At 44.0% G+C, this 57671-nt stretch carries 47 protein-coding genes, 1 tRNA gene, 1 pseudogene and 2 riboswitches (2 of these 51 running past the window's edge); of the genes and pseudogenes, 21 read left to right on the forward strand and 28 right to left on the reverse strand.

Annotation, left to right across the window (positions count from 1 at the left end):
- The 7 genes from ACSLUR_RS09570 to ACSLUR_RS09600 form a co-directional block, all read right to left on the reverse strand.
- A protein-coding gene (locus ACSLUR_RS09570) for an FdhF/YdeP family oxidoreductase (protein ID WP_448553973.1) crosses the window boundary here: on the reverse strand, positions 1–389 show its 5' portion. It extends 1948 nt beyond the left edge of the window; only the first 389 of its 2337 coding nucleotides appear in the window; its start codon is at positions 387–389; the stop codon falls past the left edge of the window.
- A gap of 2 nt (positions 390–391) precedes the next feature.
- Positions 392–1273 carry a formate dehydrogenase accessory sulfurtransferase FdhD gene (gene fdhD, locus ACSLUR_RS09575; protein WP_448553975.1) on the reverse strand — a complete coding sequence of 294 codons (882 nt, stop codon included), beginning with the start codon at positions 1271–1273 and terminating at the stop codon, positions 392–394.
- Between the two features lie 55 nt (positions 1274–1328).
- Entirely contained in the window at positions 1329–2708 is a 1380-nt protein-coding gene (locus tag ACSLUR_RS09580) for a formimidoylglutamate deiminase (protein WP_448553977.1), read from the reverse strand.
- 12 nt (positions 2709–2720) lie between these two features.
- Positions 2721–3542, reverse strand: a complete 822-nt coding sequence (hutG, locus tag ACSLUR_RS09585; protein ID WP_448553979.1) for an N-formylglutamate deformylase — start codon at positions 3540–3542, stop codon at positions 2721–2723.
- 148 nt (positions 3543–3690) lie between these two features.
- Complete coding sequence (locus tag ACSLUR_RS09590) at positions 3691–4188, reverse strand: META domain-containing protein (protein WP_448553981.1); 498 nt, start codon at positions 4186–4188, stop codon at positions 3691–3693.
- 406 nt (positions 4189–4594) lie between these two features.
- Positions 4595–5251, reverse strand: a complete 657-nt coding sequence (locus ACSLUR_RS09595; protein WP_258872160.1) for a peroxiredoxin-like family protein — start codon at positions 5249–5251, stop codon at positions 4595–4597.
- 465 nt (positions 5252–5716) lie between these two features.
- The gene (locus ACSLUR_RS09600) at positions 5717–7603 is read right to left on the reverse strand and encodes a methyl-accepting chemotaxis protein (RefSeq protein ID WP_448553984.1); all 1887 of its coding nucleotides are present in this window, start codon (positions 7601–7603) and stop codon (positions 5717–5719) included.
- Positions 7604–7923: 320 nt separating this feature from the next.
- Between ACSLUR_RS09600 and purU the strand changes: the two genes are divergently transcribed.
- From purU to hemN, 5 genes are all read left to right on the forward strand, one after another.
- Positions 7924–8784, forward strand: a complete 861-nt coding sequence (purU, locus tag ACSLUR_RS09605; RefSeq protein WP_116002085.1) for a formyltetrahydrofolate deformylase — start codon at positions 7924–7926, stop codon at positions 8782–8784.
- A 985-nt stretch (positions 8785–9769) separates the two neighbouring features.
- Positions 9770–10360, forward strand: coding sequence for a Der GTPase-activating protein YihI (gene yihI / locus ACSLUR_RS09610; protein WP_448553986.1), 591 nt, complete (start codon positions 9770–9772; stop codon positions 10358–10360).
- 42 nt (positions 10361–10402) lie between these two features.
- A complete protein-coding gene (locus tag ACSLUR_RS09615) occupies positions 10403–10900 on the forward strand; it encodes a DUF2489 domain-containing protein (RefSeq protein ID WP_116016281.1) in 498 nt (165 codons plus the stop codon).
- Between the two features lie 30 nt (positions 10901–10930).
- Complete coding sequence (locus ACSLUR_RS09620) at positions 10931–11242, forward strand: TraR/DksA family transcriptional regulator (protein ID WP_116002088.1); 312 nt, start codon at positions 10931–10933, stop codon at positions 11240–11242.
- A 92-nt stretch (positions 11243–11334) separates the two neighbouring features.
- Complete coding sequence (hemN, locus tag ACSLUR_RS09625) at positions 11335–12705, forward strand: oxygen-independent coproporphyrinogen III oxidase (RefSeq protein ID WP_448553989.1); 1371 nt, start codon at positions 11335–11337, stop codon at positions 12703–12705.
- Between the two features lie 302 nt (positions 12706–13007).
- Here the strand turns inward: hemN and ACSLUR_RS09630 are convergent, their stop codons facing one another.
- Positions 13008–13553 carry a DUF1285 domain-containing protein gene (locus ACSLUR_RS09630; protein WP_448553991.1) on the reverse strand — a complete coding sequence of 182 codons (546 nt, stop codon included), beginning with the start codon at positions 13551–13553 and terminating at the stop codon, positions 13008–13010.
- A gap of 148 nt (positions 13554–13701) precedes the next feature.
- Between ACSLUR_RS09630 and ACSLUR_RS09635 the strand changes: the two genes are divergently transcribed.
- Positions 13702–13777, forward strand: a tRNA-His gene (locus ACSLUR_RS09635).
- Between the two features lie 164 nt (positions 13778–13941).
- Here ACSLUR_RS09635 and ACSLUR_RS09640 read toward each other — a convergent pair.
- Complete coding sequence (locus ACSLUR_RS09640; protein ID WP_116016275.1) at positions 13942–14205, reverse strand: CBU_0592 family membrane protein; 264 nt, start codon at positions 14203–14205, stop codon at positions 13942–13944.
- A gap of 279 nt (positions 14206–14484) precedes the next feature.
- Between ACSLUR_RS09640 and ACSLUR_RS09645 the strand changes: the two genes are divergently transcribed.
- The 3 genes from ACSLUR_RS09645 to ACSLUR_RS09655 all read left to right on the forward strand — a co-directional run bounded on the left by ACSLUR_RS09645 (position 14485) and on the right by ACSLUR_RS09655 (position 19744).
- Entirely contained in the window at positions 14485–15051 is a 567-nt protein-coding gene (locus ACSLUR_RS09645) for an SOS response-associated peptidase (RefSeq protein WP_448553993.1), read from the forward strand.
- A gap of 368 nt (positions 15052–15419) precedes the next feature.
- A complete protein-coding gene (locus tag ACSLUR_RS09650) occupies positions 15420–18239 on the forward strand; it encodes an insulinase family protein (RefSeq protein ID WP_448553995.1) in 2820 nt (939 codons plus the stop codon).
- Between the two features lie 269 nt (positions 18240–18508).
- A complete protein-coding gene (locus tag ACSLUR_RS09655; RefSeq protein WP_448553997.1) occupies positions 18509–19744 on the forward strand; it encodes a serine hydrolase domain-containing protein in 1236 nt (411 codons plus the stop codon).
- 103 nt (positions 19745–19847) lie between these two features.
- Here ACSLUR_RS09655 and ACSLUR_RS09660 read toward each other — a convergent pair whose 3' ends face one another.
- On the reverse strand, positions 19848–21107 hold the full coding sequence (locus tag ACSLUR_RS09660; protein ID WP_448553999.1) for a glutamate-5-semialdehyde dehydrogenase: 1260 nt from the start codon (positions 21105–21107) through the stop codon (positions 19848–19850).
- 16 nt (positions 21108–21123) lie between these two features.
- Entirely contained in the window at positions 21124–22275 is a 1152-nt protein-coding gene (gene proB, locus ACSLUR_RS09665; RefSeq protein ID WP_448554001.1) for a glutamate 5-kinase, read from the reverse strand.
- Positions 22276–22785: 510 nt separating this feature from the next.
- On the opposite strand from proB, the gene yihG reads away from it, so the two are divergent.
- Together yihG and ACSLUR_RS09675 are read left to right on the forward strand one after the other, a co-directional pair.
- Positions 22786–23688 carry a 1-acylglycerol-3-phosphate O-acyltransferase, YihG family gene (gene yihG / locus ACSLUR_RS09670; RefSeq protein ID WP_448554375.1) on the forward strand — a complete coding sequence of 301 codons (903 nt, stop codon included), beginning with the start codon at positions 22786–22788 and terminating at the stop codon, positions 23686–23688.
- A 111-nt stretch (positions 23689–23799) separates the two neighbouring features.
- The gene (locus ACSLUR_RS09675; RefSeq protein WP_448554003.1) at positions 23800–25044 is read left to right on the forward strand and encodes a mechanosensitive ion channel family protein; all 1245 of its coding nucleotides are present in this window, start codon (positions 23800–23802) and stop codon (positions 25042–25044) included.
- A 5-nt stretch (positions 25045–25049) separates the two neighbouring features.
- Here the strand turns inward: ACSLUR_RS09675 and tesB are convergent, their stop codons facing one another.
- Positions 25050–25907, reverse strand: coding sequence for an acyl-CoA thioesterase II (gene tesB, locus ACSLUR_RS09680; protein ID WP_448554005.1), 858 nt, complete (start codon positions 25905–25907; stop codon positions 25050–25052).
- Between the two features lie 241 nt (positions 25908–26148).
- Here tesB and ACSLUR_RS09685 point away from each other — a divergent pair, with 241 nt between their 5' ends.
- Positions 26149–26403, forward strand: a complete 255-nt coding sequence (locus ACSLUR_RS09685) for a hypothetical protein (RefSeq protein ID WP_448554007.1) — start codon at positions 26149–26151, stop codon at positions 26401–26403.
- Positions 26404–26477: 74 nt separating this feature from the next.
- On the opposite strand, the gene ACSLUR_RS09690 is transcribed toward ACSLUR_RS09685, so the two are convergent.
- From ACSLUR_RS09690 to ACSLUR_RS09700, 3 genes are all read right to left on the reverse strand, one after another.
- Positions 26478–27038 (reverse strand): hypothetical protein, encoded by a 561-nt coding sequence (locus ACSLUR_RS09690; protein ID WP_448554008.1) that lies wholly within the window; start codon positions 27036–27038, stop codon positions 26478–26480.
- A 26-nt stretch (positions 27039–27064) separates the two neighbouring features.
- Positions 27065–28906 (reverse strand): tetratricopeptide repeat protein, encoded by a 1842-nt coding sequence (locus ACSLUR_RS09695; protein ID WP_448554010.1) that lies wholly within the window; start codon positions 28904–28906, stop codon positions 27065–27067.
- A gap of 148 nt (positions 28907–29054) precedes the next feature.
- Positions 29055–29137, forward strand: a riboswitch (cyclic di-GMP riboswitch).
- Between the two features lie 233 nt (positions 29138–29370).
- A complete protein-coding gene (locus ACSLUR_RS09700; RefSeq protein WP_448554012.1) occupies positions 29371–31140 on the reverse strand; it encodes a DUF885 domain-containing protein in 1770 nt (589 codons plus the stop codon).
- Positions 31141–31389: 249 nt separating this feature from the next.
- Between ACSLUR_RS09700 and ACSLUR_RS09705 the strand changes: the two genes are divergently transcribed.
- Positions 31390–32403 (forward strand): GGDEF domain-containing protein, encoded by a 1014-nt coding sequence (locus ACSLUR_RS09705; RefSeq protein WP_448554015.1) that lies wholly within the window; start codon positions 31390–31392, stop codon positions 32401–32403.
- Between the two features lie 66 nt (positions 32404–32469).
- Here the strand turns inward: ACSLUR_RS09705 and ACSLUR_RS09710 are convergent, their stop codons facing one another.
- Together ACSLUR_RS09710 and ACSLUR_RS09715 are read right to left on the reverse strand one after the other, a co-directional pair.
- Complete coding sequence (locus ACSLUR_RS09710) at positions 32470–32802, reverse strand: DUF3630 family protein (protein WP_448554017.1); 333 nt, start codon at positions 32800–32802, stop codon at positions 32470–32472.
- Positions 32790–34262: a protein adenylyltransferase SelO gene (locus tag ACSLUR_RS09715; RefSeq protein ID WP_448554019.1), complete on the reverse strand. Its 1473-nt coding sequence runs from the start codon at positions 34260–34262 to the stop codon at positions 32790–32792. Before ACSLUR_RS09715 ends, ACSLUR_RS09710 begins: the two co-directional genes overlap by 13 nt.
- 122 nt (positions 34263–34384) lie before the next feature.
- Here ACSLUR_RS09715 and ACSLUR_RS09720 point away from each other — a divergent pair, with 122 nt between their 5' ends.
- Positions 34385–34684 (forward strand): c-type cytochrome, encoded by a 300-nt coding sequence (locus tag ACSLUR_RS09720; RefSeq protein WP_116002106.1) that lies wholly within the window; start codon positions 34385–34387, stop codon positions 34682–34684.
- An 81-nt stretch (positions 34685–34765) separates the two neighbouring features.
- Here the strand turns inward: ACSLUR_RS09720 and ACSLUR_RS09725 are convergent, their stop codons facing one another.
- Entirely contained in the window at positions 34766–36499 is a 1734-nt protein-coding gene (locus ACSLUR_RS09725) for a M1 family metallopeptidase (protein WP_448554022.1), read from the reverse strand.
- Positions 36500–36675: 176 nt separating this feature from the next.
- Positions 36676–36774: riboswitch (TPP riboswitch) on the forward strand.
- 124 nt (positions 36775–36898) lie between these two features.
- Between ACSLUR_RS09725 and thiC the strand changes: the two genes are divergently transcribed.
- Genes thiC through thiE form a run of 5 tightly spaced genes read left to right on the forward strand, consistent with a single transcriptional unit; the run spans position 36899 to position 42815 of the window.
- On the forward strand, positions 36899–38893 hold the full coding sequence (thiC, locus tag ACSLUR_RS09730; protein ID WP_448554024.1) for a phosphomethylpyrimidine synthase ThiC: 1995 nt from the start codon (positions 36899–36901) through the stop codon (positions 38891–38893).
- Between the two features lie 5 nt (positions 38894–38898).
- A complete protein-coding gene (locus tag ACSLUR_RS09735; protein ID WP_448554026.1) occupies positions 38899–40086 on the forward strand; it encodes an FAD-dependent oxidoreductase in 1188 nt (395 codons plus the stop codon).
- Complete coding sequence (gene thiS / locus ACSLUR_RS09740; protein WP_448554028.1) at positions 40083–40361, forward strand: sulfur carrier protein ThiS; 279 nt, start codon at positions 40083–40085, stop codon at positions 40359–40361. The genes ACSLUR_RS09735 and thiS overlap by 4 nt, the downstream gene beginning before the upstream one ends.
- Before the next feature lie 2 nt (positions 40362–40363).
- A complete protein-coding gene (locus ACSLUR_RS09745) occupies positions 40364–41158 on the forward strand; it encodes a thiazole synthase (RefSeq protein ID WP_448554030.1) in 795 nt (264 codons plus the stop codon).
- A gap of 52 nt (positions 41159–41210) precedes the next feature.
- Entirely contained in the window at positions 41211–42815 is a 1605-nt protein-coding gene (gene thiE, locus ACSLUR_RS09750; protein ID WP_448554032.1) for a thiamine phosphate synthase, read from the forward strand.
- A 13-nt stretch (positions 42816–42828) separates the two neighbouring features.
- Here the strand turns inward: thiE and ACSLUR_RS09755 are convergent, their stop codons facing one another.
- From ACSLUR_RS09755 to ACSLUR_RS09775, 5 genes and pseudogenes are all read right to left on the reverse strand, one after another.
- Positions 42829–45885, reverse strand: a complete 3057-nt coding sequence (locus ACSLUR_RS09755; RefSeq protein WP_448554034.1) for a PqiB family protein — start codon at positions 45883–45885, stop codon at positions 42829–42831.
- Positions 45886–45940: 55 nt separating this feature from the next.
- The gene (locus ACSLUR_RS09760) at positions 45941–46600 is read right to left on the reverse strand and encodes a paraquat-inducible protein A (RefSeq protein WP_448554036.1); all 660 of its coding nucleotides are present in this window, start codon (positions 46598–46600) and stop codon (positions 45941–45943) included.
- Complete coding sequence (locus tag ACSLUR_RS09765; RefSeq protein ID WP_116002114.1) at positions 46590–47219, reverse strand: paraquat-inducible protein A; 630 nt, start codon at positions 47217–47219, stop codon at positions 46590–46592. Before ACSLUR_RS09765 ends, ACSLUR_RS09760 begins: the two co-directional genes overlap by 11 nt.
- A gap of 144 nt (positions 47220–47363) precedes the next feature.
- Positions 47364–47903, reverse strand: coding sequence for a c-type cytochrome (locus ACSLUR_RS09770; protein ID WP_448554377.1), 540 nt, complete (start codon positions 47901–47903; stop codon positions 47364–47366).
- A gap of 72 nt (positions 47904–47975) precedes the next feature.
- A pseudogene (locus ACSLUR_RS09775) lies at positions 47976–48596 on the reverse strand (c-type cytochrome); the annotation flags it as partial.
- A 393-nt stretch (positions 48597–48989) separates the two neighbouring features.
- On the opposite strand from ACSLUR_RS09775, the gene yihA reads away from it, so the two are divergent.
- Positions 48990–49637 carry a ribosome biogenesis GTP-binding protein YihA/YsxC gene (gene yihA / locus ACSLUR_RS09780; RefSeq protein ID WP_448554039.1) on the forward strand — a complete coding sequence of 216 codons (648 nt, stop codon included), beginning with the start codon at positions 48990–48992 and terminating at the stop codon, positions 49635–49637.
- Between the two features lie 913 nt (positions 49638–50550).
- On the opposite strand, the gene ACSLUR_RS09785 is transcribed toward yihA, so the two are convergent.
- A complete protein-coding gene (locus ACSLUR_RS09785; protein WP_116002119.1) occupies positions 50551–50733 on the reverse strand; it encodes a hypothetical protein in 183 nt (60 codons plus the stop codon).
- Positions 50734–50923: 190 nt separating this feature from the next.
- On the opposite strand from ACSLUR_RS09785, the gene ACSLUR_RS09790 reads away from it, so the two are divergent.
- Positions 50924–52900: a winged helix-turn-helix domain-containing protein gene (locus ACSLUR_RS09790; protein ID WP_448554042.1), complete on the forward strand. Its 1977-nt coding sequence runs from the start codon at positions 50924–50926 to the stop codon at positions 52898–52900.
- Between the two features lie 20 nt (positions 52901–52920).
- Here the strand turns inward: ACSLUR_RS09790 and ACSLUR_RS09795 are convergent, their stop codons facing one another.
- The 4 genes from ACSLUR_RS09795 to ACSLUR_RS09810 form a co-directional block, all read right to left on the reverse strand.
- Positions 52921–53937, reverse strand: a complete 1017-nt coding sequence (locus ACSLUR_RS09795; protein WP_448554044.1) for a cytochrome-c peroxidase — start codon at positions 53935–53937, stop codon at positions 52921–52923.
- Between the two features lie 181 nt (positions 53938–54118).
- Positions 54119–55429 (reverse strand): sensor histidine kinase, encoded by a 1311-nt coding sequence (locus ACSLUR_RS09800; RefSeq protein ID WP_448554046.1) that lies wholly within the window; start codon positions 55427–55429, stop codon positions 54119–54121.
- Complete coding sequence (locus ACSLUR_RS09805) at positions 55422–56843, reverse strand: sigma-54-dependent transcriptional regulator (RefSeq protein ID WP_448554048.1); 1422 nt, start codon at positions 56841–56843, stop codon at positions 55422–55424. Before ACSLUR_RS09805 ends, ACSLUR_RS09800 begins: the two co-directional genes overlap by 8 nt.
- 92 nt (positions 56844–56935) lie before the next feature.
- On the reverse strand, positions 56936–57671 hold the 3' end of the coding sequence (locus ACSLUR_RS09810; RefSeq protein WP_448554050.1) for an FtsX-like permease family protein. 1733 nt of this gene lie beyond the right edge of the window; the window shows 736 of its 2469 coding nt (coding positions 1734–2469); its start codon lies beyond the right edge, outside the window; the stop codon is at positions 56936–56938.

Below are 57671 nucleotides of genomic sequence, written 5' to 3' on the forward strand. Positions count from 1 at the left end.
TATTTGTCTATGGCGCTGTCATAGCTTAGCGGCTGCGCCAGCCGCCCTTGATCTTCTAAAAAGAAATCGCTTTGTTTTGCCAACCAAGCCACCGTATGCTGAGCAAAAAACTGCTCACCTACGCGACGCCCGGTTGCTTCCCAGTTCACAGCTTTTGCGCCATTTTCACAAAAGCGAAAACGCCCAGGCTCATCCTTTTCACCCCAAGCGCAACCTGGGCAATCAAAGCCATGAGTTTGATTGGTTTTTAGTAGGTTTTTAATGTTTTTAGCAACATTATCACTACGCAACAAATGCTTGGCCGTGCTTGCCAGTGCCCCCCAGCCGCCAGCACTGCCTTGGTACTGGCTATAAATATTTTTTTGATTGGCATTCGATTTATCTGACATAGCTAATTTTCCAACGCCAACTGAGATTGGCCGCAATAAACATTGGCTTGTTGCGCCTTTGTAAAACCAATGAGTGCAATATTAAAATGTTTAGCTGTTGTTATCGCTAAATCAGAGGGTGCGCCGACCGCGACAATAACAGGAATACGTGCAGCTACTGCCTTTTGCACTAGCTCGAAACTGATACGGCCACTGAGTACCAACGCGCTTTGTGCTAACGATAGATTATGCTGATAGGCATGCCCCAGCAATTTGTCGACGGCATTATGACGACCAACATCCTCTGCAACAACCAGATCATTTGCTGTATCAGCCTGCCAAAGCCCTGCACCATGACTGCCGCCGGTTTGCAGAAAGAGCGATTGTCGCTCTCGAAGCTCACTAGGCAGTGAAAGCAACTGTTCTGGCTTTAACCAGCTACGCTTAGAGTTAAGCGGCTCAAACAATAACGCCAACTGCTTTAATTGGCTTTGTCCACAAACACCACAACCAGACTGACTGACAAATACCCGCTCAAAACGCTGCCAGTCAACCTCAATATGCTGCTTCAGCTTCACTTCCGCTAAGTTATCTTCTTCAAGTATTAACGCCTCAACTTCTGCCAAGGTGTTAACTACGCCTTGTGAAACCAAGTAACCGAAGACTAATGCCTTATCATCGCTAGGTGTGCGCATGATGACGGCTAGCGAACGACGTTGCCACCGCCCCTGCTGGTAATAGTTCAGCATGATTTGCAGGGCTTGTTCGCTTGCCACACTATCGCTCATTGGTGCTAAATTTACTTGTCCATTACCAATATGCTCAGCGCCAGATTGCTCGGAGCTTGGAGCCGAGATCACTAGCTGGGCTTTATTGATAACAGTCGCTTGCTTCGTTGATTCCACGTTGGGCAATTAATTTCTCTATCTATATCATTGGTTCTAGATTAACGGTTAACGTTCAGCGCTTTAATCGTGCCAGTAACGCGCTAAATTTCTCGTGTGTTGCTTGCTCGTTAGGGTGCTTGCCATCAGTCACGACCCATTGGCCATTCACCATAACGTCTGCAATAGCATTGGCGTGTGTGGCAAACACTAAGCTATCAAGGCAATATTTTGCGCCACTGGCATATACTGAAAGTTTAGCTTCATCTAAAACAAGTAAATCAGCTTGTTTACCGACCGCCAACTCACCCGTATTAGACGAGGTACTTTGCGCGCCGCCTTTAGCTGCCGCTTGCCATAAATATTGACCTACTGACGGTGTCTGAGAAGTAGCCAATACTGCGCGCTGCTGCTTCGTTAAACGCTGGGCATACTCTAACCAACGTAATTCTTCCACTGGGCTAACTGAAATATGGCTGTCAGAGCCTATTGCCCAACTCCCGTGCTCGTTAATAAATTCCGTGGTCGGGAATATTCCATCACCTAGATTAGCCTCTGTTGTTGGACAAATGCCAGCAATGGCACCACTGGCAACAATACCTTGTCGTTCCTTAGCATCAATATGAGTAGCGTGAATTAAACACCAATGCTGATCGAGTTCAGCATTATCTAACAACCACTGCACAGGGCGTTTTTCATAATGTGCCAAGCAATCATTCACTTCTTTTTGCTGCTCGGCAATATGAATATGAATAGGTGCGTGTTTATCTTTGCTTCGCACATATGAAACCGCTTCAAGCAAGGAAGATTTGTCAACCGCACGCAGCGAGTGAGGCGCAATACCTACATTGCTGTTAGGCTGGCGCTCAGCAAGTGCAAAGCAATCATCAACCAAAGCATTAAACGCATTCATTGAGTGGATAAATCGCTTTTGGCCATCATTTGGCGTCTGCTCGCCAAAACCACTAAAGCGATAAAGCACTGGCAACATTGTCAGACCAATGCCACTGACCTTTGCCGCATTAAAAATAGCTTCAGCCATTGCCGCAGGTTTTGCATGTACATGCCCCTGGGGATCGTGATGCAAATAGTGAAATTCAGCAACGCGGGTGTAGCCTTGTTTGACCATCTCAATATATAGCTGTTCGGCAATCAACTTTGCATCGTCAACCGTTAGTTGTTCAAGGAACTGGTACATAATATTGCGCCAAGTCCAAAAGCTATCTTTCATATCGCCTTGGCTGTTTTCACTGCCTTGCTCACTGAAGCCAGCAAATGCGCGTTGAAATGCGTGAGAGTGGCAGTTCACCATACCCGGAATCACAATACCTTTAATGACATCGGCGCCAGATTCACAGCCTTCAACCATTGCGGTGATCAAGCCATTTTCGATAGTGATAATTTGGTTTTCCTGCCAACCCTTGCTGGTTAACACTTGTTTAGCAAAAAGTTTCATTGCAACACCACGCTATTTATTACGGCTAATTTGGGCACCAAATGCGATTAAGGCGCTCACTAAAGATTTGAGTTTAGGCTGCACTTGCTCAGCTCGACTTGATGAGTAGCTTAAGCTTTGTTCGTCCATATAAGTAATTTGTGACAACTCTAGCTGCAGTGCATGGATATTTTGCTCGGGATTGCCATATGCTCGGGTAATATAGCCGCCTTTGAATCGGCCGTTGGTTACTTGGCTATACGGCGCGAAACTGATTGCTTCAACTTGTTCGATTAATGCCGGTGCACAGCTTTTGCCATCAGCACTACCAAAGTTGAAATCCGGCAAACGGCCATCAAAAAAACGCGGCACATGTGACAATATTGAATGAGCTTCTAATAATACCGCGCCACCAAATTTTTGCTTAATCGCCGCCAGCTCGTTAGCAAGCGCTTGATGATAAGGTTGCCAGTAAAGCTCGACACGGCGCTCAATTTCAGCGGAAGACGGCACTTTTCCTTCGACATAAAGTGGCGATAAATCAAACGCACTGGTCGGGCACAGCTCGGTGCTATTCGCGCCTGGGTATAGGTTTACCCCCTTTGGATCACGGTTTAAATCAATCACATAACGATTGTATTTAGGCGCAATTATACTTGCTCCCATAGCCTCGGCAAAATCATAAAGTTTATTTAAGTGCCAATCGGTGTCGCGAACCGCTAGGCCATCGGCTGTCATATTGGCAGCGATATCGTCAGGAATGGCTTGACCATTGTGCGGCATGCTGATCAAGAGTGGCGTCGAACCTTGGTGTAGCGAATAGCTTTCAGTCATCACATGAAATTGTATATACAAGTTGTATTATTAATTTACCATGCCGCTCTGAAGCAACGCAACTTACGCTAATAACCTTACCTGTATGCAACAACAAAAACACCGAACTTTCGGCATAGTGAAAAGTTCGGCGCTTGTTCGGGAGTAACTTGGGGGTGTTGAACTTTAGTTAATCTTGCTTAAAGCGTGCGATTGTCTGGCCTTGTTGATCAATAAATTCTAAAAATTGCTCACTAAATCGATAGGTAGACACTTGCGTTATCGCTTTAGCAAACTTAGCTTCAAGCTCCATCCCTTGCTGACAAAACATTTTCGTCATAGCTAAATGACCAAAGTTCAGCGCATCTTGCTTAATGGTGTAAGCCCCAAAGTAACGGTTACAACCGGCAAAACCACTGACTTGCTGTTTTTGTGGTTCAAAGCGAAGGCTAACGGGTTTACCACCTTTGCCATTAAGCGCTTCAGTTCCAGCCAATTGCACGAGTTGCCATTGGCGTTGATATAAACGTGCGAGCCCAGACTCATCGCTAACTTGTCCAGTCTGTTGTTGGCTATTGGTGGATTTAGGGGTTTGAGACACTGAGTTAACAGGGGCTTGATAACTACATGCGCTTAACGATAGTAAGCTGGTTGCGATAACGCAAACTAGAGTTGTTCCTTTGGTCATATACCTTTCCTTTTACAGATAATGATTTTGTATACCCAAACCACTTCAAGATACATGTTTCAGCGCTATCACAGGAGCTTAGTATCAAGGCGCAGCTAGCGGGAATAGTTACTCCCTTGCAATTAGCTGTAACGATGAGAGTAAGTTCCTGTGAAGCGCCCGAAGGGTTGATTTAAAAACGATTTATGCCGCGTTATTGATCTTAACAAGGGAACAACCATTCTTGGCAATCAATGCCTTGCCTAAATCGTTTTTAATTTCAACTGAAACGAGCATTTTGAAGTGGCTTGGGTATATATGACCTTAGTGTAACCAGCTCATCGATAACAATCGACCTGCTGATTACAAGTTTTTAACAATGCCTATCAATTGACTGATAGGCATCGTTAAAGCAGTAAGTAACTACTTACTTCACCAGTTTTGCAGCAGCTAGCAGGATTTCAGGTTGTAAGCGAACTCTAAAGTTCGGGTTAACATAGCTAAACTGTACTAAACCTTTGCCGTCAATCACGTAAATCGCTGGTACTGGCAATACTAGGCGCTCTTCACCATCAGCATTTTTTTGAAGCGGGTTAGACAATTTCATCGCAGCTAAATAACGCTCTGTGGTTTTTTGTGATGTGAAAAAGGCTAAACCAAATGCTTGGCTTATCGTTGAGTTGTAGTCTGAAAGCAGTTGGTATTCTAAAGACATGCTATCAACACTTTTCTTTAAGTCTGCTGGCGCGTCAGTTGAAACACCAATAAGCTGAAAACCTGCTTTTTTAAGCTCAGGCTCTAACTGCTTTAGCTGACCCATTTGCGTGTTACAGAATGGGCACCAGCCACCGCGATAGAAAAACAAAATTGTCTTTTTGCCAGCTAGTACGTCTTTTAAAGGCTTGCTTTTACCGTCAATCGTTACCGCATCAACATTAGGTACCATTTGACCATTCAATAGTGGGCTTACCCACTCAGCACTTTCAGCAACAGGCTTGGTTTTCATGGTCTTGGTCTCGGCCATACTGGCAGAAGTAAATAACATCGACAAGGCAATTACCGCAGGAACAAATAACTTCATCATAAAATTTCTCTTTTAGTTCTAATCAGCGCAATTGACCTTGGTAGATGCAAAAATATTTCACAAGATGACTAGGGCGTGTTGATCTTTCAGGATTGTTTTTGCAGCAGTCTGTTTGGGTTTTATACAAGGCGGCACTTGTGCAGTATAGTCATTCTCCATAAATAAGTGCCAACATAGTAGAAAATTCAAACAGACGCTGCCCTGCGGGTTCATCTAAAAGCTTCCTGCTCATTGTTGCTCGATTTTTACATACGACTGCATGGATGCAGGAGGTAGAGCGACTCAGGAGACAAAGCCGAGAACGACTATGCGACAAAGCGAGCGCCGCGATCAGAAAGCGTTTAGATTGAACAAAATTCAATCTCGAAAGATCAACACGCCCTAGATATACGTCGAAAATTTACACGACTTTCGCTGAACTATTGCTTTGAACCGCCTTACCTTGCGCTGCGATGAGTAAACGCCTTACACCTTAAATTGGCGCACTAACTGGTTAAGATCATCAAACACCGATTGCAGTTCATCACAGGCATGCTGAGTTTGTTGCAAATTGCCAACGCCTTCCTGATTTAAATTCATTAGCTGTAAAATGTCTTCATCAATACTTTGAATTACATTGACTTGTTGCTCTGTCGCCACTGCTACCGAATGATTTTCTCGCTCAACATCCGCCAACGCGCCAATCACTTGCTGCATTTTGTCACCCGCAACATTGGCTAACGCAACGCTATTACTGCTGTTCGTTTGGCTTTCGGCCATCGTATCAACTACCGCCGACGAGCCTTGTTGCAAGCTAGCAATCATCACTTCAATTTCGGTTGTTGCCACCTGTGTGCGTTGCGCTAGCTGTCTCACTTCATCGGCAACAACAGCAAAGCCGCGCCCTGCTTCCCCTGCACGAGCCGCTTCAATGGCCGCATTAAGGGCAAGTAGGTTAGTTTGTTCACTAACACCTTTGATAACGTCTAGGATGTTGCCAATATTCTGAGTTTCTTGGCTGAGTTTTGTGATTTCATCACTTGAGCCCGCCATCATATTGCTCAGTGTGTTGATCGCAACAATGTTGTCGCTGATAGCATCAACCCCCTGTTGAGATTGATTGTGCATGGCAGACGTTAGCGATGACGCCGTTGCTGCATTGCTGGAAATTTCTTGCGCCGAGCTATTAAGCTCAGTTACCGCGGCAGAAACGTTCGTGCCTCGACTTAATTGTTGCTCAGCCATATTGATACCCGTTGCGGTACTGCTGCGAACTTGCCCAATTTGGCTGTTTAGCGTTGTGGCAACGGTATGTACTTGGCTCATGGATTGATGGATGGTATCAATAAAGCCATTGAAATCATGTGACAATTTACCAATTTCATCTTGGCTTTTAACCGCTAAACGCTTGGTCAGATCGCCGTCGCCTTCAGAGATGTCTTTGATCGCATACGATAATTGCTGAATAGGTTTAAGCAAATGACTGAGCAATAGGTTTAACAACACAACGGTCACCACAACACTCACAACACCAAAAACAATAGCACTGTTTCTAGCACTTGCTAACGGTGCATAGGCTTTTTCCTGGTCAAGCACAACGCCCAAATACCAGTTTACCGATGAAATCCCTTTAACGGGCATAAAGGCAACAATCTGGTTTTGCTCATCAACATCAACAAGCTCACTATTGAGTGGCGCCTTATAACCCAATAAATCGCTAATATTTTTATCAATATACTGAGCTTCTGGGTGACTTAGGATCTTGCCTTGCTCGGTAACTAAGTAAGCGTAGCCGAGCCCTAGAAACTCGATGCTGTTGATAATATCGGCCACTTTATCAAGCAAGATGTCGCCGCCAGCAACACCAATAAACTGCCCTTGCTGCTCAATCGGCGTTACCGCAGAAATAAGTAACTGATTAATCGTGGCGTCAACATAAGGTTCGGTAAACGATGGCGTGCGCTCTTGCTTAACCTGCTGATACCAAGGGCGTTGCCTTGCATCAAAATCTGCAGGCAGCTGAATATTGGGGTCGTCGAGAATAAATTCACCGGATTGTTCAACAGCGATATATGCGTTTTTAAAGTCACCCGCATTGTCTGCTTGCTTGGTAATGTTAAACATCTCAGCGCTGCTCGTGTCAGCGGTGGTTGCTGTCGCCACAGCTTCAACAATCGCGAGTTTGCCATTGAGCCAATTAGCGATATTGCCAGACACTGACGATGCAATTTCGGTAATACTTTGCTGCAATTGGTGGTGAATTTCTTCATTCGCCGCAGTGTAGTTTCGAACCGTCAGTACCGATAACGCAAGCACAATCAATACGGCTGCAATTAAATTGATTTTATGGGCAAACTTTAATTTCGCGAACATATACATCTCAACTATGTCTAACTAAATGTCTAACGAAATGTTTTTCTGAATGTCTTTCTAAGTGTTTTTCTGAGTTTTCTTTGACGTCTAACGCTGAGCAGTGTGTTTCTTTAGGGTTTAAATAGCTTTAAATCTATTTGTCGCTCAGACACGCGCAGCTTCTTATAACACGATAAAAGTCGCTAGGCTACGGCAGTAATGTCCAGCGCAATTCCACCAAATATCGCCATATTTCAGCAAAGCAGTACTTATATTTTTTTCTACTAGCTTTATCAGCAAGAATACTGGCAAGATACGGCTTTTGCAGTTAGGAAGTGTTTATGCAGTCTCATCATCATTATGTTCTTACTTGGCAGTGCCCTGATACCTCTGGGGTATTGGCAAAAATCACCCAAAACTTGTATGAACACGGCGCATTTATTACTGAAACTGCACAGTATAGTGATCCTTACAGCGACACCTTTTTCTCACGCATTGCCTTTGATGACAGGTCGCTAACGGTTCCCATTGAAGAATTTATCGCTGGTATCGAAACACTGGCTAAGCCACTGAATATGCAGTATCAACTACGCAGTAGAGATTTATTGCCGAAAGTGGTGATAGCGGTATCAAAAGACGATCATTGTTTAGTGTCATTGCTAACCAAGTGGAAAGCGGGTGTGCTACCAATCGATATCGTTGCGGTGGTATCTAACCATACCGACTGCCAAGCGTTAACCCAGTGGCACGGTATTCCATTTCATCACCTACCGATTACCGCTGACACCAAGGCCGAACAGGAAGCGCAAATGCTGAAGCTGTTCAATGATTATGAAGCGGAATTGCTTGTTCTCGCTCGATATATGCAGATTTTGTCTGACGATTTATGTGAGAAGTTACGAGGTAAAGCGATAAACATTCATCACTCTTTCTTGCCAAGCTTTAAGGGCGCAAGACCATACCATCAAGCCCATGCTCGCGGCGTTAAAGTGATTGGCGCAACCGCGCACTATGTCACCGCTGATCTTGATGAAGGGCCGATTATTGTGCAAGAAGTAAAACCCATCAACCATACCTTTACGATCGAACAAATGGTGCATATGGGCCACGATCTTGAAGCCACGGCACTATCGCACGCAGTAAAAATGCACGCCGAACAGCGTATTTGTTTAAATGGTGATAAAACGGTTATTTTAGCCTAGCTCAGCGCTAGGAACCACACATCGACATACGCTGGCTGAATACGCCAGCGTTGTTAGCGGTAAACGTCAGACTGCCACTTTCACTGAAAAACCTAAAAACCTTAAACCTTAGTTTAGGTTCAGTGAAGCTCCTGCTAGCTAATAGCATTTCACCTCTTTTATACCCAAACTCACTCCCCCAAAAAAAGATAATTGAGTAAATATTCCACTACAAATGATCGATTTTGGTTCAAAACAAAGCCAATACGTACTACAAAAGCCATTATTTTTGTAAGACATTTGCCATTTAATTAATTTTTTTGATTTCGTTAACACAAAATTACATTTTAATTACACATTCAATACAAGCACTTAGCAACAAAGACACAAAATGCTCAAAAAAAGTGCAAAAATATAACTTGCTGTTATGGGATAACAGCGTAAAGTAATGACCAGCTACTACGTTAGTGGCGCTGTTAGCGCATAACGATAATTAGCCAATATTAAGAATAAGGACACTAGCTCAGCTAGACTTGCACAGGAAGCAAGATGTCATTCACCACTAGCAATTGACCCCAGCGTCAGTAACTCAGGTGAAGACCTTATCTAAAACACGGATGGTTAACTTGGTTATCAGGATGATACGATTATTAGTCCAGGAGGGCTCGTAAGGATAGCTAAAAAAGCGTTAGGACGACCGAAAAAAACAAAATACGTACGGAAACAACAAAAATAAGACAGGATATAGTTGAATTACAGGGACTGTGCTAATTAGGTAGGATACCAATTCAGGATCGGAAAAGATATTGATGGCACTAGCCACAGTGACTCTCCAAAAGCGATGCAATTGCATCGCTTTTTTCTTTTTCAAGAGCTAGCAGTTTGTCTTCGCTTAGCTCAACTAGGTCAAACTGGTTTAGTTAACAAGTTAGATCAGCCAGATGTTTTCCATATCTGCTGAATTCCCGTAAAATAACCACCATTAATCCCGCTCAAGTTAAATTTCATGACACGTAAAAAGAAATCAAGAAAGCCTGGCGTAGGCTCTAGTGGCATTCGCAAAACTGACACAACAAACAGTTCAGTCGTTGTTTCTGATAAAAAGCCAAAGAAAAAAACAGGTAAAGCCGCCGGTAGTCGCCAAATCGAAGGGACAAAATCCAAAAAAGCTGGCAACACAAACAAGCCGGCTAAAGATCCACGCATTGGCAGTAAAAAACCTATTGAGTTGGGTACCTTAGCCTCAACCAAAACAGCGACACCAGCAGTAAAACACAAGCCAAATAAACCTCGTATCGCAAACGTTCGTGTCATTGATGCAGCGCCAAGCCTTGCCCAGCAACTTGCAGCGATTGAAAACGACGAGCGGCTCCAGCTTATTCTTGCCAAGCAAGAACAAGAAGAGGCGTTGAGCAGTGAAGAAGTCGATCTTTACAATGAACTAATGGACGAGTACGAACGTTTATCTGCACAGTTAGCTGAGCAAGACGATACGACATCGGCACCTTCGAATACGCCGGATGGCGCGTTAGATGACGATGACTTGTGGGATAAGCTCGACACCTCAGATTTCTCAGACTATTCAGACGAAAGCTAAGACCAAGACTAAAACCAAGATTAGACACAAGAGTAACCATCAATGACCGAAAACATATGGCTTGTATTAGCCGTTGTTGGCGCACTGATCATTTTTGCCCTAGCAATTTACGCAGGTAAGTTGTTAATGCAACTAAAGCAGCAAAATGTCGCCCAAGCTAAAGCCGAGCAAGAGCGCCAAGCGCAATTGCAAAAGCATGATCGCAAAGTGCTCGACAGTTTATTGATCATCGTCAAAGCGATGAAAGAAGAGCAATGTGAATATAGTGAAGGCGCATGGCGATTAACTGTGCTGATGGACTCATTGAAATTAACGCCCACTATGTCGGCAGAATTTCCTGCTATAGTTGAGTTATACGAGAGTATTAAACATCACTCAATACTCGCCGAGCGCAAAAAATTGCCCAAACAGCAACGCATGAAACAAGATGTCGAGCGCATGCAAGCCGAGGCAAAGCTAACGGAGCAAATTTCATTGGAACTCGACACCCTATATGAAACCGCAACCGCACAACGAGCCAGTATAAGCGAATCTTCATAACGATTATTCGCTCATGCTAAGGAGCGAATAATGTCAGAGCAGTTAAAACAACAATTTACCGAGCGTATCGTTGAGCTACAACAACGCATTGACTCTATCCACCAAGACTTTGCCGACGGGCGTCATGCCGATTGGTCTGAGCAAGCGGGTGAGCGTGAAAACGACGAAGTGCTTAACGCGTTAGAGTCAGAAGCAAAAGTTGAGATACAACAACTTTCTAACGCCATTACCCTTATCGACAACGGCAACTATGGCTATTGCCAAAAGTGCGGCGAACAAATAAATCCTAAGCGTTTAGCCGTCCAGCCCGCAGCTATCAAGTGCATCAACTGCGCTGACTAAACAGCGAACCATTCATCTCAGGCTTTGCGCTTGATCAACTTTTACCATGATGTCTTCTGATAAAATACTTCGGTTAACATTCGGGAGATATCATGCAAATTGCACAGTTATTCGATAAAAAACTCTTAGCTAAATACAATACCAGTGGCCCAAGGTATACCTCTTACCCGACGGCACTAGAGTTTCACGACGAATTTAACGATCAAGCCTTTATTGACGCCGTTGCTGGCTCAGACACGCGTGATTTGTCTATTTATGTGCACATTCCATTTTGCCACAGTCTTTGTTACTACTGCGGCTGTAATAAAATTGTGACCCGTCATCGCGACAAAGCCGATATCTACCTAGACTACCTTGCCAAAGAAATCATCCAACGTGCGCCTTTGTTTAACGAGTATCAAGTCAAACAAATTCACTGGGGTGGCGGTACGCCAAGCTTTTTAACCAAAACGCAAATTACCCATTTGGTGAACTTGCTCAAGCAACACTTCAAATTTGCTGAGCAATTGGAGATGAGCATTGAAGTTGACCCACGTGAAATCGAGCTAGATTTAGCAGATCATTTATACGAGCTAGGCTTTAATCGCATGAGCATCGGCGTACAAGATATTGATGAACAAGTGCAAAAAGCGATTAACCGTGAGCAATCTACCGAGTTTATTACCGACTTCACGCATCATGCAAAAGCCGTGGGCTTCCAGTCCATTAATATCGATTTAATTTACGGGCTACCGCACCAAACACTTGATACCTTTGGTCGCACACTCGCCAGTGTTGAAGAAATGGCCGTTGATCGCATTTCGCTGTTCAGCTACGCCCATTTGCCATCACGCTTTGCCGCACAGCGTAAACTCAAAGACGAATGGTTACCGAATGCCAATGAAAAGCTTGCACTCATGCAACTAGCGATAGAAACCCTATGTCAGCAAGGTTTTGACTTTATCGGCATGGATCATTTTGCCAAACCCGATGACGAATTAGCAATAGCGCAGCGCACGGGCAACTTGCATCGCAACTTCCAAGGTTACACTACGCAAGGCGACTGTGATTTGCTTGGCTTAGGGGTTTCTTCAATCAGCGCGGTTGGCCGCTGTTACAGCCAAAACAACAAGGAGCTGAAACAGTATTACCAGATGATTGACAAGCATAGCCATGCCGTTGAAAAAGGCGTAACGCTGAACACCGACGATGTATTGCGCAGTAAAGTTATCCGCTCATTAATGTGTAACATGTCGCTCGACAAACGCGCAATTGAACAAGAGTTTAATATTGTATTTGACGACTACTTCGCTGATGAATTGGTCTCCCTAGAAACCTTTATTGAAGACAACTTAGTGACTAATCGCGAGCATGAAATTGTCGTTCATGCCAAAGCTAGACTGCTTATTCGTAACATTTGTATGAGCTTTGATGCTTATATGAAGCAACACATTAACCAACAACGCTTCTCACGCGTTATCTAGGGCGTGTTGATCTTTCAGGGTTGTTTTTGCAGCAGTCTGTTTGGGTTTTATACAAGGCGGCAATTGTGCAGTGTAGTCATTCTCCATAAATAAGTGCCAACACAGTAGAAAATTCAAACAGACGCTGCCCTGTGGGTTCATCTAAACGCTTCCTGCTCATTGTTGCTCGCTTCTTGCGTAGAACGACTATGCGACAAAGCGAGCGCCTCGATCAGAAAGCGTTTAGATTGAACAAAATTCAATCTCGAAAGATCAACACGCCCTAGTTAATGCCAACTTCAATTTTAGACCAATAGGGCGTTTTAATAACGCCCTATTTCATATCCTCGCCCTTGGCTGTGCATAAATAGGCTAGTGCTATCATCACTTGCAACCTCTTTCGCCGCCTCAACCCATTGATAATAAACATTGCGATGTACTTTCGCCTCTAAATTGCGGCGCACCGTAATGTAAATATTGCCCTCGCTATCTAATCGAAGTGGGTGCTGCTCGTTTAACACAAACTCATCACCTAAATTGGTCGCGAGTAACAGCTCAGAATGAGGCTGTTCATCTTTCCATTCCCAGCGCGTAATGAGAAACGGGCTGTCTTCCACTTGAATTTTTACTTTCTCTACAGGAGTGACTAAAAAGTACTCACTATCTTCTTTTTTCAGCACCGATGCGAACAGTTTAACCAAAGACAAACGTTTAAATGGCGTGCCCATATAAAACCAATCACCGTTTTGCTTAATCTGTAAATCAATTTCGCCACAATACGCTGGGTTCCACAAATCAACCGGTGGCCCTTTTTTCTCTTCGCCACAAAGATGCCCATCAAGCTGCGCAAACAAATTATCTAATGACATAGTGACGCCTTTTTCACCACTTTATTCAGCTAATAGTATTAATTTTACTGGTATTGAAAGAAATTACGAGTTGATGCTTGTCAAAGCCCAGTAAACTGATATAGAATCCGCGCACTGATTCGCACAGGCGGGTTAGATTTCCTTGATGGTGGCATTAGCTCAGTTGGTAGAGCCCTGGATTGTGATTCCAGTTGTCGTGGGTTCAAGTCCCATATGCCACCCCACTCTTTTCTCATTTTATTCCTTTAAGATTTTTAATAAAAAGCGCGGCTTTGTTGTGCCTACCTTTCTATTATCCAGTTTTATTTATATTTTATATGGCATAAAAAACGCCGTAACTCAGTACGACGTTTTTAAAGTAACTGTTGTTATTGAAACTACAAAGCAATTAACTGGCTTGTGCTGGCTCTCGCTGATAATAGCGGTAAATACCAACTAACGATGCCGCAATCCAGAAAATTTCAATCACAAAGCTAGCCAAATTGAAATTAATACACAGGCTGATCAGTAGTAAAATAGCACCGGTTAAGTTTAACAAGTTGTACGCCATGCCTTTTGGGCTAAGCTTTTCTAACTGAATTAAAAAGAAAGCAAGCACCACTAAAAACGTGCCCGACATACCGATGATATCGGCAAATAAACTAAGAGACATTCTTACTCCTAAACGATGTAATTACCTGGCGCGGTTCCTTGGAGACTAGACCATGTTAGCGACTCAAAGTCGTTAACTTCCTTCTGGCAGAATTTAATGATTCGAAAACGCACAATGGGCGCCGAAATTTAAACCGGCGGGTATTCTAGTGATCTAGCGTCAAGAATCAATAGCGAATTAGCCCCTGTTGGTGATTATTTCAGTCGCGCTAGCATTCACCGTAAAGTCGCGTGATAAAAATGCTAGTATTAGCATTAACTTGGCAGATAAGAAGCAGCTATGTGTGGCCGATTAAACATTATTGACGATCCAATCGCACAGTTTATTAACGATGTGTTAGGAATCGAATTTAATACCCAAACCAACCCTGATTTACGCCCTTCGCAGGATATTGCCGCTATTATTCGCCCTAGTGGCCAATTCCAACAGCTTAATGCCACATGGGGCATTCAACCTGAGTGGTCGAATCGGTTATTAATTAATGCACAAGCGGAAACGGTTAACACCAAACCCACATTCAAAGCCGCATTTGGTCATAGCCGCTGCTTAGTGCCTTGCTCTGGTTGGTACGAATGGAAAACAGAGCATAATCAAAAAGCCAAATACGCTTTTACCCATGCTAGTGAACAGCCTTTTTTAATGGCGGGCATACTCTATGATCTTGCTGCCCCTAAACTTGTCACACTCACCACCAGCCCGAACGAAAAATGTAGCGAGATTCACAAACGTATGCCTGTGCTAATTCAGCCAGAGCATATCGACTACTGGTTTAATGCTCAGCCGAATGAGCTAGACCCTTTGATGGACGCAATTAGTGGTGACTGTATTCTCATACAGAAGGCTTAATCCATACCAGTATTAGCGTTTCATTGCACTCAAACACCTAATTATCGCTGCGCAAAAGTCACTTAACCTAATGATCTACATCAAGATATAGCACACAATACTTGTTAATTTCACCGGAGTTTAATAGGGTGTCTGTTCGCTAAAATCTTCAAATAGCGATATCCACCCTCGGTAAATAGTGAATATTAGTGAAGTTTGTTGCCCTTGAACCTTATCAGTTCGAATTTCCAGCAATTCAAAATCAAGTTTGCCATACTAGTCTTCGTCATTGATAAGACTTGAGGTAGGGCAAGCGTCGAGTATGTTCGTCGATATGCCCACAAAACACTCACTAATAACAACATGGAAAACAAGGAAGCGTGTGCTTTATGAAAACCTTTACCCAACAACTGACTAAGCTCAGTACTGCAATTGTGCTATCTAGCGCAGCACTTAGTGCCTATGCAGGCACAGTCAACAAAAGCCCAAATGACCCGCGTGAATATCACACCTTCACCTTAGGTAATCAACTGGAAGTTATCACGGTATCTGACCCCAACTTGAAACAGTCAGCTGCCACTTTGTCTGTCGGAGTCGGCCAATATCAAGATCCAGCGCAATTTCAGGGTTTAGCGCATTTTCTTGAGCATATGATTTTTATGGGCTCAGAAAAATATCCTACCCCTGATGAGTTTATGGCATTCGTTAGTGAAAACGGCGGTCGCACCAATGCTTATACAGCGCAGCAACAAACTACCTACTTGTTTTCAATCGACAGCAAGCAGTTTGCGCCAGCACTCGATCGATTAAGCAGCGCCATCAAGCAGCCATTATTCGATGAAAGCATGGTGCAAAAGGAAATCAACGCAGTAAATTCCGAATGGCTTACTCATCGCCAATCAGATCAATTTGTACAGCAACGCGCTGCAGCTCGCACAGGTAACTTAGCGCACCCAAGAGTGCAACTAGGTGTTGGTAATCTAGAAACGCTCAACAAAGACAAAGCGGCACTATTGGCTGAGCTAGGTAACTTCCACCAAGATTTTTACTCCGCCAATATTATGAAGTTGGTACTGGTTGGTAACCAAACACCTAAGCAGCTAAAGAAGTTAGCGAAAAAATACTTTTCGAATATTAAGAATAAGAAAGTCGAGCGCCCAGTCACACTATTACCGGCCTACCAAACAGAGCATTTAGGCCAACACATTTATGTGCAAAGTAAGGTTAAAGTGCCGCTACTGGCAGTAGAGTTTGCGATCCCCAACAATATGTCGCAATGGCAAAGCCAAGCTAACGCTTATGTGCAAAAACTTATTGCTTCACAAGAAGAAGGCTCGCTGCTTGCCACGTTAACCGAGCAAGGGTTAATTCAATTTGGCAATGTAATGTTTATGCCAAATGCATGGGGTAACAATGGCAGCGCCTTTATTCAATTTGTTTTAACCGAAAAAGGACAGGCCCAGCAAGATACAATTCTGGCGAGTACCTTTAGCTACCTAGAGCAAATTAAAAGCCAAGGGATCAGCCAAGCACACTTTGACGAGCTAAAAGGTCTACTTAACCTGCAATATGAAGACTATCGCGCGCCAGCAGCCTTACCATTGGCTATGCAATTAGCACAGCCTATTTTTGATGTACCAAGTGAACATTTAATTGATCACAACTTTGTTGCCAAGAAGTTTAATGCCAAACAAATTGGCAATCTTGTCGATCAATTAACGCCAGAACGCGCACGTATTTACCACATTAACCCTGAAGAAAAAGTCGATACTGATTTGACTTACGCTGAAGGTGGCTATCGCGTTGCAGCAATCACCGAGCAAGAGTTGGCGAAATGGCAAAGCTCGCCACTAGCGGTGAAATTGCCAGCGGCGCAAGTTATTGAGCAAGAAGAAGCTGTAGAAGTTGTGCTAGACGGTGATTACTCTTCACCAAAGAAAATTTTTAGTGAAGCGGGCACTCAGGTGTTTTACTCACAAAGTACTCACCATAAGGGTAAAGAGGGAGTGCTAAACCTTGCACTAACCTCAACTGCCCCATCTGAAAATATTGACAATGCAGTCAGCGCATCACTACTTAACGTCATTTTTATTAAAGAAAATCAACGTTTGTTACAACGCGCTCAGCAACGTAATGGTGTAATGATTAGCCCTGCGCCAAACAATGCCAATAACACGGTATTTCGTTTGTTTGGTCGTAGCAGCAAGCAATTTAAGTTAGCCACTCAGCTTGTCGAAGAGTTCAAAGAATTAGAAATTACTGAACGTGACTTCAAATCAGCCTTGAAGCTTGTGAATGACTCACTAGAAAGTATGCAAGAGTTGAAAATTTCCGATCAGTTGTCATTCCATGCAATGAACTTAACTCGCCGTAGCCCTTATCAATATTCGGTCAAGGCAACGCGCAAAGCCCTTGCCAATGCTTCTTTAGAAAAAGTACAGGCGATGCATCAGCAAATTCTCAACAACAACTTTGTTGATATTTATGCCCATGGTAATTTTGCACCAGACAAGCTGATTGAATTTGCGAAACAAACACGTGAATTATTGGGTAAAAGTGAAATGCAGCCTTGGTATATAGCTTCGGAGTTTTCCGTTAAACAAGGTAGCGCAGTAGTAAAAAAAGTGTCGGTAAAACAAGACGGCGTTGGTCTAGTTGATACTTACATTTACCCAGAGCAATCGGCAAAAGTGCTAGCTCAGCTACATTTGCTTAATCGCTTGTCATCAACACCACTATTTAAGGAGTTGAGAACCAATCAACAAGTTGGCTATGTGGTCAGAAGTTATGAAGAAAATATTCACGACTATCCGGCATTATCGGTGATGATTGTTAGTGACAATACAAACTTGCAACAGCTAAAAGAAAGAATCGAATCTTTCCAAATTGGCTTTTACAACGCACTGGAGCAAGTAGATGAAAAAGCGATAACTCAACTGGCTAACTCAGTCGCTGATGAACTCAGTAAAAAGCCGGAAAATATCTTTGTTGAAGTAGGCCACTATATTCAAGATTGGGAGCAAAATAAGCACTCTTTTAGCACCAAAGCACAGCAAATTCGCGATATTAAAGCGACCACGAAAGCTGACTTGCTTACGCTTTATAAAGATATGTTTATTCAAGGTAAATTTATGAATGCCTTAACCCAATTAAAAGGCGAAGACTTTAAAGATACGGGCTACTACAGCTGGTCAGCCGCGGGGGAGTAGAATCGCACGCTAGATACTGACCTTAAACAAATAGCTGATATTACCTAAAGTATTAATATTTAGCGTGATATCAGCTTTTTACAGGCAATCGTTTTTAACGAAAAAAACCACTGAAAAACATCATCATCACCCATTCTCAACTAACCAAAATAACAGCCCTTTCAAGAAAATTTTTGTAACATCTCCGCCTTTGGACACCACGACAAAACCAACTAGCATTGACTAATATCTCGCCAGCTTGAATACCAAGAAAAAGGAAGGGAAAGCCTGTGAACAAGTCAAACTATCAGTGCCCAATACGTGCACTTTTTATCGCCATAGCGCTAACTGCAACCAGTGCTACCGCTATTGCGACACAAACAGACTCAACAGAAAACGCCAATATTCGCGCATTTGAACACGGTTTGATTGATTATATGAAGCGTGGCCAAGAAGATAAAAAGCCGCAGTCAATAAATAAGCGCATGTTAGCATACCAAGTGCCTGGGGTAAGTGTGGCAATTATCAAAAACGGCAAACTACTCAGGTCAACTGGCTATGGGACACGCCTCAACGGTAAAACATTACCAGTAGATGCTGACACCGTTTTCTCAGTCGGCTCTGTCAGTAAGATAATTAACGCCGCACTTATTCTACGCTTAGTGGCAGCAGGTAAGCTGGATTTAGACAAAAATATCGATGATTATCTGACCTCGTGGCAAGTACCCAACAGTTCCTTTACACATGCTCATCCTGTGACCTTGCGCCAAATTCTGGCACACACGGCAGGTTTTAACCAGCACGGCTTTGCCGACTTTCAACCAGGTGAGCGTTTACCAACAACGTTACAAACCTTGAATGGGCAAAGCCCTGCAAAACACGGCGCAATCAAGCTAATGTTTGCGCCAGGTTCAAAAATGGATTACTCAGGCGGTGGCATTACCGTTAGTCAACTAATAGTTGAAGAAATTACTGGCTTAACATACCCCAAAGCCGCTGAAAAATATGTCTTTAAGCCATTAAGCATGCAGCGAAGTACTTTTCAAAATCCGCTTCCTGAAAATTACGGCAACATTGCTTATGCCCACGATGATAAAGGCAGACCAGCTGCACAGCCGCGTGGTTACGAAGCCATGCCTGAGATGGCAGCATCTGGTCTATGGACAAGTGCTAACGATCTAGCCAAATTTGTTATTGCACTGCTAAACAGCTCGATGAGTGAAAATGGCTTTCTACCCAAACCTATTGCCGCCGACATGATGACCAGAGTAACCAATAGCTGGCACGGCCTTGGCCCACGCTTAAACGGCAAAGGTAAAACACGGGTATTTCATCACGGCGGCGCGAATCAAAGTTATCGCGCTTGGATAGAGGGACACTTGGCCAGCGGTGATGGCATTGTAGTACTTACCAATGGCACCAATGGCCATTGGATTTATCGAGAACTGCGTAAGTCAGCGGAAGATGCCTTTGCTTGGCCAGTAAGAGATGATGGAGGTCTGGAAGAACCCGAATTTACCCAGTAAATACTATAATGCACCGCTATCCACTGATTAGTGGATAAACATACGCTCTAATGAATAGGCTCATACAGACTAACAAACTCTAACGTATGAGCCAAACTTTGCGTTATGGTCTAACTTGGCCATCCCCTAAAACCACAAATTTTTCTGTAGTTAGTGCCTCTAACCCCATTGGCCCATAAGCGTGCAGCTTACTGGTTGAAATACCAATTTCAGAACCGAGCCCCAATTGGCCACCATCAGAAAAACGCGAAGACACATTCGCCATCACCACCGATGAATTGATCTGGCGGATAAACTGCTGACAACGCGAGGTGTCTTGGCTAACTATCACTTCAGTGTGATCTGAGGTGTATTGGTTAATATGAGTAATCGCGGCGTCGTAATCCGCGACTATTTTCACTGCAATTTCTTGCGCCAAATACTCTGCTTGGAAGTCGTCTTCACTGGCCAGTTCCGCACCTTCGAAATATGGCTGAGATTGCGCACAAGCGTGAATTTTGACGTCAAATTCTGCTAATGCTTGAGCCGCTTTCGGTAAGTACTGCTCGGCAATCGATTGGTGTACAAGTAAGGTTTCCAGTGCATTACAAGCGCTTGGGCGCTGCGTTTTACCATTGACGAGCAGATCAATCGCTTTGTTTACATCAGCAAACTCATCCACGTACTGATGACAAACCCCTTTAAAATGCTGAATAACAGGGATTTGACTGTTTTCAGTCACGTAACGAATTAGCCCTTCACCACCGCGTGGAATTACCAAATCAATCGAATCACGTTGTTTTAAAAGTTGTTCGATTACTTCACGGCTGGTATCAGGAATAACGGAAACCATGTAAGGATTTAGCTGATGTGTCGCTAACACTTGGTGCAAACAATTAGCTAGCGCAAGGTTGCTGTGAATCGCTTCTGAGCCACCACGCAGCACCACCGCGTTACCTGCCTTGATGCAAAGCGCTGCCGACTCTGCGGTCACATTTGGGCGTGATTCATAAATCATCGACACAACACCAAGCGGAATGCGCATTTTACCTACTTGCATACCATTTGGGCGAAGCTGCATATTCGCAATATTGCCAATCGGATCAGGCAGGTTAACAATGTCGATAATGGCGGCGGCAATGTCATCAATTCGCTCAGGTGTCAGCGTTAGCCTGTCTAACATGGCTGACGATAAACCTTTGTCGCGCCCTGCCACTAAGTCTTTTTCATTTTCAACAATTATTACAGCGCTGGCAGCGCGAATGGCCTGCGCCATATCGGTGAGTAACTGGTTCTTTTGTGTTGTGGTTAGTTGCGCCACTTCACGGCTTGCCGCTTTGGCTTGTTGTGCCATGTATTGCATATCAAAGTTTGTAGAATTCATGTGCGTTCCTTTACTACTAAGTGTTGTCGCTGCTGGTATTGGTTTGATTACCGACATCACTGCTATTCGTTTTTAGCATCACCATATCATCACGGTGCACTGCGACTTTACTTGGGCAATAGCCTAAAATGGCGGCAATTTGATTACTGTTTTGCCCAATAATCTTCGCCAAATCACGATGGCTATACTGGCTAATACCTTTGGCAACGGGCGATTGATTTACCGCATCAATAATGTCGATAGAGTCACCGGCAGCAAAACTACCTTCAACGCCTGCAATGCCGGAAGGCAACAAAGAGGCGCCTTTATTGGTCACCGCATGAATCGCGCCGGCATCGAGCAATACTCGCCCAGTACTTTTTAACGTGTGTTTTAGCCAGTGTTTTTTCGCTTTAAATGGTGCTTGCTGGGCATGAAAATGCGTGCCGGCATTAATACCTTGTCCGAATTGTTCAAGCGCATTGGCATCTTCGCCACTGAGAATAAAGGTCGCGATTCCATTTTCTGTCGCTTTTTCTGCCGCCTGAATCTTGGTTTGCATACCACCTGTCGCAATGTGGTTATCGGTACCTGAAGCCATCTGGTATATCGCTGGGGTAATCGCGCTTACATCACTGAGTTTTTCAGCGTCAGGGTTATGCTTTGGGTTTTCACGATATAAACCATCAACATCGCTGAGAATTAACAAGCAATCAGCTTCACTGACCAGCGCTACTTGTGCTGCCAAGTTATCGTTATCGCCAACTTTTAATTCATCGGTTGCGACCGTATCGTTTTCATTAACAATCGGGATCACGCCATTGGCGAGTAAAATGCGAATAGTATTTTTGATATTAATATAGCGCTGGCGATCTTTTAAATCACCATGGGTGATCAGTAGTTGGCTGCATGGCACATCGAAAAAGCGCTGCCAATTTGCCATCATTTTCATTTGCCCCACTGCCGCCATCGCTTGTTTAGTGGGGATAGAGGGGTTTGGAGAGCCATGTCGTATTAATGCGCGGCCAGCAGCAACACTGCCAGACGAAACTAAAATCACTTCTTTCCCTGCCTGTTGGCATTGGGTAATAAAGCGCGCTATCGACAGCAGATATTGCCCGCTACAACCCTGTTTATCAGGGGCAACTAAGGCACTGCCGACTTTAATCACAACACGTTGAAAATTCATTACTCCTCCTCAATTACTACCAGCCTAGCATGACGTGAAAAAGGCTTAAATAGCAATCACCTTTTGCGACTTTTATCAACGAAAAGAATCTTTTTAATAGGTTTAAAGCATATGGCTACACTAGCCTTTATTTTTACCCATTAAATGTTAATAAAATGTATATTTTTAAATGGCTAACTAAAAATGTGTTTATTTTGTCACCTTGGTTGACAACCTATTCAATACCACTGTTTTTCATAGTAAAAATCCGCACTTTTGTGGTGCAATCTAGTATCAAAAAGCGGCTCTTTTCTAAAAATACATAGTTAAACGTAATTTGTGATAGCTCGTCATATAAGTTCAGCTTACAAGTGTTCACTTTCGCTAGTTATCATCAAGTCCAGTGATTTTTACGATGTAAAAACTGGTTATCTGGTGATAGAAAAAACCGTGTTCAAACACTTTTTAAACCCTTACAATCTAAAAATCGTCAACCTTAAAAGCAAATTTTTGTCAGTTAAGTTCATTATTATGTTGAGTTTTCTACCTAGACCTTTGATCGGATTTTTGTCTTTAGTTTGTTACACCATCAACACATTATTGTGGGTGTTACCTGTTGTTGTTAGCTCTCTATTAAAAGCTTTAGTACCACTTAAAGGCTGGCAAAAGCTCTTTAGTTATTTGCTCGATCGCATGGCAAGTAATTGGGTCACCTGTAATACTGGCATTCAAAACTTATTCACCAAGGTCAATTACCAAGTCACCGGCTTAGATAAACTCACCACTAAAGACTGGTACTTAGTGCTGAGTAACCACCAAAGCTGGGTAGACATTCTGGTGCTGCAACGGTTATTAAACGGCAAGATCCCATTTTTAAAATTCTTTTTGAAAAAAGAGCTTATCTATGTGCCTTTTCTCGGTATTGCCTGGTGGGCATTAGACTTTCCATTTATGAAGCGCTATAGCCAATCGTTTTTGAAAAGAAATCCACATTTAATTGGCAAAGATATTGAAACAACACGAAAAGCGTGTGAAAAATTTAAACATAAACCTGTGAGCGTAATGAACTTTATTGAAGGAACACGCTATACGCAGGCCAAGCACGAAAAACAAAAATCGCCGTTTAAGCACTTATTAAGACCGAAAGCCGGTGGTATCGCCTTTGTGCTAGATGCCATGGGTCAACACCTCAATAAAATTGTTAACGTGACTATCTATTATCCGAATGGCATTCCAAGTTTTCAGCAGTTTATTTCAGGCGATGTCAGCGAGATCCACGTAAACGTTGAAACTATCGATATTCCAAACGAAATTATTGGCGATTACTTCAATGACAAGACGTTTAAACAAAACTTCCAGCAATGGGTTAATCAGCTGTGGCGCGATAAAGATCAGACAATGGCGGAAATGGAATTGGCTGACCATCAGTCTTAACAACAATTGAAGTCGCGACTTAGTTATTTAGCGACTATCAAAAGCTTGAAAGATTCAATATCAAGTCGTTGATTGAGTTGGCACTAATAAGAATGATAGAGGAGTAAACCCGTGCAGCAATGGATTTCTGATCAGTTGATCTTACTTGGTTTACCAAACCAATATTTGGAATTGGGCACGAGTGTTGCGGGCATTGTTTTATTACTATTGCTTGCCAGTGCCAGCCACTACTTAGTTAAACACCGTCTATTGGTGTTGGTACAAAAACTTGTTCAGCGAACCAAAAACACCTGGGATGACTTGTTTGTTACCCACCAAGTATTTACCAAAATTAGTTTACTGGTTCCGTTTTTTCTAATTATTGCGCTAACGCCTATTTTCTTGCCTGAAGAGTCACTTAAGGCAACGATTCTAGTGGCGATTGCACGTGTCGCGGTGATCTTTCAAATAGCCCGAGTATTGTCGGCACTGCTTGACGTAATTAAAGCCATCTACCAAGCAAAAGCAAAAACCCGTTACATGCCGCTAAATGCGACAATTCAGTTGATCAAACTGGCTATCTATTTAGTTGCAACCATCTTGTCTGTTGCTGTCATTATCGACCGGTCGCCCATATTCCTGTTGAGCGGTTTAGGTGCACTAACAGCCGTGCTATTACTTATTTTCCAAGACACCATTAAAGGGCTAGTCGCCAGCATCCAAATTGCGGCGAATAAAATGGTTGCTCCGGGAGATTGGGTTGAACTGCCACAATATGGTGCCGATGGTGATGTTCTTGAAATTGGCCTAAATACAGTAAAAATTCAAAACTTTGATCGCACTGTAACCACAGTGCCTACCTATGCGTTGATCAGCGGCTCCTTCAAGAACTGGCGAGATATGTTCAACTCTGGTGGCCGACGCATCAAACGGGCGATTTATATTGATGCCGCCAGTGTGCGCTTTTACCAAGCTGAAGAAATCACAGAACTCACCAGTATTAGCTTGCTCGCTGACTATTTAGCACAAAAACAAACGGAACTGGCACAAAACCAACACCAACTGGGCAGTGCAGCGACCGACAAGCGCAATCAACGCCAGTTAACCAATATTGGTACATTCCGCGCTTACATTACCGCTTACTTGCAAAATCATCCGAAAGTTCATCAACAAATGACCTGTATGGTGAGGCAGCTAGCCCCAACAGCAACGGGGATTCCATTAGAGCTATACCTATTTAGTAATGACCAAGACTGGGTAAATTATGAGGGTATACAAGCAGATATCTTTGACCATATTTATGCCATTGCGCCAGAGTTTGGCCTGCGTATTTTCCAACATCCTACAGGCCACGATTGGCAGCGTTTCGCCAACTAAACGTACTAGCGAGCGCGGATCACACCTTCTTGCATTGTTGAGGCAACTAGTTCGCCTTGGCGATTGAAAATTTGGCCTTTCACTAAGCCACGTCCGCCGGTGGCTGATGGACTATCAACGGCATACAGCAACCAGTCATCAAAGCGAAATGGACGATGAAACCACATGGTATGGTCAATCGTGGCGATCTGGAAATTTGGATCCCAATGGCTTTTACCGTGCGGAAACAGTGACGTAGGCAAGAAATGAAAGTCTGACGCATAAGCCAGCATATAGGTGTGCACACGTAAATCATCAGGTAAATCACCGTTAGTTTTAATCCACATATGGGCTTTAGCGGGCACTTTTTCTGGTGACACCCAGTTATATTGCTCAACCGAGCGCAATTCAATCGGTTTTTCAGCGAGGAAAATTTTGCGGATATGCTCAGGGAAAACTGACTGATTTGCGCGAATAAAATCTTGGTATGAGGGAACCCCTTCAGGGCCAGGGACATCTGGCATTTGATCTTGATGTTCAAAGCCTTGCTCTAGCTGTTGAAACGAAGCTGTCATATAGAAAATTGGCTGACCATTTTGGATAGCCTTGACGCGCCGAGCACTAAAGCTGCCGCCATCACGCAATACTTCAACGTCATATACAACGGGTTTAGTTGCATCACCGGCGCGTAAAAAGTAGGAATGTAATGAATGAACATGGCGCTTTTCATCTACTGTTTCTTGCGCAGCCGACAGCGCCTGACCTAATACTTGGCCACCAAATAAAGCTTTAAAACCAAGGTCTTGGCTTTGACCACGGTAAATGCCCTGTTCAATTGTTTCTAGTGTTAACAGTGATGATAAGTCGTCTAACACCTGACTCATACTCGCCTCTTTGCTTCTTGTTGTTTTCGGTTATTATACTCGAGCCAAACATTCAGGGTAGACTCGCCCGCCAAAATCCACAGCATTTGCGTTCGTTATATTGTGTTCAGCTGCTCAGCTAACACTAAGATTACGTTAAATTTTTATAAAATATACACATTTACTTGTTGAAATATTAAACAATATTCTATAGTGTCACGTAATAGTTATTTGCAGTTTAAATAGTTAATGTGAGGCTAGGATGCAGGCGGTTTCAAAACGTGAAATGCTGTTAGAGCGAAGGCAACACGACCAAATTCAATCAACGCTGTGGGAAAAATTAACCTTAGCGCAGAAATTTGCAGCCAGCAGTCTGACTCAGTTTGGGTACGATCTAGCATTTATTAGAGCCAGTGCAGGCAGTAGTTTAGCCATACTATTATGCGATGGAAAAGTAGCAACTATCGCATGGGATGGTGAAATAAACACTCAACCTGAGATTACAATTCGCAACTAGTAGCAAGCATTAAAAGATAGTTAAACAGCGCTTTATAGCGCTGTTTTTGTTTGTATTAATCTAGCTTCTTGGCATTAGCTGAATTTATGAAATTCGATATTTTCTTCAGGCGATTCTTCTTTTTTCACAAGTTTTATTTTAGCCAATGCTTGTTGCTGCTCAGTCAACAAGCTTTCCATCAGCGACATAAAGCCGCTTAAATTGTTGCTGCTCCACATTCGCGCAACATGCTTCTCACGACCCGAAATATAGGTAAGAAAGTCTTTATAAGCACCTGGTTTGTGATTTTCAAAATAGGTTTGCGCGGTCGGTTTAAGTTGCTCTTTACCGCCAGCACAAGCATTGAAGATTGCCGCATAGTTAGTCACTAGTGGCGATATACGTTTGACATCGCTTAATATGGCTGGTGATTTTCGCTCTGCTTCTTCTTTTACTTTATTGTAGCGAAAAGTAAAAAATTCTTGCTGTTTTGCTCCGATTGAAGCCACCGTATCAGCTAGCTGCTTATGACTTTTTCGCGTTTGTGCTGTATCGCGTTTTTGTTGAACCAAATCGTGCTGTAAGCGTTCCGAACGAAAATAGAAATAAACACTAACGGCAACAAAAATGGCAATAACAACTAACGCAAAAAACATAAACCTACTGAATACCCTTCAAAAATTTAAGACACGTCACTCAAGCGCGATAAGAAGATATAAGGATCGATATCCTGCACTGCGGGTGTATCTAAAGAAAACCTAATATTAACCGAAAATTCGCCTAAATTGGCAAAAAAACGTACCTTGAGTGCATCAATTAGCTTTTCAAACTTAGCTTTGGCTTGGCTTTGTGACTGATGCGGAAAAAGCACAATATACTCACCATCATTAATCTGCCCACTCTGATCAAACTCCCCCATATGCTCATTAATCAATGTGGCCAATGTTTTGTTCACTTCGGCAATAACCCGCTTGTTAAAGCTAAACGTTAAGTCTTGCCAATTGCTAATGGTTAAATAACCTATGGTGAGCGGGTATTCATACTTGCGTGCTTTCTTGAATGCGCGATGGTAGATATATTTGGTTTGTGCGGGATTAGGCACTAAATACGTCGGGCGCTCTAACTGCTCATACACATCGTGCTGTTTGCGAGAGCGGTAGGTAAGCCATTGAATCGTCAAAACCACAAGCAAAAACAAACTCAATGTTGTTAAACCGATAATATAGTGTTGCTGCATCCTCACTTGTTCTGAGAATTCAGTGTGTGCGTCATATGCTTCGGCTAAATCTAGCGCAAGCGCTTTGTTGCTATCTTCGACCGCAAGCCGACTAGGCGCACGAATAACTCTGGCTTTCGCATCTTTGAAAAACTGATGTTGCAATTCTACGTAACGATTAAGCATTGCTAGTGCTTTGTCTTTATCACCTTCAATCTGGTAACGATTAGCGAGTAGTAGGTATAAATCAACTTGATCGCCTGCCACTTCGACGATTTCAGCAAGCTCTTCAGCAAGTACCAGCAATTGCAATGCAAAAGCCTGACGATCGGTTGCAAAGCTCGCCTTAGCTAGCGCAATTAACGTGCTCAAATAAGGCTTATTCAAATTCTGCCCTTTAAATGAATGCTCTGCTTCAACGAGGGCGAGATAAGCAGATTGATACTCACGCTGATCCAATAACACTTGGCCAATACCAAGTTCGGCGTAAGCGCGTTTTATTGGCCAAACGCGCTGCTCAGCAATTTGCTTTACCTGCCAAAACGCATTGTATGCATCGTCTAATCGTTCGAGCTCTCGATACGCGGATGCTAAGTTATAATAGGTTCCTTCAATGCCATTTTTGCGATTAAGTGCAAAGCGCAGTTTTAGAATACGCTCGTGTATCTCCATCGCAGTTTGGTAATCCCCTAAATAGTGATACGAGATCGCAATCACTTCCAATAACTGTAAATGCTCTGCATATTGGAGGTTTTGCTCAACCAACTCTTTCACCATATGGAGATCGTCAGCCGCTTTTTGATTTTCACCAATTAGGGCATTTGCCATTGCGCGATAGCCCAAAGCCAGTAGTTGGTACTTTACTAAGCCTTCTTGCGTGGCGCGCTCCCAGACTTGATCAACAAAGTGGAAGACATTGTGATATTTACTTTTTACAAAGTAACCTTCCGCCAATTTGATTTCTAAATTAAGCTGCAGCTCAGCAGGTAGTGGCTTGTAAGTTAAACCGTCAATCGCAAATTGAAAGGCACGTGCAGCATCACCTTTACTCGCTGCGACTTCGGCAAGTAAGACGTAAGCTTTAGCAATAACGTCTTTCGGGTATTGATGACGATACTGAACAATTTCAGTCGCCAAAGAAACTATTTCATCGTAGGGAAGTGCTTCCTTATCTGCCTGATAAAAACCACTGACTCGTTCGATATTGGCGGTAACAACTTCTCTTGGCAACTGTGCTTGTGCATTGGCAACTTGACTTAGTAAACAAGTCATCACCAATGTCAGTACCAACCAAATCTGTTTCAACAAGTGTAAACCTTAAACGATAGCTTTTTCAGAGCAGGCATTTTAACGAATCGTATGAATTAGCGCCAACTTTCGACTAACCTTAGTCATCAAATTGGATTTAGTATTTACTCTACGCAAATATTGACTATAATATCGCCGAGCGACTAAAGCTCGTTAAAGGCAAATCTAGTGAAAGCTAGAGACGCAAAGTTACCGGTCTAAGGGGAAACCTAGGACAGCGGGACTGCCAAATTTAGATATAGTGGGGGCTTATCTATTTTAGCTATTCAGCTAACCTTCTACTCCTACGGTATACTTTGCGTGTCTTTCCCTTTTTTCTTTTTAATCCTGTTAGTATCTAGCAGCTTTACTGCTAAGTAGCACACCAGTAATAACGACACCAAGCCGCTGATCAATTCAATATTGAATACTCAATCAGCATGCTATTGGCGCCATTCAACGTTTAGCTTTTTAGCTCTTCTCAGCTATTGCTTTTTCTGTTGCTGTTCTTTCTGCTGCTCTATGTATTGTGTAATCACAACCTCCAACATAGACAAAGGCATTGAACCATTTGCTAGCAATTGATCGTGGAAGTCACGCAAATCAAAGTCAGCGCCTAGCGCTTGCTCAGCCTGTTTGCGCAAACGCTTAATCGTCAACTCGCCAATTTTGTATGATAGTGCCTGACCTGGCCAAGAAATATAGCGGTCTATTTCAGTTTTAACATTGTGCAGTGACAACGCGGTATTGCTGGCTAAAAAGTCCATTGCTTGCGCACGTGACCAACCTTTGACATGCATCCCTGTATCAACCACTAGTCGACACGCGCGCCACATTTCATAAGTTAAACGGCCAAAATCACTGTAAGGGTCGGGATACATACCAGCTTCAATACCTAAGTATTCAGCATATAGGCCCCAACCTTCACCAAATGCCGAAATATAAGTTTCATTTCTGAACTCTGGTACGTTTTTCATTTCACGAGCAATAGAGCCTTGTAAGTGATGACCAGGCACGGCTTCGTGTAAGGTTAACGCTGGTAGCACATAGAGCGGGCGGCGATCTAAGCGATAAGTATTGACCCAATAGTTACCCGGTTGATCATCTCGCGATGGTCCAGAGTAACGGCCCGTTGTATACTTAGGCGCAATATTGGCGGGAACTTCAATTACCCCATACGGTGTACGTGGCAAAGTTTTAAACAAGCTTGGTAACTTAGCATCCATTTGCTTAGCAAGAAAAGAGGCTTCTTTGATCAGCTGCTCTGGCGTAGTTGCATAAAACTGAGAGTCTGTTCGCAAAAACTCAACAAAATCAGCAAAAGAACCTTCAAAGCCTAGCCTTGCAATAATGGCATTCATTTCAGCGCGTATTCGCTTCACTTCTGCCAAGCCAATTTGATGCACTTCATCGGCGGTCATATCTAATGTCGTGAAATGCTTCACGCGATTGGCGTAAAACGCTGCACCATTTGGCAAACTACTTGCCGCGATATTTTGTCGAGCATTGGGTTGATATTCACCCACCATAAAATCGTAAAAAGCTTGGTAACTGGGGAATACTTGCTCTTTAATGACGCTTGTTGCTTGCGTTCGTAACGATGCTTGTTGTGCCGTTGTTAAATGCTTTGGCATTGACTTAAACGGCTGATAGTAAACACTTTCGGTCACATCTTCTTTGATAAAAGCACTAATTGACTCTTCAAAGCCTTTCAATACTACTTGTGGTTGACTGTAGCCAGCAGCTAACCCTTCACGCATCCAAGTCATTTGCTGCTCAAAATAACGTGGCATTTGTGCCAAGCGGCTAAGGTAATCAAGATAGTCTTGTTCGGTTTTAAAACTCACCATACGGCCAATAAAACTGATATGTGCATGGAATCCAGATTCCGCAGTAATTGGCATGAGGTGTTCTTTATTTAGGTAATTATCTACCTGATTTTGAATTCGATATTGCAGTACCGACCAGTTAATTTGGTTAGCAGTACTAAGTGACTCGACATCAATAGCATTCACTTTGGCTAAAATATCCGTCAGTTGTTGATGGTTTTCAGCTAATGTCTCGGCACTTAAATCTGGCAATTGTGCATTAGTTTTGCCTGGCTCTGGGTTATTGAATGGACTACTTTGCTGCTCATAGTCGTGATAGGTTTCAATCACGTTGGCTAGTTGTTGATCGGCATTGGGCTTACTTTTTAGCGCAGTTTGGCTACACGCTGTCAGCATGAACAACATGAGTATAATGGGGTATTTCATTAGCTTATTGCTTCCGTAATCGAGCTTTATTAAGCGGTTATTGTGCATTTATTTTACCTTGGCGATACGCCCTTGCAACTTAAGGCTAACACAAAGCTATTTCGATTCGCACAACAGCCTTTCTGCATAAATAACACGCATTCATTAAACTATTTGCTCTATTAATCGATAAAAGTTGTTTGTAAGGCTAGAAGTTTTCAGCATTTTTCGCCAGAATGGCTGAGTAGTTAGATTTTTTGGGGTGAATCATTGAAGCATCATGATTCCTTAGCACAAGCACAAGTTAAAATGGCAAAAACACTTAAGCTGTTAGCACAGTGGAAGTTGCCTGCAACCCCAATAAACTACGCAATTGGTTACGAATACATTTGCGAAAAAAACACACCGCTTATCACTAAGATAGACCAACATTTATTTGCCAATAATCACCTCGATAACTTTCTTATTGAGCAGCTTTATCAAGACCATGTACTTGGTCAAAGTATCTTGCGCGACGATATTTTTGATGATGCTAAGCAATTAACTGCCCAGCTCAGTGAAACTTGTCATAACGCTAATGCGCAAGGTAGTAAATTGCTGTCTGCACTCGACACTAATGTTGCATCAGTGCGAGATGGCGATAAAGAGCAAGCAGCGCATGCCCTATCACGATTATCGCAGACAGTTGAACTACTTAAGCAGCAACAAGCGTCATTGTTGAAGCAACTGGCGAAAACCGAGCAGCAAGCAGATAACTTGTATCAAGAATTTAGTGCGGCACGCAAAGAAATCTACCTAGATCCAGTGACTCGGTTATACAACCGAAAGGCGCTGAGCAAGCATTTTGATACATGGGTGAGTGAATCACCGGACCGTCAAATCGCAGCTTTGGTCGTTAGTGTTGACGACTTTAATCTGTTTAGTAATAAATTCGGTTCGCTAATTGGCGATGTTATTTTGTCTAAGATTGCCAACAAGGTAAGTAACTACGTGGGTGAAAGTGGCTTACCTGTGCGCACAGGGAATGAGGAGTTTCTTATTCTGCTGCCTGATGTTGAAATGGGAATCGCAAGCGAAATTGCCGAGAAAATTCGCCAAGGTGTAGAGAAAATACGCTTTATCAGCAGTAAATCTGGTATTCGTTTGCCACAAATGACAATCTCACTTGGCGTTAGTGAGTTCAAGCAAAAAGAAACATTAAATAGCTTACTTAGCCGCACCCAAAAAGCACTATCGAATGCTCAGCAAAAAGGCCTAAACCAAGTATCTATGCTTCCTGCTTAGCTGCCGCTTAACTTTTTTACTCACTTCGCAGTAAAAACTCTCTAACAGCAAACAGTATCAGCTTTGCTAATTGCCCGTTAATGACCCACAAATAACTTCCAGCAAAGGTTGCTCATCAATAGACTCTGGTTCTAACCAGCATGACTGGCTATACACTTCAAAATTTAAGACAAAATAACCAAAATGTTCCGCCACTTGTGCACGGAATCTGACATTATGGCGATCGGCACCAGGGATCTTTTCCAAGATACTAACCTGTGCCAACTTACTCAATACCACCTCGGTCGCGATATCGAAATCTTCTTCGTCAAATTCGCTATCAAAACGAATATCGAGATGATCATCACGCAAAAATACTGCTGAAACTAAAAATGATGGTGGTTGCGTTAACTGCTGCATGATATTTCCAAATGCTTGCCCCACTCTGGCGCTGGCAGTGCATATTGCTCTGCTTCGGCCTGCTCATCAAATGGTGTTTGTAAAACGCCTTGTAGGCGCTCAATTTCAGTGTAATCACCCTGCTCTGCTTGCCTAATCGCTTGCTGAGCTAAGTAATTACGTAAGATAAATTTCGCGTTATGCTGATTTTGAATTTGATGGCGGGCACTATCTGACATGTCATCGTCCGCTAATCGCTGCCGATACTTATTCAGCCACTCAATAACAGCTTGTTGATCATTAAAATGTGCTAACAACTTTTGGCATTGCTGATTATTAACATCATCGACAAACACTTGATTAAGCAGCCTGAAACTTAGAGTGTAATCTGCTTTTTGCTTGGCTAGTAGCGTTAACCACTCCCCTAACAACGCCTGATCTTCATCTTGCCATGTTGCCAGCCCAAGCTTTCGCTGTATTAATGAAATGTAGTGCTGCACGAATATTGGCTCATACTGGCTCAACTCAGTGCGAATTTCTTCGGTCGATAACCAGTCAGAGAAAGTAATAGCCAGCGCATTTAAATTCCACAAACCAATGCTTGGCTGCTGGTCAAACGCATAGCGACCGGTATGATCGGAATGATTGCAGATAAAGCTAGGTTGATAGTCATCAAGAAAGCCAAATGGGCCGTAATCTATGGTCAGGCCAAGAATCGACATATTGTCGGTATTCATGACCCCATGCGCAAAACCATGTACTTGCCACTTAGCAATTAGTGTCGCGGTTGATTGTACAATCGCCGCCAGCATGGCTTTGTGTGGGTTTTCCTGCCTTAAACACTCAGGAAAGTATTCAGCTAAACAATAATCCGCGAGCTGATTGAGTTCATCTTTTTTCCCTTGATGAAACCAATATTCAAAGTGACCAAAACGAATATAACTCGGCGACGTTCGCGTCATGATAGCGCCCTTTTCGACGCGCTCGCGATAAACATCGTGTTCACTACCAATAATGCATAGCGCTCGTGTGGTGGGAATATCAAGCGCCGCCATCGCCTCACTAGCGAGGAATTCGCGAATACAAGAGCGCAGTACTGCCCTGCCATCGCCCATGCGAGAAAACGGCGTTTCCCCTGCCCCTTTGAGTTGAACATCTAACCGCTGGCCAGACTTCGCAATAATTTCGCCGAAGCTAATGGCTCGCCCGTCACCTAGTTGCGGCACGTATTGGCCAAATTGGTGACCGCTATACACTTGCGCATGAAAATAGCCACCTTTAGGTAATACCTTGCCAGCAAAAACATCAACAAAATTAGTTTGATGTAAATCATCTTTTGCAATGCCAAGCTCTGCTAGCATAGCGTCACTGGTCGCCACCAAATGCGAATTCACTAAAGGAGTCGGCGATACAGGTCGATAAATAAAAGGTAAATGCTTTACAAGTCGATTGTCGAAATTAAACGCAATTGGCTCGGACATCGTAATTACTTCAGTCATAGTAAGTGTTTACATAATACTAAAAAATCTAGGACAACTTAGGTCTTTTTCCATATAATCGACTAAGGCTCAGAAAAATCTAATCATTAAGAGAGACAGACATTATGAAAAAAATGACTCTTGCTATTGCAACTGCAGCAATGATGGTAGCTCCAGCATTCGCGGGCGACGTTGCAGCGGGTAAAGCAAAATCAGCAATGTGTGCAGCTTGTCACGGCGCAGAAGGTATTTCTGCTATTCCAATGTACCCTAACCTTGCTGGCCAAAAAGAAGCTTACATTGCGAAGCAATTAAAAGATTTCAAATCTGGCGCACGTAAAGATCCAGTAATGGCTCCTATGGCGATGGGCCTAACTGATGCAGACGTAGCTAACTTAGCTGCGTACTACGCTAGCCTTAAGTAATTTATTACTGTGGGCTTAGCAAAAGCGCTCATTTGAGCGCTTTTTGTTTTTCTAGCGCCTGACAAATTTCTTATCCACCGCCTACTCAATCAAAAGCTGCGCAATATAGTAGTTTTTGTCCCACTGAATACCTGTCGCACCCTGCGGTAGTTCAAAGGTTTGCCAATCGGTTGTCAGCACAAAATTTTGCTGATCAGATGCCACACCACCAGTAAACTTCGCCGGAATTGCCATCGCAAAACCATCCACCACATGACGCCAACGAGCTTTAAATTCGCCGTCCATTAGTCGATATTCCAACACGGGAATACGGCTGTCGCGCAGATACTGATCAAAAAATTTATTCAGTACAAGACCAGATTGTTCAGCGATATAGTCCTCAATTTGCTGGGTAGTAACAGTTTGATGGTAAAAAACCTTGTTTAAACCACGCAAAATCTCACGCCATTTGCCGTCGTCATTAATGAGTTGGCGAAGCGTGTGCAGCATATTCGCACCTTTGGGGTAAATATCGTACGAACCCACTTGGTGTTGGTGATAAGTCCCTATCATCGGCTTATCGTTGCGAATATTCTGACGTTGCCCTCGCAAGTACTCTGCCCCTGCCGCTTTGCCGTAGTGATACTCAACAAACAAACCTTCAGCGTAGGTGGTAAAGCTCTCTTGTATCCATAAATCAGCAATATCCTTAGCGGTAATACTGTTAGCAAACCATTCGTGTGCGGTTTCGTGAATAATCAAGAAATCCCACTTTAAGCCCCAACCTGTCTCGCTGAGATCACGTCCTTTGTAGCCTAGTTGATATTTGTTGCCATACGTGACTGAGCTTTGATGCTCCATGCCAAGATACGGAGCTTCAACCAGCTTGTAGCTGTCTTGATAAAACGGATATGGGCCAAACCAATGCTCTAAAGCTTCGATGGTTCGCTTCGCATCACCAAAATGCACGCGCGCTTTTTCTTCGTTAGCACGTAGCACGTAATAGTCCATATCTAATACGCCTTTTTCACCTTGATACTGCTCGGCAAAATTGACGTAATCAGCAATATTGATATTCACACCGTAATTGTTAATTGGGTTGATCACCCGCCAGTGGAAAACTCGGCTATCACCTTGATCTTCAATGTTAATTAAACGGCCATTAGAGACATTGAACAAAGGTCTTGGCACTTCAATCAACATATCAATTCCGCGATCGGGTTCGTCGTAGCCGTGATCTTTATTCGGCCACCAAATACTGGCACCGATCCCTTGGTTTGACGAGGCAATAAAAGGCATGCCATCTTCATCTTCCGACCAAGTGATACCGCCATCCCAAGGGGCATTTTTCGCTTCATGAGGTTGACCCGAAAAGGTTAAGGTTAAGTGATATTCCTGACCTATTTGCTGTAGCTCGTTTGGCGAAATAAAGTAACTGTAACCTTCTTGACGAATCGCCAAGGATTGCCCTGCTTGCACAGCAGCTTCAAGCTTCATGGGTGCTTGTAGTTCAATTTGTAATTCTTTTGCATTATCAATTACTTGATAAGTTATGATGTTTTCGCCAGCAAAAGATCGGTCACCAATATCGACAGCCATCGATAGCTGGTAGTGTTTGACATCCCACCAAGCGCGTTCAGCGGTAATTGCACCGCGCAAATACTGTTGTCTTTGTTCGCTAATGTCAGGCGTATTTAGCTTAGCTCTCTTAATTTCGTTTTTAGTTTCGCTCTTAATTTCGCCTTTAGCTTCGCTAGGCTGCTGGGCACTAACTTGATGACTGGTCAGCACGAATAACGCACTAACTGCTGTTGATAACCATTTGTTAGGCATCATTTTTTAACTCTTCGCTCTGAGAATATGAGCAATATTGTGCGTTGCTAGCAAGTTGAAGGCAAGCCATAGACAAAGTGGGTTTGTCACCAACCTTATGAATCTGGCGCTTGCGTAAATTAAAAATTCTTGTAAGACTAAAAAGCATCTGAGCAAGTGAATTCAAATTAATTTGCTCAGCGAACTTGTCGGAGTGCCATAGGGCTGAGATCGCGAAAGCGGGATCCGTAGAACCTGATCAGCGTAATTGCTGCGAAGGGAACAAGCGCAATACAAACTCAATATAATGATTAGCAGTAGGCAATTTTAGGCTACTGTTCTTGATGACATTGGGTTTGTGTTGTTCTCGTCATACCTAGTCAACTCCGCCGAATATAATTCATTATTATCTAGGTGAGAGCTATGAGTTCATTATCGCGACGTGAGCGTCGTCAGCAGGCGGAAGCCTTTATCAACAATGTGTCGGGACAAAGTTACCCGAATTCCAGCAAGATTTATGTACCGGGCAAGCTGCACAATATCCAAGTAGCCATGCGAGAGATTGCCGTTGGCGATACTTTTGTCGGCGGCACCGAAGAAAACCCCATTTTTGAGCCTAACGAACCAATTCGTGTGTACGACAGCTCTGGCGTTTACACCGATCCAAACGTTAGCGTTAATGTTCATGAGGGTTTACCTAAACTGCGCAGTGAATGGATCGCCAAGCGCGCAGATACTGAAGAGCTTACGGGCGCAACTTCAGGTTATAGCCAGCAGCGTTTGGCTGATGAAGGGTTAGACCATATTCGCTTTGAGAACCTGCCAAAAGTGCGCCGAGCTAAAACAGGGAAAAACGTCACCCAGTTACATTATGCACGCCAAGGTATTATCACGCCGGAAATGGAATACATCGCCATTCGCGAGAATACCAAACGGGCAGAAATGAAAGACGAAATACTCAGCCAGCGTCACGAAGGGCAGGGCTTTGGAGCCAAGTTTACCGAAGCTGGTCACGCTAACATTCCCGAGCAAATTACCCCTGAGTTTGTGCGCCAAGAAGTGGCCGCAGGGCGCGCCATTATTCCCGCTAACATCAATCACCCAGAGTCTGAGCCAATGATTATTGGCCGTAATTTTTTGATCAAGGTGAACGCCAATATCGGTAACTCGGCGGTTACCTCATCCATTGAAGAAGAAGTGGAAAAGCTGGTGTGGTCAACCAAGTGGGGCGCTGATACTGTGATGGACTTATCCACTGGCCGCTATATTCACGAAACGCGCGAGTGGATTGTGCGTAACTCGCCAGTGCCAATTGGTACAGTACCGATTTATCAAGCGCTCGAAAAAGTAAACGGCATTGCGGAAGACTTAACATGGGAAGTATTTCGTGACACCTTAATTGAACAAGCAGAGCAGGGCGTGGACTACTTTACTATTCACGCCGGTGTACTGTTGCGCTTTGTGCCGATGACGGCAAAACGCGTGACCGGTATCGTCTCGCGCGGCGGTTCCATTATGGCAAAATGGTGTTTAGCGCATCATCAAGAAAACTTCCTTTACACCCACTTTGAAGATATTTGCGAAATCTGTAAACAGTACGATGTTGCCTTTTCATTAGGCGACGGCCTGCGTCCAGGTTCTATTGCCGATGCCAACGACGAAGCACAATTCGCTGAGCTTCACACCTTAGGAGAGCTGACCAAAATCGCTTGGCAGCACGATGTACAAGTGATGATTGAAGGCCCAGGTCATGTGCCGCTGCATATGATTAAGGCCAATATGGACGAGCAACTGGAACATTGTCACGAAGCGCCATTTTATACGTTAGGGCCACTGACGACAGATATCGCTCCTGGTTATGATCACATCACATCGGGGATTGGTGCCACAAATATTGGTTGGTACGGCTGCGCCATGCTGTGCTATGTGACGCCAAAAGAGCACTTGGGCTTGCCTAACAAGGAAGATGTAAAAGAAGGCTTAATCACCTACAAAATTGCCGCGCATGCAGGCGACTTAGCAAAAGGGCACCCGTGTTCACAAATTCGCGACAATGCATTGTCAAAAGCGCGCTTCGAATTTCGCTGGCACGACCAATTTAATCTTGGTTTAGACCCTGAGCGCGCCCGTGAATATCACGACGAAACCTTGCCGCAAGAGTCAGGCAAAATCGCTCATTTTTGCTCAATGTGTGGCCCTAAATTCTGCTCGATGAAAATCACCCAAGATGTGCGCGACTATGCGGCCAAATTGGATGCTGAAAAACTAACGGCTGAGCAACGCATCGAAATCAAGCTGGCAGACGAAACCGTCAGCGTTAGTCGTGATGTCATTGATAAAACGCTTGCCCAAGGTATGGCGGAGAAGTCGGCTGAATTTAAAGCAACTGGCTCTGAAATTTATCATCAAGCAAGGTAAATACCGTGGCCAATATCGCAATTGTTGGCGCCGGGTTGCTAGGTCGTTTAATGGCCTGGCAGCTAAGCCAAGCATGTAACGCGCACAATAAAACACACCAGATCAGCCTATACGACAAAGACGCCATTGATGGTCGGCAAAGTGCTGCCTATACGGCAGCGGGTCTGCTCACCCCTTATGGCGAGTCGTTGAGCTGTGAACCTGAGATTGTCGCCATGGGCGAGGCAGCACTGACCATGTGGCCAGAGTTACTCGACGAACTTAACGGCCCAGTTGATTTTCAAGCGAATGGTTCTATTTGCGTTAGCCATCGCGTGGACCAAGGTGACTACGAGCGCTTTACACGCCATATCAGCCAGCATTATCCGCAAGCTCAGCTTCAATTGCTGAGCAAAAGCGAACTTGCCCAGCAGGTACCCGCATTAGCAGAGCGCTTTGAAAACGGTGCATATCTGCAAGGTGAAGGCAGTATTGATAATCATCAACTGCTAAGCGCATTGGCGAGTGCACTGCAAGAAAATGCAGCAGTCAACTGGCTTGCGCAAACGCAAGTGCTGGCGGTATCTCCTTATCAAGTTCGCACCAACTCAGGTATTAAGCAATTTGATTTGGTGATTGATTGCCGCGGCATCGGCGCAAGTGCCTTACATACGCGAGCCGATGCCAATATCGAAGATCAGGGAGCACTGCCGATGTTAAGGCCAGTGCGCGGAGAGGTCATCAGGGTGTATGCGCCAGACGTCGAATTTTCACTGCCAGTGCGTTTAATGCACCCAAGATATAAGCTTTATATTGCCCCGAAAGCCAATCATGAATACGTGATTGGTGCGACGGAAATAGAGAGTGGGGCAACGGGTAAAGTTACAGTGCAATCGGCACTAGAGCTACTTTCTGCCTTGTATAGCCTGCACCCAGGCTTTGCGGAAGCGCAGATTATTGAGCAGCTTGGTCACAGCCGCCCAGCATTTGCCGACAACCTCCCACAAGCAAGAAGCCGAGCAGGACTGATCCAACTCAACGGCCTATATCGCCACGGTTATTTACTCGCGCCAGTGATGCTAGCAACGGGCTTACACTTGGCTGCTCAGCAAATTAATACGACTAAGAGTAGCAAGTCCTCTAACCCAATGCCGCCAGCATTTTTTGAATGGCTATACGTTGACGGTAAAAACAATCTCAGAGCAAAACAATGACAAATACCTATCCTGCTAATGCCAACATGGCTCATACCTACATAATCAATGGTGAAGCTTTCACCCTTGATCAAGCTGTTTACCAAGAGGCTGAACACCAAGATACAGATATCTCAGTGAGCCAGTTACTTGATGCGTATTTTTCAGTGCACCCAGAGCCTAAGTTATTTGCAGTAGCAGTCGATCAAACCTTTGTTGCGAAAACAGACTACAAGACAACATCGCTCAGCAGCGGCGCAAGTGTTGAACTATTTTCACCGATCCAAGGAGGTTAGCGATGACACTCTCTATCTATGGCACTGAGCTTGATACCCGATTGCTGATTGGTACGGCACTTTACCCAAGTCCAGCCATTATGCAACAAGCGGTAATCGCCAGCGGCGCTAAGGTAATGACTTTATCACTTAAGCGCCAATCACCAGCAGAGCAGGGTGGGCAGATGATCTGGCAGTATTTGCAGCAACTTGCCAATGACCACCAAATTGAGCTACTGCCCAATACCGCAGGCTGTAAAACTGCCAATGAAGCCATCACCCTAGCACACATGTCGCGTGAGTTATTTCAAACCCACTGGCTTAAATTAGAAGTGATAGGTGACGACTACAACTTGCAACCCGACCCAATTGAGTTGCTCAAGGCAACTAAAGCATTAGTTAATGATGGCTTTCAAATATTGCCGTATTGCACGGATGACTTGGTGTTATGTCAGCGTCTTTACGACTTAGGTTGCGAGGTGATCATGCCATGGGCATCGCCGATTGGCACAGGTAAAGGTTTGATGAATCCCTACAACCTCGCCACGATTCGCAGCCGCTTACCCCAAGCAACTTTGATTGTTGATGCCGGTATTGGAAAACCTTCAGATGCGGTGCAAGCACTAGAGCTAGGTTATGACGGCGTACTACTTAATAGTGCGGTTGCGCTAGCAAGTGATCCTGTTGCTATGGCGAAAGCTTTTGCCTATGCGATGGAGGCAGGGCAGTTGGCTCAGCAGGCCGGCATTATGCCTGAGCGCCAGACGGCAAAGCCAAGTACGCCAACACTCGATACCCCATTTTGGCACCAAACTTAACCAGCAGAACATTACAAACTAGGTAAAGACGAAAGAGTAGTAAGAGTTTCTTATGAGCACACCGCGTTCACACCATCCAGCACCAGATAAAGCACTTGATACACAAAAGTCTAAACCAATTGTTTGGACAATTTCCGGCAGTGACTGCTCTGGCGGTGCGGGTATCGCAGCGGATATTAAAACCATGCATAGCCTTGCCCTTGGCCTTTCACCTGGCCTTAGTCTCGGCCAAGGCCTAGATAATGTCGAAATTTGTACGCTGATCACCGCCAATACCAGTCAAAACTCAGAGCGATTAGTAGCGGTAAATCCAGTCGCGACGGAAGTACTTGAAGCGCAAGCCCAATTGCTTATCAATGACAAACCACCAAGTGCTATCAAAATAGGTTTGTTGGCAAACGATTACCAAGTCAATTGGCTGATCACGCTATTGGCAAGGCTCAAACAGCAAGATCCCGCACTGATCACTGTCTACGATCCCGTCGCCAGCGCCAGTGTTGGCGGTAAGTTCAGCCAACTCGATCCCGTAGCGATCCAAAAGTTATTACCATACCTTGATGTGATCACGCCTAACTTGCCTGAGCTTGAAGCGCTTGCTTGTGTAGAAAAAACAACTGATCAAGCTGCTTTGCAATTGCTTAACCAAGGTGTTCAAACGGTTGTGGTAAAAGGTGGTCACAGCAACGATATTGATACTTGTTTAGACAGTGCTTATTCACTAGTTGCGAATTGTGACCCAGCTAGCAAAACTCAGCTACACACATTAAAAGTTACCAGTGCACGAATTAATACGAGTTACAGCCATGGCTCAGGTTGCGCCTTTGCATCGGCACTCACCGTATTATTAGCGCAAGGTTATTTATTACGTGACGCACTCACCTTAACTAAGGCATTTATTAATCAGGGGCTAAGTCAGAATGTAGGAAAAGCTGGCTACTATGGCGCTTTTGCTGTTAGCGCATTCCCCACGGATGATAAATATTTTCCTTACATAGTTAACAACAGTGCAAATTTACCTAACTCTGGCTTTCCTTCACTAGGGTTAAACAATAGTTCCGGCAAAGAAAAACTAGGACTTTATCCCGTGATTGACTCGCTCGACTGGCTAAAGAAACTGCTGCCGCTTGAGCTAAATATTATCCAACTCAGGCTGAAAGACTTACCACTTGATGAAATCGACAGGCAAATTGCCCAAGCAGTAAAGCTAACGAGCAACACAGCTACTCGGTTGTTTATCAATGATTACTGGCAACTGGTGATAAAACACGGTGCCTATGGCGTGCACTTAGGACAAGAAGATCTCGCCGATGCCGACTTAAAGGCTATTGCTAATGCAGGATTACGGCTTGGGATCAGCACCCATGGCTGCTATGAGCTTTTATTAGCTCGGCAATTAAAACCCAGCTATTTAGCCATTGGTGCAATTTTCCCAACCGTGACCAAAGATATGACAGGACAAATACAGGGCATCGAAAATTTGCAGCACTTGTTAGCGCTCAAGCAAAATATTCCTATTGTTGCGATTGGCGGCATTAACCTTGAGCGGGCGAAAGTCGTTGCCAACACTGGGGTTGATAGCATTGCCGTAGTCACCGCGATTACCCGCGCAGATGATTACCGCCAAGCTGTTAAAGCGCTAAAAGCCATTTGTCAGTAGTCGCTTTATAGAGTTAATTCGCTAATTGAATTTTCGGAGCCCAACTGCGCCATTTGGGCTCAGGGCTTTGCTTTAAGGTAAAGCTGTGCCCTTGGCTAACTACTGTCTCCCCTGTGGCAGAGTCTGGTGTCGCAAATGCGATACCACCGGCAATGATGGTTTCGATTGATTCAGCATCAACTGAAACGCCTGAGAATAATCCGGCATCCATGCTAAAGCCGCTGGTATTCCAGAACTGACTGGCAGGCGATACTAATTTGGCAAAACGCTGTTCAATATTAATAAAAATATGCACTTGATCAGCGGTAGGCGCTAAGTCCACACCAATAACTTCACCTACTTTCACCTGACGGTAAAGAACAGGGTTGCCAACTCGAACTGAGCCAAGTTGCTGGGCAGTTAACTGCAAATTTAAGCCAAACGGCAGTTGTGTAACCGCTGGCGCATAATCTTCCGCGATAAATTCAGTTTGCTGCGCTGCTTTACCGTTAACGTGGGCAGCAGGTAAGGTATTGATAAAGCCACCAGTGATCAAAGCCCCCACATTTTTAGAGCCCACTAAGCCCACTTCCGGCTCAGCAAACCAGAACTTGGTACCAGCCGCTGCAAACTTGCGACCTGAATGATTTAAATACGCAAACGCCGTTGCGCCGTGTGCGCTCTCATTAAAAACAACGCGCTCCACCATACCAATTTCTTGCCCCTGATATTGGATAGGCAAATTAGCCTTAAGTCCTGCAACGTGGTTAAACGCGATACGAATAGCGACGCCCGCATTTTCCGCATGGCGTAAATCATTAAACAAGGTATATTGCGCAGTTTCTTGGGCAGGCTGCGGGTTAACCACGCCGTCTGGGTTGTAAAAGCTAAGACCGCCAGTTAGCACTGTATCTGCCGACTCCGTTTTAACCACAAAATCGGTTAAGTTGCCCGTAATGGTAAAGCCACTGGCATGATAAAAACGCGTGTAATCGTGCACTAAATGGCGGTATTGCTCATCAATAGAGATATTAATTGCAACTTTTTCACCGTCACTGGCAAGCTCAATATTGTCGACCTGACCAACTACAATACCGCGATAACTAATGGGGCTTCCTGGGCTAACTTCACTGCCGTTTTCGCTAATAACGGTAAGCTGTAAGCCTTCTGCTGATGCGTGTTTAGCCGGAGCTTTATCAAGGGCAACAAACTGTCGGCGCTCAGTGCTTGTATCACTTGTATTGCCCGCATCAACGTTAAAATAATTGCCGCCAAACAGGGCTTCAGTATCGGTTAGGCCAGAGAGCGAGAGCTTGGTTTTTACTAACCAGAACTGAGTACCGTCTTTTAAAAGCCAACGAAATTCAGGCAGAATACCCACGTTTAAACGGGCGCTGTCATCAACATAACGAATTGTATGCACCGCGCCAATTTGCTCACCGCGATACATAATTCGTGTGCCTTTGCGCACATCTTTCGCGCTGGCAAGTGCCAGTTCAATGGCAACACGTTGCTTGGCGATATCAATGTTTTCATGCAAAACAAAAGTATCACCGTTGCTTGGCGATTGTTGAGCATCATCGACGCCCTTATCCGTATCCTTACTTATGCCCTTATCAAAGGCGATACCGCCTGCAAGGATGGCTTGCATTGACTGACTTTGAATATCTAACTGCTGAATGTTGCCAGCAATTCTTAACCCGCTAGCGTTCCAGAATCGACTATCTGAGCTCACATAGCTTTGGTATTCCGGTTGGATATGAATATGTACATTGAAAGCGCTTGGTCCGGTGTTTTCAATTGCCTGAATATTACCAACCACTTGCTGTTTGTAAAAAACACTGGTGCCCACTTTTAGCGAATTAACATCACTAGTGGTTAACACTAAGTGCAAGCCGGGCTCTGTGTATCGATAAGCAGGTTTTTGACTGTAAACTCTGAAAGTATCGGTAACGTCGCCGTCTAATGATGGGCGCATGCCAATTTGAGCACCAGCAATAACGTTGTGCAAGTTAGTAACCCCGCCTAAGTCTAACTCAGGTGCCATTAGGTAGAATTCGGTGCTGGAATTAAGGTACGCGGCAATGCGCGGGTTAACCTTGGCAAGCGCGGTGATTTCACGCGTTTGTGGATTGATATAGGTAAAACTTTCCAATCGCCCTAGCGTAATGCCTTGATAGACAATCGCGGCACCGACATCGAGCTGGCTATTCCAATCAAGCTGTAAGTTAATGGCGTAGCCCATTTCGGCATCTTGAAAATGTTGGTGTAACTTAAAACGTGTACCATTTTTACTGTTAAGGGCTTCACCTTCGACATCGGGAGTATCAAAAGCAATACCGCCTGAGATTATCGACGCCAGTGAATCAGTATCAACATGCACGCCTGTGGTTAATGAGCCAGATACTGTTAAGCCACTGGCGTTCCAAAAACGTGAATGTTGTTTAACAAGGTGAGCAAATTCAGGTTTGATATACACGTTGATATCAACTTGATTGCGTCTGTCATCGTAACGATAACTCGCCACATGACCAACCATAATTTGTTTGAAGGTAACCGGCGAGTCTTTAACAATCGAACCAAGCGTATCGGAAGAAAGCACAATATGCAGACCTGGTGCCGATTCGTCGACCTCAGGCTCTTCTTTTAGGCCGATAAAATGGCGCTGTGACTTGCCACTGGCGTCAATATCAGGGCGAACGTTAATATAGCTACCAGAAAGTAGGGTATCTAACCCCTTTACTCCGCTCAAAGAGACATCGGCAGTCACATACCAAAACAGCGTTTCATCGGTCAGAGTATCCTTCGCATCGCTGATCACTTCCGCCTCAACAATAACACTTTGCAGATCACTAGAAGTTTCAATATCGCGCACAACACCAACCGTTAAGCCTTTGTAGCGAATTTCAGTCTTACCCGCGACAATCCCTGTTGCGTTGTCAAACTCAATAGTGATAAATACGCCGCGATCACCAACCGCTTTAACCACTAACCAAGCGCCAAAAATCAAGGCAACAATAGGCACCAACCAAATAGCAGAAATACCTGATTTTGCTTCAACAATTGGCTCTGGATGTGATTCTGTGCTCATCGTGCTTCTCTTTTGTCTGCTTTATTCGTGATTATTTGTGTTGGCGCTAGACAGCTTAACGCGATTCTGCTTGGTTGAGCTGACTTTGGTTATCATCAGTTTTTGGCTTCTGGTCTTGTGCATCCCATAGCAATCGGGCGTCAAAACTCTCGGCGGCTAGCATGGTAAACACCACCATTAAACCAAAATAGGTGATCCCCTTTGCCGCTTCAATAGAACTTAGAAAACCCAAATTGACCACCGCCGCCATAATAGCGACGACAAAAACATCTAACATTGACCAAGGGCCTAAGAATTCGACTATGTGGTACAACTGCCCTTGCTGCTTAACCGTTAGCTTACTCGCGCGCTTGGCGTGATACATCAGGATAAACAAGCCAATAATTTTCGCCAGCGGCACAACAAAACTGGCGATAAAAATCACAATCGCCACTGGATACATACCAAACTGAATAAAGGTTGCTATCCCTTCTAAAATGGTAGATGCCTCTGGTTGCCCAAGGGTGTAGTAGATCATCATGGGGTATAAATTGGCAGGTACCAGCATCACTAGTGCGGCAATTGTCCACGCAAAGGTATGCGATAAACTATTGATTTTGCGTACGCTGAAACTGCGATGGCAGCGTGGGCATTGCTGAGTTTCAGCCTGCATTTTCACCACTTTATGGCAGCAAGGGCAGCAGCCCAACCCCATCGCTTTCGCATTAGTCTTCAAGCGCTTGCTCCATTTTCTCCCAAACGTAGTGATGATCTAAGGTCACCGATACCAGCGTTGAGCAAATAAGCAATAACACAAAGCTCATTAAGCCGCCGCCAACAGTGAGCTCAGCAAGATCAACAATCTTGTAGATGGAAACAACAACACCAAGGAAGAACACATGCAGCATTGTCCAGCTGTCTAGCACGTGATAACTGCGAAAAAACACCAGCAACGACTGGCTAATTTTATTGAAATGGACTGCAACAGCAATATAAAACGCCGCCAACAAGTGAACAATGGGAATGGCAATGGTGAACAAAAACACGATAAACGCGACGATGTGGTAGTCGGTGTTAAGCAAAATGATGATGCAATCAATTAATGATGCTTCATTGTGCGTACCTGCGGCACTTACCCCTATCATGGGTAATAAAATTGCAGGAAAGAAAAGTAATAGCCCCGCCAGCGACACCGCCATAGTGCGCTCCATGGGGTTTTTCTTTAGCTCGTACAGCAGGGCGCTGCAACCAGGGCAGGTGGCTTTTTGACCCGGTTCAATTTTAGGTTTAGATAACACCGCATCACAGCGACGACAAACCACAATATTGTTAAGCGATGCAGCTGGTTTTGCCAAGGTAACCTACTGAAAGAGGAGCGTTTAACTGCAAGTTTAAGTCAATATCTAACGCTAGCCAACCTGTCTACGACAAAAATCACCTGCATATTGTAGACATAAAAAAAGCAGCCTACTGGCTGCTTTCTCTAATTTAGCAATAGCTTAAAGCGATTGGATAAACGCTGTAAGGTTAACAATATCATCGTCTGATAGCTTGATCGCGATGTTACGCATCATAGCGTTAGCATCGTTACCACGTGCACCAGAGCGGAATTGCTCTAACTGTGCTTTCACGTAATCACCGTGCTGGTTAAGTAGTGCAGGGAATTTTGCGTGCTGCATACCTTCACCACTTGGGCTGTGACATGCCGCACAAGCCGTAATACCACGTGCTGAGTCACCACCGAAGTATAACTTGCGGCCCGCTTCGTTTGCAGTTTCCGGCTTCACAACTTTAGACGTTGTTTGGCTTGCAAAGTAAGCTGCTAAGTTCTTCATATCTTCGTCAGAAAGTGCTGCAACCATACCAGCCATAATGCCGTTGTTACGTGCGCCAGATTTGAATTCTTGTAACTGCTTCAACAAGTAACCTTCGTGCTGACCCGCAATTTTCGGGTAGATTGCTACTTGAGCGTTGCCATCAGCACCGTGACAGGCAACACAAGTTGCTGATTTTGCTTTACCAAGCTCAATGTCACCCATAACAGCAACAGCGGCTTTAGTTTTCTTCGGTGCCACATTAGCAACAGCCGCTGGGTCTTTGAAGTAAGCGCCTAAGTCAGCAATTTCTTGCTCTGTTAAAGGACCTGCAAATTGACCCATTGCGTAGTTGTTAGCGCGGTCGCCTGATTTGAAGCTGTTTAATTGCTTTTCAATGTACTCAGGGTGTTGCTTCGCTAGATTTGGGTAAATTAATACCTTGCTCTCGCCGTCTTTACCGTGACAGCCAACACAAGCACCGATAGCACGAGACTCGTCGCCGTTTTCGTATAAGTATTTACCTGCTGCTGCATCACCAACAATAGCTGCTGTCGCAACGGCTGCTGGAGCTGCTGCATCGCCTGCTGATGCCGAAGCTGATGCTGCGGTAAGTGGCTGGCTCGCAAAGTAAGCACCTAGGTCTTGCATATCTTGCTCAGACAAACCTGCTGCCATTGGCGCCATTACAGGATCGTTACGGGTTGAACCGTCTTTAAATGCTTTTAATTGCTTAACAATGTAATCAGCGTGCTGACCCGCTAGGTTAGGGTAGGTATCTACAGCGCTATGCCCAGTAGCACCATGACATGCTGCACAAGTTGCGGCTTTCGCTTTCCCCGCTTCAGCGTCGCCTTGCGCATTTGCATTCGCTAGCACACCCAAGCCCAATAGAAGTGATACGATAACTTTTTTCATCGAATGCTCTCTGCTTGTTGATCTTCATACTCAGCGCTTGTGATATTTAACTTAGCCCACACGCACACTGAATCCCAATATGATTAGTCGCGACATTTTACACGAATATTCTTTTTGTGTAACAGGCTAGTGCATAAAAACCTATAAAAATTCCGGTTATTTAACCGTTTTCTTCAATTAATCCTCATAATTGCACAAAGCCATAGGCAAACTAAGCGTTAAGTAAATCACTCTAAATAGGCTTAACACAATGTTTTTACTAAATATAAATACGATTTATAGCAAATAGCGCTGCAATGAATTTCCGGTAAAAACCGACCGCAAAGCTATTTATTGTCAGCAACAATGAAAAAAACGCTATAATAGCGCCACTTCAAAAGAGGAATGTCTGCTGTGTCTGAGCAAGTTATCAATTTAAACAACGCAAAATTTACCATTAGTGCCCCCGATATCCGCCGTTTACCTGAAGATACAGGTATCGAAGTTGCCTTTGCTGGCCGCTCTAACGCAGGTAAATCTAGTGCGCTTAACACACTGACTCGCCAAAAAAGCTTAGCTCGCACGAGTAAAACACCAGGGCGCACTCAATTGATTAACGTTTTTGAAATTGCGGAAAACAAGCGTTTGATTGACCTTCCTGGCTATGGCTTTGCCAAAGTGCCAATGGAGATGAAGAAAAAATGGCAAAAAGCCCTTGGTGAATACTTAGAAAAACGCGATTGCTTAAAAGGTTTAGTGGTATTAATGGATATTCGCCACCCGCTAAAAGACCTAGATCACAATTTGATTGAATGGGCCGTAGACAGTGACTTACCTGTGTTATGTCTACTCACTAAGTCAGACAAACTATCGCAAGGTAAAGCATCGGCAGAAGTGTTAAAAGTGAAGAAAACACTGTCTGAGCTGAACGGTAATATCAAAGTACAAGCGTTCTCATCACTTAAAAAATCAGGTATGCCACAAGCAACGCAAGTGATTAGTGACTGGTTTGCTCAAGAAGATTTAGAGCAAGAAAGTTCAAACGAAGACGCTATAGACTAGGACACTTTAGACTAGACAATTTAGGCTAAACAACTGCGAGAACAGTTAGCTGTTTAAATCCATTGTAAGCTCTATCTTAAAAAAGTTAGAGCTTAGCACCCACTCCCTCAATACTAATTCCAAAGACTTCTTTCACGCTTACTCGCCTAATCAATTCGCTATAAAGAATCGATAGATCCAATGTGAAACAAGCATACCAGTATCAATTTGGCTGACCCTCCAAGCGCATGACGCTCCAAGCGCAGATAGTACTCTAGGTTAACCAATCCTTTAATTTAATTGGTAGTTCACTGAAATTTGGACAAAAAAAACCGGCAATGCAAGCATTGCCGGGTATTTAGCTATGGGGAAAGCTAGAATATACAAAATTATTACAACAGGCGTTCACAAGGAACGATTGGAAGTATAGAGCATGTACTCTACAAAAGTAAAGTACTTACTCTAAATTAATTAAAAAATATTCATTCGGCTGTATTTTTAGGCTCGTACGCTCAAAACGTGAACCATAATTTTATATATTTTTAGCAATCAATTCGGCTTTCAATAACCCACCTTAAGTTAATAACTTGACTGGAAATTTGGGATAAGGCATTAATTCAAACTGGAGAAAGGCTATCGAAGCGAGCTACACACTCGGCCTTTTTTTACGTTTCTTGAAGATTCGCCGGCCGCTAATGTTCGGCATTTTCGGCAGCAACCTTGAAAACCATCGGGATTGGCAGAAGTTACATCTGCAGAGGGCATGCCAAAATCATAGGGATATTGGTGAAACACATGCTCGCTACCATGGGTAGCAGAGCAATGTGGGCATGATTTGTAAGTATGACCTGACTCGGCATCAACGCGTATTACGGTTCCACTACTTAATTCGAAGCCACAACACTGGCACGTCATAAAAAAACTCCTAAATAATTTATTGAACGCGTTCACGGCACAACGGGAAATCTAGACAACGACCAAATTTTTCGAGTTCGCTTGGCTTGTTATCGACTTTTGCCAATGTTGATGCTTTATTGGAGGTGAATTCAGTGTTACTTGCTAAGGTGAAAGTAACGGCGGCGATAGTGATTACAGTAAGTGTTTTTAAAGTTTTCATTTTCGGCATTCCTCTTGGTTGAAACACCGATTCAAGTTATTGAAACTACTGTTACGAGACTTTATAAAAAGCTTATAATGTTATGATATTTTTCATATAAATTAGGCAGTTTGCTGGCTTTATGGTTAGTTCGGGCGTTTATTACACAATCAATAATAGACTGCAGTTTTTCTATAAAAGCGGTTGTTTAGTGCTTGACCAACAAGAGGTCAAATTAGACCCACTAGAGTCACTCGTACTGGAAGAATTAACCAAGCAACCCAAAGAAATTATTGCCACAGATACTTTGCTTGATCTTTGGCCGACTAGCGCAACTAGCCCAAATTCGCTGACAAGAGTTATTTCAACGTTAAGAAAGAAGCTAAGAACACTAGATGATTTCCATGTTGAAATTAAGAATTACCCCAAAAAAGGTTATGCATTAATTGCTGAGGTTGATCACTTATCAGCCCAAACACCTAAGGTACAATTAGAAAACAGGCACACTAAACCGACTAGATTGACAGCTAAGACGCCAATAATAGGGATACTATTCATTGCTGTTGTGCTGCTCATCAATTATGCCGCCACCTTTGTTTTTGAAAAAACCGAAGATTCAGTGTCACCTGTGCTTGATAAAGCGATACAGCTTGTCGATGATCAATTTGAAAAAGTCGATTTGTCGGTAAACGACACACATACGCAAGTGGTTTATGCAACTCGTGATAACGAGCAGGCCAATTGGCAGTTGAAAGTATTGGACACCTATTCGCTAGAAAGTAGGGTGATATCAGAGGCTGGTGTTAATTTAAGATCCCCAGACTGGCTCAATAACGATACTTTGATTTATCGAGCATACGGGGATAATAGTTGCGCGATTAAAAAGCTTGATTTGTTGCACAGTGATGCGCATCCGATCGCCATGTTTCCCTGCAATGAATTAACCACAGGCAAAGGGCTTTCTGTATTAAGTGCTGACACCATATTATTTACTGACGCGGCTCATGATATTGCACCGGCATCTCTTTACAAAGGGAATATACGAACAGGAAAAGTCACTAAAATTCCTGGTTTTGATAGCAGTGGTGTTGGTGCTTACAACATTCAATCAAAAGCGGGCTCAAATTTAGTTGCGGTACTAACTAGCACGGATTGGAGTACCAGCAATATTCACTTAGTAGATACGCAAGACAACTGGCGCTCAATTTGGCAAACCAACACACCAAAAGCCAAACATTCAGTAAGTTGGGATGGTCAGTCTTTGTTCCACGCCAACGAAAGTGGTGGCGTAACCGCTCATTTATTCGATGCTAGTCGCTATGTGAAAAGCATCGAGATGTCAGGTTTTAGCAAGCTTTACAATTTTGTCGGTAATAATGGCTCAGTCGCTTTTATACAAGGCAATATGTATCGCACTGATATTTTGATGTCGCCTATCCACGAACCCAAAAGCACAGCAACCTTGCTTGTTGATTCACGTGCATCCAACAAACTTGCCCAATTTATTGACGAAAATACCGTACTGTACGTTTCAGACGTTACAGGGATTGAGCAGCTTTGGTTAGTCGATATCAAAACGCAAACGAAGAAACAGTTATCAATGTTTGCAAAAGCCCAGAAAATTGATCACATTGCTTACAGTGTACAAAAGGGGCTAGTTGCCATTGAGGCAGATAAAACAATAAGCCTATACACGCTAGCTGGCGGTAAAGTAAGTGGTGAAGGTTATCAGCAATTCGCAGGTACCAAACCATTATTTTTTGAAGACAACTTGCTATTTAGCACTCATGACGATTCAGACAACTATCGTATTGATGCCTTAAACCTTGAAAATCAAACACTGAAGAATAGTTTTTTGATTGGTGCGCACGACGTCAAGGTAAGCAATGATCGTTTGTACTACACCAAGTACTATCAACCAGGCTTATGGCAATACCACGAACAAAAAGATGATGACTTAATCTCCGCGATGAGTCAGGACGTCAGTTATTGGTTTGTCGACGGTCAACAGCTGTTATTCAAGGCTCAAGACGATATGCCAACACTGGTTGACTTGACCAATAACCAGTTCACTCAATTGAACGAGTCAACTTGTCAGTTTATTACAGACTACCAATTCAGCCATTGCTTAGGGCAAGCCTATAAGCCTAACAATACACAATTAATGTTGGCGGAAACCAACCGCTAGGATTCCACTCATTACGCACACTACTGGCGAGTATTGAAACTGAACGCCGCTTGATTATTTAGGCTGAAAAAAAACGCTTTAATATCTTGAATTTCTTGCGCTGTTAGACGAATACCCAGCTGATGTTTAGCGGTGTCGATAATAGCTTGTTCAATGGTAGTGGCAGCACCGTCATGGAAATAGGGAGCGGTATTCAGCACGTTACGCATGGAGGGCACTTTAAAAAAGAACTTATCTCCCGCATTACCAGTGACTTGCGCTCGGCCAAGGTCAACTTTGTTGGGGTAAGGCTCCACAATGCCCATTTTCATCAACAGTTGTCCGCCCATCGCAGGGCCGTTATGGCAAGCCACACAGCCTTTCTCGATAAATAGCTTTAAACCTGCTTTTTCCTGCGTGTTTAGCGCAGCTTCGTCACCTTTTAAATAATGATCGAAGCGATCTTGGGAAATTAATGTCCGCTGAAAGTCGGCCAGCGCGATCGCTAAATTTTCCATCGTGATCGGGTTAGTAGTATCAGCGCTTGCCGGAAACGCCTGCTCAAAAAGCTTGGTATAACCTTTAGTTTCCAACCTAAGAATAACTTGCTCTGGTGAAGTCATCGCCATTTCTAACGGGTTGAATATCGGCAAGGTCGCTTGCTCAACAAGCGTTTTAGCTCTCGCATCCCAAAATTGGGCAAAGTGCAAGCTTGAATTCCAAGTGCTCGGCGCATTGCGAGCACCTAGCTTGCCCAGTGCGCCGATTGATGTTTTCAAATTATCAACGCCAGCACCGCCATTACCGAGTAGATTGTCGAGTCGATGGCAGGTATTACATGACTGGCTATTGTTAATAGAGAGGGCAGTTTCGAAATAGAGTTTTTTACCTAAGGCGATACGTGCTTGAGTATTTTGAGTTTGCGCTAAAAGTGGCTTTGGAAGTGGGGAAAAATAAGTGCGAGCAGTGTCTAACAAATTTGCGTTTTCAGTTGCAGCAATTGCCACGCTTGTTACGAACACGAAATGAAGGAACAGAGAAAAAAGGAGCTTGCTCATCGCTTACCTAACTGGTTATGGCCGTTTCGACTGATAATGTTTCAGCAAATAATTCTTGCCTAACAATACTTGCCTAATAATAAGGCTAAGTTTAAACCACTATTAAAGGCGCTAGAATAACATGCCTCTAACCTCAAGCTATTAGTAATAGCCTTATCGCCTTTCACTCATGCAAAGAGCATTAGCTTTGTAGTGGCCAAATCAGTTCGACTTTCGCTCCCTTATTCGCATGCTCTTGATTACCAACTTTCGCATCGGAATCAGCCATATTGGAAAGCCTGACAATGCCGCCGTGTTTGTTCAACACAGTTTCAACAAAGGCTAAGCCGATCCCTGCACCATTGGCCTTAGTCGTAAATAGTGGCGTAATGGCATTATCGATATTAGAAAAGCCGGTGCCATTATCTATCACACTCAAATACTGCTGATTATCTTGCTGGTAATAATTCACCTTAATAGCTACAGCCTTAGTGTCTTTTGACTCAACCGCATTTTTAACCAAATTCATCAGCACTTGCGCCATCAGTTGTGAGTCGGCGTAACAGATATGTTGACCGGTAAACGTCAGTGAATCTTTTTCGGTTAATAGCACTTTGGTTTGCTCAACCAAGGCAGGTAATTCAAAACGCTCTTTATTGGGCTCTGGAATTTTTGCCACTTCCGCAAAGCGTTCGACAAAGTTCAGCAAGCCGTCCGAGCGGGTTTTAACACGCTCAAGCACTTTTCGCGTTTGCACTGTATCCAAGGCTTGCATCGACAATAAGGTTTCTGCCATTGACGACATCGGCGTTAGCGTATTTCTCAGCTCATGACTCAGCACGCGCACTAAATTTGCCTGCACCGCCTGCTCGCTTTGTTTGAGTTCGCTGGCAATATCAATCGCGGTAAACAAATGGATGGGTTGTTGCTGAAAGTTAATCAGGCTGGACTGACAACGCCAGTTTGACGCCAGCGCTGAATGATTTAGCTGCTTATTTTGCTCGACAAAGCCTAACGCTTTAGCACTCACGCCTTGTAATAAGCTGATTTCAGCAATGTCGTATGCCGCTCGGTTGGCATAGCTTAGCGTGTAGTCTTGCTCGAATATCACCACGGCTATAGGCAAGTCTTCAAAAAGCTGACCAAACAACATGTCCAGTGAAGCGTTTGCTCCTCTGTTCTCTGTGGACTGTTGATAAAACTGCGTGATCTCATCACTCAAATCATCGAGCAGTGCCGATTTACCGCGCTGAGCAAGTGAGACACCAGACTCTCCCATCGCTAGACTTTGCGTGTAAGTAGTTAAACGCATAATCGAAGACGACCAAAACTGCCAAGTGCGCCACGCCAACCAACAAAGGGGGTAACTCAATAAAAACAACGAGGTTACCGTGGCAAGCATGGACCAGCCCCACGCAGACGTTAACAGCACGACTAAGGTAAGAAAAGCGAGTACAAAGCAGGTCAGAGCGAATTTGATCTTGAATTCCACTGAGCGAAACCTGCTACTCAAGGTCAAATTCCTCTTTATCGAGTTGGTATTTTTCCATTCGGCGATACAGCGCATTGCGGGAAATACCCAGTGCCGCAGCCGCTTTACTGATATGGCCTTGATATTTTTTCAGCGCTTTTCGGATCATCTCAAATTCAATGTCATCAAGCGGGCGAAGTTCTCTATCATTAACTTCATTGCTAGCATGCTCTGATGACAGAGGCTCGGACAGCATAATATGTGCACTTAAAATTTCTGTCTCGCGACACAAAATCACCGCTCGCTCTATCACATGGCTCAATTCGCGAATATTACCCGGCCATGAATACGCGTTCAGCATCGCTATAACATCTTTGCTTAATGTTAGCGTTGGCTTGTTGTATTTGGCTGAAAACTTTTCGATCAAGCTATCACACAGCGGCACAATATCTTCTTTACGATCTCTAAGCGGTGGTAGTGTGAGCACAAAGGTATTTAAGCGAAATTTAAGATCGCGTCGAAACGCACCCGTCTCCACTAACTGATCCAAATCGGCATTGGTGGCGCTGATCACTCTTACATCCGCATGCAAGGTTTGGCTGGCACCAACCGGTTCAAATTCGCCGCTTTCTAGTACCCGCAACATTTTGGGCTGCACACTAGCGGGCAGGGTGCCAATTTCGTCTAAAAACAAGGTACCATGCTGCGCTAATTCAAAGCGCCCTTGGCGATTTTCACGCGCATCTGTAAAAGCACCTTTTTTGTGACCAAATAGTTCACTTTCGAATAAATTTTCTGGGATTGCGCCCATATTCACCGAGACAAAAGGGGCTAAGTGTCGGCCAGATAGTTGGTGAATGCGCTGAGCAAGCAGTGATTTTCCTGTGCCATTTTCACCTAAAATCAAAACGCTGGCTTGCGTGTCAGCCACTTGGCTGATCACAGCTTCAAGCTGTTGCATAGCTTCAGATTCCGCAATCCAGCTGATGTTCTTGCTATCAGCATCAATATGACTTTTTCGGTTAGCAGCTTTCTTTTGGGAGGGCTCATTATCAATAGGTATTTTAGCTATTTGCTTATCAACAATGCCCAACAGTTTTTGGTTATCCCAAGGCTTTTCAATAAAATCAGCGGCACCTAATTGCATACCTTTAACCGCTAATTCGATATTACCCCAAGCTGTCATCAGCACCGTTGTGATATGTTGCTGCGCTAACTGCGACAGTACTTCCAACCCTTCATTGCCACTGGTGGTATCACGACTGAAATTCATATCTAGTAGCACTAATTTAGGTTTAACACGGGCAGTGATACTCGCTAATTCGGCAGGTGAATCTGCTTCCATCACCTGATAACCCTCATTGGTTAGCAGCATAGACAAGGCCAATCGAATATCTTCATCGTCATCCACAACAACGATCAGCCCTTTGTTCTTTTGCACAATGCTCCTTAACATAATGCTCCTTAAATTAACGGCCTCGAACTGCTATGTTCGAGGCCGATACTGCATCCAAAATTGATAAATAGTTTGTGAAACTATTTGTTAAATTAAAGTTCTCTTAGCACCCGCATGGGATCTTTACGGATAACCAACCAGCCCGGTAGCGCCACCGATATTATCATCACTATCGCAAGCGCCAAGTTAATCAGCGATGTTACCATCCAGTCAAATACTGGCGCACTGTTAAAGAAGGTCAGTAAATACTGGTAGCTAGTCACCGCTGCCAATACGCCTAGTCCTAATCCAAACGCTAACATCCAAATAGAATCTTGAAGCAACAAGCGTAGCAAGCGACTTTGTTTAGCCCCCGTTGCCATGCGAACCGCCAATTCATAGCGTTTTTGGCTCGCGGTCATTTGACTCAAACCGGAAACACCTATCGCAGCTAACGCTAATGTGAGTGCCGCCAGCCCCATCACCACGTACATATTTAAGCGAGTGGCTGCCGTCACCGTATTCCAGCGCTGTTGCATTGACTCAACTTGCACATCACTCAAGCGTGAATCCATACCGACAAGTAGCTGCTCAACCTCTTCTCGCTGCAACTCTTGCGCGTCAGGCATAATCACCACGGCAGACAAGCGATTTAACGCAATGCGCGATGGATTACTATAGTAGACTTCCGGGGCATCAATGTTCAAGGTGCCGCCCGGCAGTGGAATCGTATCTTCCACTATACCCACGACCTTGAAAATATCTTCTGCATCGCTTCCCATTTTAAGCTCTTTACCAATCATTGCTTGCCATGGTTCATTGCCAGCACGATCGATGGCAAACGAACGA

This window comes from Thalassotalea montiporae (assembly GCF_053485855.1).

Coding starts and splice junctions, on each gene's coding strand:
- ACSLUR_RS09725 (WP_448554022.1), bottom strand. CDS start 36,499: ATGATGCCTAACAAATGGTTATCAACAGCAGTTAGTGCGTTATTCGTG.
- ACSLUR_RS09690 (WP_448554008.1), bottom strand. CDS start 27,038: ATGTTTTTTGCGTTAGTTGTTATTGCCATTTTTGTTGCCGTTAGTGTT.
- ACSLUR_RS09795 (WP_448554044.1), bottom strand. CDS start 53,937: ATGAGCAAGCTCCTTTTTTCTCTGTTCCTTCATTTCGTGTTCGTAACA.
- ACSLUR_RS09615 (WP_116016281.1), top strand. CDS start 10,403: ATGACCGAAAACATATGGCTTGTATTAGCCGTTGTTGGCGCACTGATC.
- ACSLUR_RS09580 (WP_448553977.1), bottom strand. CDS start 2,708: ATGAAACTTTTTGCTAAACAAGTGTTAACCAGCAAGGGTTGGCAGGAA.
- thiS (WP_448554028.1), top strand. CDS start 40,083: ATGACAAATACCTATCCTGCTAATGCCAACATGGCTCATACCTACATA.
- ACSLUR_RS09620 (WP_116002088.1), top strand. CDS start 10,931: ATGTCAGAGCAGTTAAAACAACAATTTACCGAGCGTATCGTTGAGCTA.
- ACSLUR_RS09770 (WP_448554377.1), bottom strand. CDS start 47,903: ATGGGTGACATTGAGCTTGGTAAAGCAAAATCAGCAACTTGTGTTGCC.
- ACSLUR_RS09685 (WP_448554007.1), top strand. CDS start 26,149: ATGCAGGCGGTTTCAAAACGTGAAATGCTGTTAGAGCGAAGGCAACAC.
- ACSLUR_RS09640 (WP_116016275.1), bottom strand. CDS start 14,205: ATGTCTCTTAGTTTATTTGCCGATATCATCGGTATGTCGGGCACGTTT.
- ACSLUR_RS09600 (WP_448553984.1), bottom strand. CDS start 7,603: ATGTTCGCGAAATTAAAGTTTGCCCATAAAATCAATTTAATTGCAGCC.
- ACSLUR_RS09710 (WP_448554017.1), bottom strand. CDS start 32,802: ATGCAGCAGTTAACGCAACCACCATCATTTTTAGTTTCAGCAGTATTT.
- ACSLUR_RS09650 (WP_448553995.1), top strand. CDS start 15,420: ATGAAAACCTTTACCCAACAACTGACTAAGCTCAGTACTGCAATTGTG.
- ACSLUR_RS09720 (WP_116002106.1), top strand. CDS start 34,385: ATGAAAAAAATGACTCTTGCTATTGCAACTGCAGCAATGATGGTAGCT.
- ACSLUR_RS09660 (WP_448553999.1), bottom strand. CDS start 21,107: ATGAATTCTACAAACTTTGATATGCAATACATGGCACAACAAGCCAAA.
- ACSLUR_RS09590 (WP_448553981.1), bottom strand. CDS start 4,188: ATGACCAAAGGAACAACTCTAGTTTGCGTTATCGCAACCAGCTTACTA.
- tesB (WP_448554005.1), bottom strand. CDS start 25,907: ATGAGTCAGGTGTTAGACGACTTATCATCACTGTTAACACTAGAAACA.
- ACSLUR_RS09755 (WP_448554034.1), bottom strand. CDS start 45,885: ATGAGCACAGAATCACATCCAGAGCCAATTGTTGAAGCAAAATCAGGT.
- ACSLUR_RS09630 (WP_448553991.1), bottom strand. CDS start 13,553: ATGTCATTAGATAATTTGTTTGCGCAGCTTGATGGGCATCTTTGTGGC.
- ACSLUR_RS09745 (WP_448554030.1), top strand. CDS start 40,364: ATGACACTCTCTATCTATGGCACTGAGCTTGATACCCGATTGCTGATT.
- ACSLUR_RS09645 (WP_448553993.1), top strand. CDS start 14,485: ATGTGTGGCCGATTAAACATTATTGACGATCCAATCGCACAGTTTATT.
- purU (WP_116002085.1), top strand. CDS start 7,924: ATGCAGTCTCATCATCATTATGTTCTTACTTGGCAGTGCCCTGATACC.
- ACSLUR_RS09715 (WP_448554019.1), bottom strand. CDS start 34,262: ATGTCCGAGCCAATTGCGTTTAATTTCGACAATCGACTTGTAAAGCAT.
- ACSLUR_RS09805 (WP_448554048.1), bottom strand. CDS start 56,843: ATGTTAAGGAGCATTGTGCAAAAGAACAAAGGGCTGATCGTTGTTGTG.
- ACSLUR_RS09785 (WP_116002119.1), bottom strand. CDS start 50,733: ATGAAAACTTTAAAAACACTTACTGTAATCACTATCGCCGCCGTTACT.
- thiE (WP_448554032.1), top strand. CDS start 41,211: ATGAGCACACCGCGTTCACACCATCCAGCACCAGATAAAGCACTTGAT.
- ACSLUR_RS09700 (WP_448554012.1), bottom strand. CDS start 31,140: ATGAAATACCCCATTATACTCATGTTGTTCATGCTGACAGCGTGTAGC.
- hemN (WP_448553989.1), top strand. CDS start 11,335: ATGCAAATTGCACAGTTATTCGATAAAAAACTCTTAGCTAAATACAAT.
- thiC (WP_448554024.1), top strand. CDS start 36,899: ATGAGTTCATTATCGCGACGTGAGCGTCGTCAGCAGGCGGAAGCCTTT.
- ACSLUR_RS09595 (WP_258872160.1), bottom strand. CDS start 5,251: ATGATGAAGTTATTTGTTCCTGCGGTAATTGCCTTGTCGATGTTATTT.
- proB (WP_448554001.1), bottom strand. CDS start 22,275: ATGAATTTTCAACGTGTTGTGATTAAAGTCGGCAGTGCCTTAGTTGCC.
- yihI (WP_448553986.1), top strand. CDS start 9,770: ATGACACGTAAAAAGAAATCAAGAAAGCCTGGCGTAGGCTCTAGTGGC.
- yihG (WP_448554375.1), top strand. CDS start 22,786: ATGTTGAGTTTTCTACCTAGACCTTTGATCGGATTTTTGTCTTTAGTT.